Origin of the sequence: Bilifractor sp. HCP3S3_D3, from assembly GCF_052063915.1 — a bacterium.
In the GTDB taxonomy this organism is placed as follows: domain Bacteria; phylum Bacillota; class Clostridia; order Lachnospirales; family Lachnospiraceae; genus Bilifractor.
Genome location: NZ_JBQHWP010000013.1, coordinates 57,672 through 111,492, shown reverse-complemented (window position 1 = coordinate 111,492; position 53,821 = coordinate 57,672). Strand labels below are relative to the sequence as shown.

At 50.4% G+C, this 53,821-nt stretch carries 49 protein-coding genes (1 of these 49 running past the window's edge); 46 read left to right on the top strand and 3 right to left on the bottom strand.

Going from position 1 to position 53,821, the window contains the following annotated elements:
* Nucleotides 1–121: 121 nt before the first annotated feature.
* The 27 genes from ACTNDI_RS09450 to ACTNDI_RS09320 all read left to right on the top strand — a co-directional run bounded on the left by ACTNDI_RS09450 (nt 122) and on the right by ACTNDI_RS09320 (nt 30,232).
* On the top strand, nt 122–661 hold the full coding sequence (locus ACTNDI_RS09450; protein ID WP_441100732.1) for a flavodoxin family protein: 540 nt from the start codon (nt 122–124) through the stop codon (nt 659–661).
* 3 nt (nt 662–664) lie between these two features.
* On the top strand, nt 665–1,429 hold the full coding sequence (locus tag ACTNDI_RS09445; RefSeq protein ID WP_441100731.1) for a carboxymuconolactone decarboxylase family protein: 765 nt from the start codon (nt 665–667) through the stop codon (nt 1,427–1,429).
* A gap of 2 nt (nt 1,430–1,431) precedes the next feature.
* Nucleotides 1,432–2,430, top strand: a complete 999-nt coding sequence (locus ACTNDI_RS09440) for an alpha/beta hydrolase (protein WP_441100730.1) — start codon at nt 1,432–1,434, stop codon at nt 2,428–2,430.
* A 346-nt stretch (nt 2,431–2,776) separates the two neighbouring features.
* Entirely contained in the window at nt 2,777–2,989 is a 213-nt protein-coding gene (locus ACTNDI_RS09435) for a hypothetical protein (protein ID WP_441100729.1), read from the top strand.
* On the top strand, nt 2,976–4,319 hold the full coding sequence (locus ACTNDI_RS09430; RefSeq protein ID WP_441100728.1) for an MATE family efflux transporter: 1,344 nt from the start codon (nt 2,976–2,978) through the stop codon (nt 4,317–4,319). The genes ACTNDI_RS09435 and ACTNDI_RS09430 overlap by 14 nt, the downstream gene beginning before the upstream one ends.
* Nucleotides 4,320–4,616: 297 nt before the next feature.
* Nucleotides 4,617–5,972, top strand: coding sequence for an MATE family efflux transporter (locus ACTNDI_RS09425; RefSeq protein WP_441100727.1), 1,356 nt, complete (start codon nt 4,617–4,619; stop codon nt 5,970–5,972).
* A gap of 149 nt (nt 5,973–6,121) precedes the next feature.
* On the top strand, nt 6,122–7,792 hold the full coding sequence (locus ACTNDI_RS09420; RefSeq protein ID WP_441100726.1) for a histidine kinase N-terminal 7TM domain-containing protein: 1,671 nt from the start codon (nt 6,122–6,124) through the stop codon (nt 7,790–7,792).
* Nucleotides 7,793–7,794: 2 nt separating this feature from the next.
* Nucleotides 7,795–8,787 carry a hypothetical protein gene (locus ACTNDI_RS09415; RefSeq protein ID WP_441100725.1) on the top strand — a complete coding sequence of 331 codons (993 nt, stop codon included), beginning with the start codon at nt 7,795–7,797 and terminating at the stop codon, nt 8,785–8,787.
* An 85-nt stretch (nt 8,788–8,872) separates the two neighbouring features.
* A complete protein-coding gene (locus tag ACTNDI_RS09410; protein ID WP_441100724.1) occupies nt 8,873–9,502 on the top strand; it encodes a response regulator transcription factor in 630 nt (209 codons plus the stop codon).
* A gap of 278 nt (nt 9,503–9,780) precedes the next feature.
* A complete protein-coding gene (locus tag ACTNDI_RS09405; RefSeq protein WP_441100737.1) occupies nt 9,781–10,143 on the top strand; it encodes a hypothetical protein in 363 nt (120 codons plus the stop codon).
* Between the two features lie 31 nt (nt 10,144–10,174).
* On the top strand, nt 10,175–11,629 hold the full coding sequence (locus tag ACTNDI_RS09400; RefSeq protein WP_441100723.1) for an SPFH domain-containing protein: 1,455 nt from the start codon (nt 10,175–10,177) through the stop codon (nt 11,627–11,629).
* A gap of 24 nt (nt 11,630–11,653) precedes the next feature.
* Nucleotides 11,654–12,067 (top strand): hypothetical protein, encoded by a 414-nt coding sequence (locus tag ACTNDI_RS09395; RefSeq protein ID WP_441100722.1) that lies wholly within the window; start codon nt 11,654–11,656, stop codon nt 12,065–12,067.
* 102 nt (nt 12,068–12,169) lie between these two features.
* Entirely contained in the window at nt 12,170–13,264 is a 1,095-nt protein-coding gene (locus tag ACTNDI_RS09390) for a hypothetical protein (RefSeq protein WP_441100721.1), read from the top strand.
* A 13-nt stretch (nt 13,265–13,277) separates the two neighbouring features.
* Nucleotides 13,278–14,102 (top strand): TPM domain-containing protein, encoded by an 825-nt coding sequence (locus tag ACTNDI_RS09385; RefSeq protein WP_441100720.1) that lies wholly within the window; start codon nt 13,278–13,280, stop codon nt 14,100–14,102.
* A 352-nt stretch (nt 14,103–14,454) separates the two neighbouring features.
* Nucleotides 14,455–16,098: a cellulase family glycosylhydrolase gene (locus ACTNDI_RS09380; protein WP_441100719.1), complete on the top strand. Its 1,644-nt coding sequence runs from the start codon at nt 14,455–14,457 to the stop codon at nt 16,096–16,098.
* A 288-nt stretch (nt 16,099–16,386) separates the two neighbouring features.
* Complete coding sequence (locus ACTNDI_RS09375; protein WP_441100718.1) at nt 16,387–17,877, top strand: amino acid adenylation domain-containing protein; 1,491 nt, start codon at nt 16,387–16,389, stop codon at nt 17,875–17,877.
* Between the two features lie 9 nt (nt 17,878–17,886).
* Complete coding sequence (locus tag ACTNDI_RS09370) at nt 17,887–19,125, top strand: diaminopimelate decarboxylase family protein (protein WP_441100717.1); 1,239 nt, start codon at nt 17,887–17,889, stop codon at nt 19,123–19,125.
* A gap of 22 nt (nt 19,126–19,147) precedes the next feature.
* A complete protein-coding gene (locus tag ACTNDI_RS09365) occupies nt 19,148–19,384 on the top strand; it encodes an acyl carrier protein (RefSeq protein ID WP_441100716.1) in 237 nt (78 codons plus the stop codon).
* Nucleotides 19,385–19,388: 4 nt separating this feature from the next.
* Nucleotides 19,389–20,918 (top strand): MBOAT family O-acyltransferase, encoded by a 1,530-nt coding sequence (locus ACTNDI_RS09360; RefSeq protein WP_441100715.1) that lies wholly within the window; start codon nt 19,389–19,391, stop codon nt 20,916–20,918.
* A 14-nt stretch (nt 20,919–20,932) separates the two neighbouring features.
* Complete coding sequence (locus tag ACTNDI_RS09355) at nt 20,933–21,961, top strand: SGNH/GDSL hydrolase family protein (RefSeq protein WP_441100714.1); 1,029 nt, start codon at nt 20,933–20,935, stop codon at nt 21,959–21,961.
* Nucleotides 21,962–22,049: 88 nt separating this feature from the next.
* On the top strand, nt 22,050–22,766 hold the full coding sequence (locus ACTNDI_RS09350; RefSeq protein ID WP_441100713.1) for a response regulator transcription factor: 717 nt from the start codon (nt 22,050–22,052) through the stop codon (nt 22,764–22,766).
* 10 nt (nt 22,767–22,776) lie between these two features.
* Entirely contained in the window at nt 22,777–24,387 is a 1,611-nt protein-coding gene (locus ACTNDI_RS09345; RefSeq protein WP_441100712.1) for a HAMP domain-containing sensor histidine kinase, read from the top strand.
* A 177-nt stretch (nt 24,388–24,564) separates the two neighbouring features.
* Nucleotides 24,565–25,206, top strand: coding sequence for a hypothetical protein (locus tag ACTNDI_RS09340; RefSeq protein WP_441100711.1), 642 nt, complete (start codon nt 24,565–24,567; stop codon nt 25,204–25,206).
* Nucleotides 25,207–25,218: 12 nt separating this feature from the next.
* Nucleotides 25,219–26,262, top strand: coding sequence for a CapA family protein (locus tag ACTNDI_RS09335; RefSeq protein WP_441100710.1), 1,044 nt, complete (start codon nt 25,219–25,221; stop codon nt 26,260–26,262).
* 432 nt (nt 26,263–26,694) lie between these two features.
* The gene (locus tag ACTNDI_RS09330) at nt 26,695–28,104 is read left to right on the top strand and encodes a radical SAM protein (RefSeq protein ID WP_441100709.1); all 1,410 of its coding nucleotides are present in this window, start codon (nt 26,695–26,697) and stop codon (nt 28,102–28,104) included.
* Nucleotides 28,105–28,238: 134 nt separating this feature from the next.
* On the top strand, nt 28,239–29,204 hold the full coding sequence (locus ACTNDI_RS09325; protein ID WP_441100708.1) for a glycoside hydrolase family 25 protein: 966 nt from the start codon (nt 28,239–28,241) through the stop codon (nt 29,202–29,204).
* 17 nt (nt 29,205–29,221) lie between these two features.
* Nucleotides 29,222–30,232: an AraC family transcriptional regulator gene (locus ACTNDI_RS09320; RefSeq protein WP_441100707.1), complete on the top strand. Its 1,011-nt coding sequence runs from the start codon at nt 29,222–29,224 to the stop codon at nt 30,230–30,232.
* 129 nt (nt 30,233–30,361) lie between these two features.
* Here ACTNDI_RS09320 and ACTNDI_RS09315 read toward each other — a convergent pair whose 3' ends face one another.
* The 3 genes from ACTNDI_RS09315 to ACTNDI_RS09305 form a co-directional block, all read right to left on the bottom strand.
* Nucleotides 30,362–30,793 (bottom strand): Hsp20/alpha crystallin family protein, encoded by a 432-nt coding sequence (locus ACTNDI_RS09315; RefSeq protein WP_441100706.1) that lies wholly within the window; start codon nt 30,791–30,793, stop codon nt 30,362–30,364.
* 323 nt (nt 30,794–31,116) lie between these two features.
* The gene (locus tag ACTNDI_RS09310; RefSeq protein ID WP_441100705.1) at nt 31,117–31,374 is read right to left on the bottom strand and encodes a TIGR03905 family TSCPD domain-containing protein; all 258 of its coding nucleotides are present in this window, start codon (nt 31,372–31,374) and stop codon (nt 31,117–31,119) included.
* A gap of 175 nt (nt 31,375–31,549) precedes the next feature.
* Nucleotides 31,550–32,428 carry an HAD family hydrolase gene (locus tag ACTNDI_RS09305; protein ID WP_441100704.1) on the bottom strand — a complete coding sequence of 293 codons (879 nt, stop codon included), beginning with the start codon at nt 32,426–32,428 and terminating at the stop codon, nt 31,550–31,552.
* 386 nt (nt 32,429–32,814) lie between these two features.
* Here ACTNDI_RS09305 and mutY point away from each other — a divergent pair, with 386 nt between their 5' ends.
* The 19 genes from mutY to ACTNDI_RS09210 form a co-directional block, all read left to right on the top strand.
* Nucleotides 32,815–34,044 carry an A/G-specific adenine glycosylase gene (gene mutY, locus ACTNDI_RS09300; protein ID WP_441100703.1) on the top strand — a complete coding sequence of 410 codons (1,230 nt, stop codon included), beginning with the start codon at nt 32,815–32,817 and terminating at the stop codon, nt 34,042–34,044.
* A gap of 375 nt (nt 34,045–34,419) precedes the next feature.
* Nucleotides 34,420–35,448, top strand: a complete 1,029-nt coding sequence (locus ACTNDI_RS09295) for a glycosyltransferase family 2 protein (protein ID WP_441100702.1) — start codon at nt 34,420–34,422, stop codon at nt 35,446–35,448.
* Nucleotides 35,449–35,481: 33 nt separating this feature from the next.
* Entirely contained in the window at nt 35,482–36,051 is a 570-nt protein-coding gene (gene ispF / locus ACTNDI_RS09290) for a 2-C-methyl-D-erythritol 2,4-cyclodiphosphate synthase (protein ID WP_441100701.1), read from the top strand.
* Between the two features lie 240 nt (nt 36,052–36,291).
* A complete protein-coding gene (gene cysS / locus ACTNDI_RS09285) occupies nt 36,292–37,776 on the top strand; it encodes a cysteine--tRNA ligase (protein ID WP_441100736.1) in 1,485 nt (494 codons plus the stop codon).
* A gap of 164 nt (nt 37,777–37,940) precedes the next feature.
* Nucleotides 37,941–38,471 (top strand): Mini-ribonuclease 3, encoded by a 531-nt coding sequence (locus tag ACTNDI_RS09280; protein ID WP_441100700.1) that lies wholly within the window; start codon nt 37,941–37,943, stop codon nt 38,469–38,471.
* 516 nt (nt 38,472–38,987) lie between these two features.
* A complete protein-coding gene (rlmB, locus tag ACTNDI_RS09275) occupies nt 38,988–39,704 on the top strand; it encodes a 23S rRNA (guanosine(2251)-2'-O)-methyltransferase RlmB (RefSeq protein WP_441100735.1) in 717 nt (238 codons plus the stop codon).
* 189 nt (nt 39,705–39,893) lie between these two features.
* Entirely contained in the window at nt 39,894–40,496 is a 603-nt protein-coding gene (locus ACTNDI_RS09270) for a sigma-70 family RNA polymerase sigma factor (RefSeq protein ID WP_441100699.1), read from the top strand.
* 186 nt (nt 40,497–40,682) lie between these two features.
* A complete protein-coding gene (locus ACTNDI_RS09265) occupies nt 40,683–42,071 on the top strand; it encodes an exopolysaccharide biosynthesis polyprenyl glycosylphosphotransferase (RefSeq protein ID WP_441100698.1) in 1,389 nt (462 codons plus the stop codon).
* 130 nt (nt 42,072–42,201) lie between these two features.
* On the top strand, nt 42,202–43,551 hold the full coding sequence (locus ACTNDI_RS09260) for a hypothetical protein (protein WP_441100697.1): 1,350 nt from the start codon (nt 42,202–42,204) through the stop codon (nt 43,549–43,551).
* Between the two features lie 177 nt (nt 43,552–43,728).
* Nucleotides 43,729–44,631: a glucose-1-phosphate thymidylyltransferase RfbA gene (gene rfbA, locus ACTNDI_RS09255; protein ID WP_441100696.1), complete on the top strand. Its 903-nt coding sequence runs from the start codon at nt 43,729–43,731 to the stop codon at nt 44,629–44,631.
* A 27-nt stretch (nt 44,632–44,658) separates the two neighbouring features.
* Nucleotides 44,659–45,690: a dTDP-glucose 4,6-dehydratase gene (gene rfbB / locus ACTNDI_RS09250; protein WP_441100695.1), complete on the top strand. Its 1,032-nt coding sequence runs from the start codon at nt 44,659–44,661 to the stop codon at nt 45,688–45,690.
* The gene (gene rfbD, locus ACTNDI_RS09245) at nt 45,690–46,610 is read left to right on the top strand and encodes a dTDP-4-dehydrorhamnose reductase (RefSeq protein ID WP_441100694.1); all 921 of its coding nucleotides are present in this window, start codon (nt 45,690–45,692) and stop codon (nt 46,608–46,610) included. Before rfbB ends, rfbD begins: the two co-directional genes overlap by 1 nt.
* A gap of 257 nt (nt 46,611–46,867) precedes the next feature.
* Nucleotides 46,868–47,788, top strand: a complete 921-nt coding sequence (locus ACTNDI_RS09240; protein WP_441100693.1) for a glycosyltransferase family 2 protein — start codon at nt 46,868–46,870, stop codon at nt 47,786–47,788.
* Nucleotides 47,789–47,865: 77 nt separating this feature from the next.
* Nucleotides 47,866–48,963: a DUF6077 domain-containing protein gene (locus ACTNDI_RS09235; protein WP_441100692.1), complete on the top strand. Its 1,098-nt coding sequence runs from the start codon at nt 47,866–47,868 to the stop codon at nt 48,961–48,963.
* Nucleotides 48,960–49,766: a hypothetical protein gene (locus ACTNDI_RS09230; RefSeq protein ID WP_441100691.1), complete on the top strand. Its 807-nt coding sequence runs from the start codon at nt 48,960–48,962 to the stop codon at nt 49,764–49,766. Before ACTNDI_RS09235 ends, ACTNDI_RS09230 begins: the two co-directional genes overlap by 4 nt.
* Before the next feature lie 148 nt (nt 49,767–49,914).
* The gene (locus tag ACTNDI_RS09225; RefSeq protein WP_441100690.1) at nt 49,915–52,014 is read left to right on the top strand and encodes a sugar transferase; all 2,100 of its coding nucleotides are present in this window, start codon (nt 49,915–49,917) and stop codon (nt 52,012–52,014) included.
* Between the two features lie 201 nt (nt 52,015–52,215).
* A complete protein-coding gene (locus tag ACTNDI_RS09220) occupies nt 52,216–53,040 on the top strand; it encodes a DUF4422 domain-containing protein (protein WP_441100689.1) in 825 nt (274 codons plus the stop codon).
* Nucleotides 53,041–53,156: 116 nt separating this feature from the next.
* Nucleotides 53,157–53,738 (top strand): dTDP-4-dehydrorhamnose 3,5-epimerase, encoded by a 582-nt coding sequence (gene rfbC / locus ACTNDI_RS09215; protein WP_441100688.1) that lies wholly within the window; start codon nt 53,157–53,159, stop codon nt 53,736–53,738.
* 49 nt (nt 53,739–53,787) lie between these two features.
* On the top strand, nt 53,788–53,821 hold the start of the coding sequence (locus ACTNDI_RS09210) for an ABC transporter permease (protein ID WP_441100687.1). 803 nt of this gene lie beyond the right edge of the window; the window shows 34 of its 837 coding nt (coding positions 1–34); it begins with the start codon at nt 53,788–53,790; the stop codon falls past the right edge of the window.

The following is a 53,821-nucleotide window of genomic DNA, read 5'->3' as shown; positions in this document are numbered from 1 at the left end:
ATCTAAAAAGTGCATGATTAGAGTGTTAACACGGATATTAAATAAAAGCCCCTGAAAACCGGGGCTCATGTTAAAGTTTTTTCGAGACATTTTCATTTATGCTTGACAGGAGTGTTCTGCGATGAATAAAAAGGTACTAATCATTTCCTCAAGTCCCCGTAAGGGCGGCAACTCCGAAACGCTGGCAGCAGCATTTGCCAAGGGCGCACGGGAGGCAGGTAACCAGGTAGAAACTGTGTATCTACGGGAAAAGCAGGTTGGCTTCTGCAAGGGATGCCTCGCCTGCCTGAAGTTGGGGCACTGCGTCATCCAAGACGATGCCGTGGAAATTGCCGCCAAAATGCACGATGCAAATGTGCTGGTGTTCGCAACGCCTGTCTACTATTACTGCGTCAGCGGTCAGCTCAAGACTATGCTGGACCGTGCCAACCCGCTGTTTGATACGGACTACGTCTTTACGAAAGCCTATCTGCTTGCAACGGCGGCAGAGGACGCACCGGAAACCTTTGCGGGTACAGAGAAAGCCGTGCAGGGCTGGGTGGACTGTTTCCCCCGCTGTGCGTTGGCGGGCACAGTGTTTGCGGGCGGCGTAAATAGCGCGGGAGAGATCGCAGGTCATGCCGCACTGGAGCAAGCTTATCAGATGGGCAGGGAGGTGTGAGCCATGGCAGTTAAACAAACGGCAGGCAGAGATGCTTTGGGGGAATTTGCTCCCAAATTTGCGGAATTGAATGATGATGTGCTGTTCGGGCAGGTGTGGAGCCGGGAAGACAAGCTTTCCCTGCGAGACCGCAGCATTGTAACAGTGGTGGCGCTGATGGCGCAAGGGCTGACGGATTCGTCTTTTCAGTACCATCTGACAACTGCAAAGAACAACGGCGTGACGAAAACGGAAATTGCGGAGATCCTGACCCATGCGGCATTTTATGCAGGCTGGCCCAAGGCATGGGCGGCCTTCCGTATGGCAAAGGAGGTATGGGCGGAGGACGATGCTGCCGACGCAAAAGCCAAGCATCAGAATGAAATGGTCTTTCCCATCGGCGCACCCAATGACGCCTTTGCGAAATATTTTATCGGGCAAAGCTATCTCGCACCGCTTTCTACGCAGCAGGTTGGCATTTACAATGTGACCTTTGAACCGGGCTGCCGCAACAACTGGCACATTCATCACGCCAAAAACGGCGGCGGACAGATCCTCGTTTGTGTGGCCGGTCGAGGTTACTATCAGGAATGGGGCAAACCGGCACAGGAGCTGCGCCCCGGCGACGTGGTAAACATTCCGACCGGGGTCAAGCACTGGCACGGTGCTGCGCCGGACAGCTGGTTCTCTCATCTGGCGGTAGAGGTTACGGGGGACGAAACATCCAATGAATGGTTGGAAGCCGTGGACAACACAGTATATTTTAAGGCAACAGGCAAGGAGGTCTGAATATGGAGAAACTGAATTTAACACAGGAATGGGATAAGGTGTTCCCGAAAAGTGACAAGGTGGATCACAAGAAAGTAACCTTTCATAACCGCTATGGCATCACACTGGCGGCGGATATGTATACGCCAAAGAGTGTGGTGGACAAGCTGCCCGCTATTGCCGTCAGCGGTCCGTTCGGCGCGGTAAAGGAGCAGTCCTCCGGTCTGTATGCGCAGAAAATGGCAGAGCTTGGCTTCTTGACGATTGCCTTCGATCCGTCCTACACCGGCGAGAGCAGCGGTACACCCCGCTATGTCGCTTCGCCGGACATCAACACCGAGGATTTCTGCGCAGCGGTAGACTTCCTTTCCGTGCAGGAGAATGTTGACCCGGAGCGCATCGGTATCATCGGTATCTGCGGCTGGGGCGGCATGGCGCTCAATGCCGCAGCCATTGACACCCGCATCAAAGCTACTGCGGCTATGACCATGTACGACATGACCCGTGTAACGGCCAACGGATATTTTGATGCTGAGGATTCTGAGCAGGCACGCTTTGAGAAGAAAAAAGCCATGAATGCACAGCGCACCGAGGACTATAAAAACGGCAGCTATGCGCTGGCGGGTGGCGTGGTTGATCCGCTGCCGGAGGACGCACCGCAGTTTGTAAAGGACTATTATGCCTATTACAAAACGCCACGTGGCTATCACTCCCGCAGCCTGAACTCCAACGGCGGTTGGAATGTGACCTCCTCGCTGTCGTTCCTGAATATGCCGATCTTACAATACAGCAACGAAATCCGCTCTGCCGTGCTGCTGGTACACGGGGAAAAGGCGCACTCCCGCTATTTCAGCGAAACAGCGTACAGCAAGCTGACCGGCGATAATAAGGAATTGCTCATTATCCCCGGTGCAAACCACACCGACCTTTACGATCAGATGGATATCATTCCGTTTGAAAAGCTCAACGCATTCTTTACAGAGTATTTGAGATGCAGCGGCATATTATGTGTTTTTGCGTAAGCATCTGGAGGAAGGCGTATATCAAGTTTCTGCTGTTCTGCATCGGATGTACTGAAACGAAATATTTAAGCCATTGAAGAATCGGAATTTGTCTACGATACGTGTAGATTTGTCAATGATGTGTTACCCATAAAGAAAAGCATTTAGGAAGTAGTCCGGAGATTTCCGGTTAAGTGGCCATGACTTTTTGCTGTACTGAGATTCATTGACATTTGTGCACACCCATGCTATGATTTTGAGTATTCACTCGGAGGGTGAGTCGTTCGTGGAAACAACAGCCGGATAAGGCGCAGATTGAGATGTCTGTCCCTTGTTCGGCTTTTTTTGTGTTCAGAGGCGGATTTTAATGGATTTTCTTCGTGAAAATATCAAGCAGATTTATTTCGGATATCTTGCTGCGGCCTTTGGCAGTACACGGATCTCATCTGTTTACTCGATTGTAGATATGGCGATGATGGGGCAGTATCCGGGACCGGATGGTACAGCTGCTCTTACTGTGGCCGCGCTTTGGGGTAAAAAGCAGGAAGTTGTGGGGGAATATGGTTGTGTCAAAAGATGAGTATTTGATTACCGATACGCCGCTGAAAGCGCTGACGGTTTTTGTAATGCCGATGATTCTCGGCAGCTTTTTTCAGCAGGTATACAATATGGCTGATTCCATTATCGTCGGTCAGTTTGTTGGCTCCTCCGCACTGGCGGCGGTTGGTGCCTGTGCAGCCCTGACGAATGTTTTCATTTGTGTGGCACTGGGGGCCGGTGTTGGTGCAGGTGTGCTTGTGAGCCGCTATTTCGGTGCCAAAGAATATGGCAAAATGAAAACCATTGTTTCTACATCATTGATCAGCTTTTTGCTTCTGAGCATCATCCTTGGTGTCTTTGGATTTTGCTTTTCTCATGCGATGATGAGCGGATTACAGACCCCTTCCGATATTCTGAAGGAAGCGGTACTATATTTACGGGTCTATTTTGTGGGTTTCCCGTTTTTGTTCATGTACAATATTCTTTCTACCATGTTCACATCCATCGGTGAATCAAAAATTCCGCTGGGGCTGCTGATCTTTTCATCGATCCTGAATATTGTGATGGATCTTTGGATGGTAGCCGGTCTGGGGCTTGGCGTGTTCGGCGCGGCACTGGCAACCCTGATTGCCCAAGGAATTTCCGCTGTGTTCTCACTATTGATCTTCCTATATCGGATGCGGCGGTATAAGAGCGCCTTTGTCTGGTTTGACAGGTGGGAGCTGCGCTCGATGCTTCGAATTGCCGTGCCGTCAGTTCTCCAGCAGTCTACCGTGTCTATCGGTATGATGATCGTACAGGCAGTGGTCAATCCCTTCGGCACACAGGCGCTGGCAGGATATGCGGCAACGATGCGGGTGGAGAATGTCTTTTCTCTGATTTTTGTGTCCATCGGCAATGCGGTTTCTCCATATGTTTCCCAGAACCTTGGCGCAAACAAAACGCAGCGTATCAAAAAAGGCTACCACGCAGCATTGGTGCTGGATGTGTGCTTTGCAGCCATTGCCTTCCTTGTCATTGAAACGCTGCACACGCAGATTTCCTCGCTGTTCCTTGGAAAAGACGGAACAGCTCTGGCTTATCAGGTGTCTGGGGATTATATGAGGTGGATCGGTTACTTCTTTATCTTTATGGGAATTAAAATGGCGACCGATGGAGTTCTTCGCGGACTTGGAATCATGCGCCCATTCCTTATTGCCAACATGGTAAACCTTGCGATCCGCCTGTCCGTGGCTTTGATCTGTGCGCCGCGTTTTGGCATTGACTTTGTTTGGCTTGCTGTGCCTGCAGGCTGGCTTGCCAACTTTTTGGTTTCCTATGCGGCACTCAGAAAATGCTGGCCAATGGATAAAGCGGCGAGCGCTCTCTAATACCCGGTGTATAATAAGATTACAAGAAAATAAAAATTTCGCGATTTCGTGGGTTTACCTATGGGCTTACTGAGAGAGAAAAACCGCATGAATACTGGACTTTTTGGATCAAGGTCAGGTGAGTACGGCTTAAAAGAGATCATCCAACAGACTCCCCGTGGAATCTGTTGCAAAGGGCTCCTTGCTGTTGTAGCGGGGAGTCTTTTTGATTACCGCAGCTGCGCTGCGGCCTGGTCGTCACTGCGGACTCGTTTTTTTTGGTCCGGATATGATAGCTGGAAGCTCGGGAGGTTTTGGTTGGAACAGAAATTAGATTTTGGAACAGAAAGAATGCTGCCTTTGATTGTAAAGATGTCCCTTCCTGCCATTGCGGCACAGTTTGTGAATCTGCTGTATGGAATCGTGGACCGTATCTTTATCGGACACATCCCCTCGGAGGGCACGCAGGCACTGGCCGGGGTCGGTGTCTGTAATTCAATTATCCTTATTGTGGCTGCATTTGCACAGTTCACAGGGAGCGGGGCATCGCCGCTGGCGGCAATTGAGCTTGGTAAGGGAAATCAGAAGAAGGCAGAGCAGTTTCTGGGCAACGGGATTACACTTCTGCTTGTTTTCGGTATTGTACTTATGTTGGCAGTATACAGCTTTATGGATCCGATTTTGCGGCTGGTAGGCGCGTCGGAGGCTACACTGCCGTATGCACACAGTTATCTTGCGTGGTATATGAGCGGAACGCTGTTTGTCATGATCACGATAGGTCTGAATCCGTTTCTTACTACAGAGGGGCATCCGAAAGCGGCGATGTTTTCCGTACTGATCGGGGCCGGCATCAATATCTTTCTGGATCCTGTTTTTATCTTCACACTCGGTATGGGGGTGAGGGGCGCCGCGATGGCAACAGCCATCTCGCAGGGTGTGAGTTCCGTATGGATTCTGCACACGCTTCTCAAAGAGGATGCCTTGCTCAAAGTGACCCGTAAGACATTGCGGCCGGATATGGCAGTCATGCACAACATACTGGCATTGGGAGTTTCACCGTTTGTAATGGCATCGACAGAAAGCCTGATCGGGTTTGTGATGAATGCAGGGCTGGCAAAATATGGGGATATTTACGTCAGTACGCTTACCATTTTACAGAGTTGTATGATGATGATATCCACGCCGCTGCAGGGCTTCACTGCCGGCGTAAGTCCGGTGATTTCCTATAATTATGGGCAGGGCAATACTGACCGGATTCAAGAGGGAAAGAGGATTATTTTTTGTGTGATGACCGGTTTTAATTTTATAATTACGCTGCTGATTATTATGCTTCCGTCAGTCTTTGGAGGTGTTTTTACAAGTGATCCGAAGCTGATTGCAGAAGTACAGATTTATGCGGGTGTATTTTTGGGCGGCTTTCTGATTTTCGGGCTGCAAAGATCCTGTCAGTGCATGTTTCTGTCGATGAATCAGCCCAAAATTTCTCTGTTTATTGCGCTGCTTCGTAAGGTATTCCTTCTGGTGCCACTGGCGCTGATTCTTCCGAACTTTTTCGGAGTGAAAGGAATCTACCTGGCTGAATCTGTGGCGGACGCAGTCGCTGCGGCATGCTGCAGCCTGATCTTTTGGAAGCGCTATCCGAAAATCCTGAAATATATCCAAAAAAAATCCTGAAGTTCTTGTGGGGATTGCGATAAAAGAATAAAATATATACAGAGGGTAAACTAACACGAAACAAATATGCAATACATGATAGTATAACTTGTTTATGACGCGGCTGGCTCCGTGCCGGGCACTCCCCGAAGGGAAGGAGGAAATGCGCGGTGACAAAATCTTCTCTGAAAAAGCTTCGCGTTTTTCTGTATGTGCTTCTTTCCGTCCTGGCGGCGATGGCGCTGCGGCAGGGTGCTTACCGAACCGATGGCGTATTGGACCGGATCAGCGACATACTTCGTCCGGGCATTTATCTGGTTTTGTTTCTCGTTTGGGGGATTTCGATCCACAGACGGATCATTCAGATTCAGGTGCGCCGTCATCTCATCGTTATTTCTGCTCTCATCATATTCTGGATTGCCGTCAGAACCATCCGGTATTCGCTGGAGAAAGGTGTATGGCTGATCCGGTTCCTGTGGCACCTGTACTATGTTCCCCTGCTGATGATTCCGCTGCTGGCAGTGTTTATCGCGCTGTCGCTGGGAAAAGGAGAAAATTTCCGACTGCCGAAGTGGACAGCATTGTTTTATATACCAACGGTGCTGCTCCTGATGCTGGTTCTGACCAACGATTTGCATCAGATCGTATTCGTTTTTCCTGCCGACGCTGTGGAGTGGATGGATGATTATAATTATGGCATTGGTTACTTTCTGGTTGTCGTCTGGATGATGTTATGCAGTGTAACTGCTCTTGTGATCATGCTGATTAAATGCCGGATTCCGCACAGCCGCAAAGTCCTGATATTGCCCTTTCTTCCAGTCATCCTTGCAATGATCTACGGCACGCTGTGGATTTTAGATTCGTTCGGTATTGTTCAGCTGTTATGGCTGAGGATGCTTGCCGGTGATATTACCATTGTATATTGCCTGCTGTTCTCGGCAACGCTTGAAAGCTGTATCCAATGTGGCCTGATCCAGAGCAATACCGGTTACGACGAACTGTTTCCGGTCAGCAGGCTCGGAGCGCAGATAACGGATGCTGAGAATAACGTCTGTCTTGCAAGCCTCAACGCAGTCACGCTGACGGAGGAACAGAGGAGAAAGTCAGGGGACGAGGCCATCCTGGCAGATAAAAATACGCTTGTCAGGAGTCAGCCGATCGGATTTGGTCATGTTCTCTGGCAGGAGGATGTTTCTGAACTGACCGAAGCCATCGATCAGATTGAGGATAACTGCTCGGAGCTTGCGGAACGTAACCGTATCCGACGGAAGAATCTGGAAATGAAGAAAAGGATTCTTGCCCTTCAGGAGAAAAACAGGGTAAATGATCTGCTCCAGAGCGAAACAGAGCGGCAAATGGATCTGATCGAACGGATTCTGGAAAATTACGAGACAGAAACGGATGGCAGCAAATGCGGCCGGCTTCTGGCGGGCGCGGCGGTAATCGGCGCCTATATCAAACGATACGGCAATCTGCTTCTTATCCGCGAGCGCAGTTCATCCGCGGATATCCGGGACCTGTCCAGGTGCTTTGAGGAATCCTTTATGAATCTGGAGCTTCTCGGTGTAAACTGTCTCTATACACTGCCAACGGGGGTTCCGCTTGCAACCTCGGATATGCTTCGGGTGTATCGGAGCTTCGAGACGATGACGGAGGCCTGTTTGTATGACCTCTCCAACGTCTGGATTCATCTGCGGAACGATGCGGGCGGTTATCTGCTGCATATGGAATTTGTCTGCGAGACGGATCTGACGCAGTTTGCGCAGATCGCTGATTTTTTTTCGGCCGAAGACAAGGGAACGTATCGCTTTTCGTTCCGAATGCGGAAAGGCGGGGTGTGATCATGTGGATTGGAGAAGCGGCAGAACGGATCCGGCATCAATATGCACTGCGTACTGCAGTAAAAGAAGCACTCGACACACTTCCGGCAGCAGTTTGCTATTTTAACTCCTCCGGATCAGTGAAATTGTGCAATCCAGTCATGTACAGGCTGTTTCGAAAAATGGCACAGAGTGATCTTCAAAGCTACCAGGAGCTGAAAAGTGCACTGGACGGGTGCGATTCATCGACCGGTATTGTACGGGACGGAAATGTCTTTCTCTTCCCCGATGGAAGCGTATGGAAGTATTCGGAAGCTCCGGTCAAAACGGAATATGGAAAGATCTATATAGAGACGGTGTTCATCGATGTGACCGAATTGTATGAAAGGCGGCAGGAATTAAAACGTCAGTCAAAAGAGCTGAAAAAGATGTATGAGGAATTGAAAAATCTGTCGGATCATATGAAGGAAGCAGCCAGGGAACAGGAAATTTTGAACATGAAATCACGGCTGCATGACCAGATGAACCTCGGGGTCACCGCGATACGGCAGATGTTGCGCAGCGGTACTGCTTCTTCGGAAAATTCTGCAGCAGTCGTGCAGTTTCGCCGCGCAATTCAGGTGCTGCAGGAGGAAAACAGCTGCCCGCAGGACGGCCTGACGGAGTTTATCCATGATGCAGCGGTATCCGGTATTCATGTAAAAATAACAGGGCAAATGCCGAAAGAAAGGGAGACGCTGGAGCTGTTTTTGAAGATTATGCGGGAAGCATGTGTCAATGCAGCTCGCCATGCGGATGCCACTAAACTTTTTGTGGAAGTAGAGCACGGGCAGGGTTGGCACATGTTTCGCGTGACCAATGACGGAAAGCCGCCGGAAGAGGCGGCTGCGCCGCGGGGCGGTCTGGCGGATCTGGAGAGACTGGTTGTGAAAGAGGACGGAAGGATGGAAATCTGTTGGCATCCGTCGTTTGTTCTGACCGTGAGGTTGCCGGATAGTGACGCTGTCGGGTCGTGACGGGGCTGGATCGTGAGGTTGCCGGACTGTGATGGCGTCAGATTGTGAGATCGGGAGAGAACAGGAGAGAACAGGAGGGGGCAGTATGACGAAGGTTTTGGTCATTGATGACCAGCGGATTGCCAGGGAATATATGGAGAATATCGTGAAAAATGGCGGAGACTACGAACTGGTGGGCAGTCTGTCGAAAGCGGACCTTGCAGAAACCGTCTGCCGCAGGAGCAGGGTCGATCTGGTGCTCATGGATGTCTGTACCCATAGTACGAAAGACGGTATCGACACAGCTTCCGAGCTGCGCAGACAGTTTCCGGAATTGAAAATCATTGTTGTCACCTCGATGGTTGAGGAGAGCTTTATCAAGCGTGCGCGAGAAGCAGGGGCGGATAGCTTCTGGTATAAAGACGTCAGTCCGGAGGACCTGCTGACCGTCATGGATGCGACTATGCAGGGCAGACAGATCTGGCCTGCGGAGACACCGGCGGTAAAGATCGGCATTACGACCAGCAATGATTTGACGGAGACTGAAATCAAGGTGCTGCGCCTGGTCTGTGAAGGGCTGGAGTACAGCGAAATCGCAGAACGGCTGCATTACACGAAAGACAATGTAAAGTATCATATTCGAAACATTCTGCAGAAAACAGGCTATGCAAACAAGACACAGCTCGCCATCGCCGTTACAGGAAAACAATATATTATACCGAAGCTGTTTGATTGAAAGTATGTCTGATTTATTAAGTCCCCGGTTTATTTTGATGTGTACCCGGAATTCCGGATACATATCAAAGTAAGCCGGGGATTTTTGTATGTAACTTCAGGTGGTTTTGCTTTTGTAAAAGGTACCGATTCGATAACTTTACCCTTATGGGTAGGGAAGGAAGAATTCGCTGCTCTTATAATGAGAGTGTACAGAAAGAAACGCATTGTCTCATGTCTGGGGTCGGATATGAATCAGAACATTTGGAGGTAAGGATATTGCGTCGGGTCGTGATTGATATGCAGAATATGCTGTTTGCGGATGCGATAGCGGAAGCATTGCGTAAATTTGATTCTGATTTTGATCCGGTCATGAGTGAAAGTCCGGACAAGACTCTGGAATTATGCAATGCCATACTGGCGAACATTCTGGTTATGGAGGTTACCGCTTATGCGCCATGGATGCTGGAGGGAAGAATGCGAATTCGTGATGCACTGAAGAACAGCAATCCGGATTGCAAGGTGGTGCTGGTAGTTGATGAGAACACGGAGAAAAAACTGGCGGACCGGGTCAGACAGGCCAAAAAAGATGGTCTGATTGACAACTTTATCTATGGATCGGTTTCTTCCAGTTATCTGTCGGCAGTCATTGACGCACTGTGACAGAACAAAAATCGAGACGGGAGGTAATGGTATGGGACTTATCAAAGCAGGAATCGGGGCGCTTGGATCTACATTAGCAGACCAGTGGAAGGAATTTTTCTATTGTGATGCGCTTCCCAATGACGTTCTAATGAGACGCGGGCAGAAACGGATCACCGGGCGTTCTTCCAATACCAGGGGAAATGACAATGTGATCTCAAGCGGCTCCGGCATCGCCGTGGCGGATGGTCAGTGCATGATCATTGTGGATCAGGGTGAAATTGTCGAGGTCTGTGCCGAGCCGGGAGAGTTTACCTATGATACATCCTCGGAGCCCAGTATCTTCAGCGGGAGGTTCGGGGAGAGCCTGAAGGAAAGCTTCCGCACGCTTGGGAGGCGTTTCACCTATGGCGGCGACACGGGCAGGGATCAGCGTGTCTACTATTTTAATACAAAGGAAATCCTGGACAATAAGTTCGGAACGGCAAATCCGATCATTTTTGAAGTCGTGAATAAGCGGATCGGCATGAGCCGAACGGTTCAGCTGCGGTGCAACGGAGTATATACCTATGTGATCTCTGATCCGCTGGTTTTTTATAAGCGGCTCTGCGGGAATGTCGCGGACGAATATACCCGTGACCAGATTGACGCGCAGCTCAAGACGGAATTCATTGACGCGCTTCAGCCGGCCTTCGGAGCGCTCGCCGAGCAGGAGCTCAGGCCTGCACAGATTCCGGCCAAATCCGGAGAATTGAAAGCCGCGATGAACGAGGCATTGCGGCAGGAATGGATCGACAACCGCGGCATTTCCGTCGGGAAGATTGCACTGAATCCGATTACGCTGACCGAAGCCGATATGAAGAAGATCAACGAGATGGAGGATGCGGCTACGGTGGGAACCAATCCGTTTATGATGGCAGGCCGGGTGACAAATGCGACAGCGGATGCCATGGAGACTGCCGCCGGAAATTCTGCCGGGGCCATGACCGGTTTCCTTGGTATGGGAATGGCCGGCATCGGAAGTCAGGGCGGATTCGGCGCGGCGCAGAACCTGTACAGCATGGGACAGCAGATGCAGGCACAACAGGCGCAGTCTCAGCAGATGCAGTCCGGGCAATCCCGGCAGCCGCAGACCGCAGCGCCTGAACAGAACAGCTGGAAATGCAGCTGCGGAGCAGTGGCGACCGGGAAGTTCTGTCCGGAGTGCGGCGCGAAGAGACCGGAGCCGGTACCGGCAGGGGCATGGAAGTGCAAATGCGGGGCCACGGCGACCGGAAAGTTCTGCCCGGAATGCGGCTCACCGAGGCCGTCGGAGGAGGTTGGCTGGACCTGTTCCTGCGGAACGGTAAATAAAGGCAGGTTCTGCTCAAATTGTGGCGCCCCAAAACCTGCAGGCGCACCGGTGTACCGGTGTGACAAATGCGGATGGGAGCCGGAGGATCCGGCGCACCCACCGAAGTTTTGCCCGGAATGCGGGGATCCTTTTGACGACAGCGACCGGAAGTAAATCTTGATGAGGGGAAGGAAAGCTATGACGAATCAGGGACAGACATTTTTGAAGGTCACATCGATTTTAATGGTCATCGGTGGAATTATCGCCTTGTTCGCAGGAGTATTTGCAATTCTGGGAGTCAACGCACTGGCGGCACTGATGGGGAGTGCGGAAGGAACCGGACTTCTCTATGCCGGCTCCGTTCTTGCAGTGGTCACCTCGGCAGTTGAGATTCTTGCAGGCGCAAAGGGCCTCAAAGCGTGCAGGCTGCCGGAAAAAGCCGGCGGGTGCGTGATCCTTGGTATTGCGATAGTGGCTCTCAGCATGATTTCTATGGCGGTCAGTGTGAAAGGCGGAGGGGAGTTTAAAATCATTAACCTTGTGGTCAATCTTCTGGTACCCGTCCTATATATCCTTGGAGCGGTAAAAACAAAACCGGCTGCAAGGGCGTGACAGGGAGCATAAAAGGACGTTTATGAACAAGAGGACTGCTGTTTCGCGGAAGCCCTCTTGCATGGGCGGCAGATATAGAAAGCATGCAGGGAGGAAGCGCATATGAGTGCTTTACAGGAATATAAATGTCCGTGCTGCGGAGGCGCAATTGCCTTTGACAGCGGGACGCAGAAAATGAAATGTCCGTTTTGCGATACGGAATTTGAAGTAGAAACCCTAGAAGCCTATGCCGGGGAACAGGCCTCCGGCCGGGAGGATGAGATGAACTGGGAAACAGCCGCGGGAGGAGCGTGGCAGGAAGGAGAAGTGGAGGGACTTCGCACTTATGTGTGCCAGTCGTGCGGCGGTGAGATCGTAGGCGATGAGAATACCGCGGCGGCATCCTGTCCGTTCTGCGGGAATCCGGTGGTTATGACGGGGCAGTTTTCCGGCGCGCTGAAGCCGGATTATATCATTCCGTTCAAGATGGACAAGAAGGCTGCGAAGGAAGCGCTTCAAAAGCATTACGGTGGAAAGCGGCTTCTTCCCAAGGTGTTCAAGGATCAGAATCACATTGATGAGATCAAGGGCATATACGTGCCGTTCTGGCTTTTTGACGCGGAGGCGGAGGCGAACATGCGATATAAGGCGACCAGCGTCCGGACCTGGAGCGACAGCAGCTATCAATACAAGGAGACCAGCTACTATTTGGTCACCCGGGGCGGGGAGATTGGCTTTGAGAGGGTTCCTGTGGACGGCTCTTCCAAAATGCCGGACGATCTGATGGAGTCGATTGAGCCGTTCCTGTTTTCCGATGCGGTAGATTTCAAAACAGCTTATCTGGCGGGATATCTGGCAGATAAATATGATGTAGATGAAGAACAGAGCATAGAACGGGCCAACGCCAGGATCAAACAGAGCACGGAGAAAGCCTTTGCGGATACGGTCAGGAACTATACGAGTGTGGTTCCGGAAGCAGGCAGCGTAAAGCTTCGGGGCGGAAAGGCAGCCTATGCGCTCTATCCGGTGTGGATGCTCAACACCACCTGGAATGGAAAAAACTACACCTTCGCGATGAACGGTCAGACCGGAAAACTGGTGGGTGATCTTCCGGTAGATAAAGGCGCAGCCCGTAAATGGACATTAGGGCTGACAGCCCTGTGCAGTACCGCGGCCTACGGGATTATCTGGCTTCTGCATCTGGCGAGAATCTTATAGGGAGGGCAGACCGATGAAAAAACGTATTTTTTCGATTTTTCTTCTGCTCGCACTTTGTCTTGGCATGGCAGTGCCGGCTTTTGCAGCGGACAGTGGAGAAGAAACAGGCGGATTCGCAGACGCATATCACCGTCTGCAGGATCAGGCCGCTGTTATAACAGAAGAAGAGGACAGCGAGATTCAGCAGCTTCTTGATCAAGACAGCACAGAGCTGAAATTTGATCTGTGCATTGTGATTGTAGAGAGTCTGGAGGGCCGGACCGCCAGAGATTATGCGGATGACTGGTATAATTCCTGCCAGTACGGCTATGGAAGCGATAAGGATGGAGCTCTGCTTCTGATCAGCACAGAGGACAGGGACTGGGCAGTTTCCACGCACGGATATGGAATTACGGCTTTTACAGACGAGGGCATTCAATATCTCGGAGAGCAGATGAAAGGAGATCTGTCTGCCGGGAACTATACGGAATCCTTTCGTACGTTTGCCCGTCTGGGCAGTTCGTATGTAACGCAGGCAAGAGAGGGCAATCCGTTCGATAAGTCTGATATTCCCCGGAAGCCGTTGTCTGCGGTCTGGTTTTTGGTCTCCGTGGCAATCGGCTTTGTGACAGCTCTGCTTATCGTAGGCTCCATGAAACAGCAGCTGAAGACGGTCCGTGCCCAGGCTGCAGCGGGCAGCTATGTGAGGGAAGGAAGTATGATCGTGACGGAAAGCAAAGATCTGTTCCTGTATCACAAGATTGAACGCACGGAAAAAGCAAAAAATAATGGTTCTGAAAGCAGCACGCACACATCGTCTTCCGGGACAATACACGGGGGAGGCGGTGGAAAATTCTAGGAGGAAACGAAAGGCAAGACGATCCTGTCGGCGTTTTTAGAAGAGCTTATACAGCACATCTTAAGAAATCTTAATGTTTTATAAAGGGCTCCTTTAGGGAACCCTTTTATTTACGCGAACAGTGAGCCGCAGCCGAATGCGAAGTATTCGTGTGCGGCGAGCGTCGCGATAGCGAGATAAAACTCGCGCAGCGTGTTTTTCTCGTTTGCAGGAGGAACTCTGTCATATATACTTCTTGTGCAATTTGTGATATGACGTTAATATTAGATCTATCAGATAAAAGTTATGACCCGTGTCGCACGGTGCGTGCTGGTGGGCTGTGACGCCGGTAACGTTGAGGGGAGGTTTGAACATGAAGGCGGAACAAAATGTGTTTCGAAATCATTGGTTATGGATTTTTGTCATTGCGGCGGCTTTTTTCTTTTTATTTCCGTCAGTTGTGCGGGCGGATTCCTATCCGGCTGTTCCGGTGGCCGGTTCTTCGAATGGCACGGAGACGCCGTTTGAGGCTCACGGAGATCTGCATGTCGGCAGGAGCGGCAGCCTTACGGCCCCGACGATTCTGGACAGCGAAGGAAAGCCTTTTCAGCTGAGAGGCGCCAGCACGCACGGTGTGCAGTGGTTCCCGGAATATATCAACGAAGATACCTTCCGTACGCTGCGGGATGACTGGGGCATCAATACGATCCGTCTTGCTCTATACCCGAGGGAGGGCGGTTATCTGCAGGGAGCAGGGAACCGGATGGATGCGAAGATCCGAGAGGGCGTAAGCGCTGCGCAGAAGCTGGGAATGTATGTAATTCTTGACTGGCATGTGCTGAATTATAATCCGAACGACGATCTTGAACAGGCAAAAGCGTTTTTCAAGACATATGCCTCGCAGTACGCGTCTGTGGGAAATGTGATTTTTGAAATTTGTAATGAGCCGGTTAATACGCCCTGGTACGACGGGTCGTCGCGTGACCTTTATACCTATGAAAAAACGATTGCCGGAGTCATTCGCGGCTGTGGCAGCAATGCTGTGATTCTCTGCGGAACAAACACCTGGTCTCAGGATATTGACGAGGTGGCACGGAAGCCGCTCTCAGCCGCAGGAGTTGAAAATGTCATGTACACCTTCCATTTCTACGCAGCTACGCATTATGACAGCTTGAAGAATAAATTGAAAACGGCGCTTCAGAGCGGGACGCCGGTGTTCGTATCCGAGTTCGGTATCTGCGATGCGTCGGGAAACGGAAACTATGATATCAATAATGCCGACAGCTGGATCAATCTGCTGAATGCCAACAACATCAGTTTCTGCTGCTGGTCTCTGTGCAACAAGGCAGAAGCGGCTTCCTATATCCGGAGTGACTGCGCGAAAACGTCCGGCTGGGCGGTTTCTGATCTGACGGTTACGGGTAAATGGTACCGGGAATTGTGCAGAAAGCAGCGGGAGAAGGAGTTTGCGTCAGAAGGGCTGTTCGCTGATGTCCTGGACAGCAGCCGGTATTATTACGATGCAGTATATGCCGCGAGCGAGGCCGGCGTGGCAAAGGGCTTATCGGCAGGTGAATTCGGTTGGAACAGGGATGTGTCCAGGGCACAGTTCATCTCTTGGCTGTGGCGCATGGACGGTGCGCCCTCTGAAGACGGCTCGCTTCCGTTTACCGATGTGCGTTCCGGTGCGTACTACCGGAATGCCGTCCTCTGGGCATGGAAGAAGGGCTTTACGTCGGGAACCTCGGCTTCGAAATTCAGCCCGGATAAGACGCTGACCAGAGGAGAGGCGGTGACCATGCTGTATCGTTTCTCAGGGGAGAAGAAGCCGGAATCAGGGAATCTCTTCTCAGACGTACATCCGCAGGACTATTATTATGATGCGGTGATATGGGCGGCAGATCGGGGCATCACGAAGGGAACGTCTTCGTCAGCTTTCAGTCCAGATCAGAAATGCGTCCGGGCGGAGGCAATCACCTTCCTTTATCGGTATGATCCGTCCTTTGGGAGGACGTGACAGGTTTTGGCGTGACGGCGGAGGTGGTGGAGATCCCGGGACACACGCCGGGAAGCATCGGTCTTCTGATCAAGGAAAAGAGACTGCTAAGAGCTTTTCAAATTCGGCACATTTGTCAGAGAGTTTGTTCCATAAGCCACAGGAAAACTTAAGAAATCTTTAGGTATTATAAAGGGCTCCTTTAGGGAGCCCTTTTATAGTGTATGCATAGATTGATACATTTCAAGAGCTTCACATGGCTGTCTGCAGGATAGGCTATGTGTGAAGAACGATGAAAAGGAAAGAAATATGCATACAATTTTGGAAAAATTTGAGGAAACCGTGAATGCGTTTCCGGATCAGATCGCGGTAGAAGATGCCGACAGGCATTACAGCTGGAAGAAGCTGCGGGATGCGGCGCAGAGGGCCGGAACAGTTCTTTCGTCAATCGGATGCCAGCGAAAACCGGTGGTCCTGATGATGGAAAAATCCTGTGAAGCGCTTGCGCTTCTGTACGGTGTGCTGTACAGCGGCGGGTTTTATGTTTTTGTAGATACGGCGCAGCCGGATGAACGGATCCGGAAGATCATAAAGAAGCTGAATGCGCGGGTTGTGGCTGCAGAAGAGGAGCAGAAGCAGCGGCTGCTTGCGATGGGCTATGACGGAGAGGTCCTGGAACCGGAAAGCATGTTCAAAGGAGAGATCAGGAGGCGGGAACTGGATAGGATTCGGGAGGAGGCGAAAGCGGAGGATACGCTTTATGCGGTCTTCACATCCGGATCGACCGGAGAACCGAAGGGAATCGCCGTGAGCCATGACGCGGTGGCAAGGTTTATCGGACATTTCACAGAGACGTTCAATATCTGCAGGGAAGACATTCTTGGAAATCAGGCGCCTTTTGACTTTGACGTTTCGGTGAAGGATATTTTTTCCTCCTGTCTGACCGGAGCCAGACTGGTTCTGGTGCCGAGAACGTATTTCGCAATGCCGCGGCAGCTCATCGATTATCTGTGTGAGAAAAGGGTGACCATATTGATCTGGGCGGTTTCGGCTCTGTGCATGATTTCTCAGTTCGGAGGCTTTGACTACCGGGTGCCGGTGAATCTCGGGAAGGTGATGTTCAGCGGCGAGGTCATGCCGATGGCGCAGCTGAGGATCTGGCAGGACGCTCTTCCGAAAACACAGTTTGTGAATCTTTACGGGCCTTCCGAAATCACCTGCAACTGTACCTACTATCCGGTCCCCAGGTATTTCTCAGGGAGTGTTCTCCCGATCGGGACAGCTTTTCCGGGGAGGAAGGTTTTTCTGACAGACAAGGATCAGGAGGAGGTTCATAGCGCAAATGTCTCCGGTGAAATCTGTGTGAGCGGAGAATCACTGGCGGACGGGTACTATCACGATCCGGAGAAGACAGAACAGACCTTCGTGGTCAGAAACGGCGAGAGAATCTACAGAACCGGTGATATCGGGTATTTTGGAAATGATGGGCTTCTGTATTTTGTGGGGCGCAAGGATTTCCAGATCAAGCATATGGGCCACCGCATCGAGCTCGGGGAAGTGGAAAATGCCATCGCGCAGATTGCAGGTGTGCAGCGCGCCTGCTGCATCTTCGACAAAAATCACAACTGCGTCTACGGGTTTTATCAGGGAGCACCTTCCGCCAGTGAGGTGAGAAAGGAACTGAAACAGAAGGTGCCTTCGTATATGGTTCCGAATAAGTGGAGGAAGGTGGAGGCCTTTGCACTCAGTGCACATGGAAAGATTGACCGCAATGCCCTGAGGCTGTCAGTCGGAATATGAGGTGAGTATATGGACAACAAGATCATCAAGATATTGAAAGATCAGGCGGCAGTCACAGACAGTCCCTTTTATCTCTTTGACCTGGACACCTTCCGCGAGAATATCAGACGGATCCGGAGAGAAACAGGAAATGCGGCGAAGCTCTGCTTTGCCATGAAATGCAATCCGTTTCTGATGCCGCTTGCGGCACTGGAGGTCGACCGGATCGAGGTGTGCTCGTATGGGGAGTACTGCATTTGCCGAAAGGATGGTATCGATCCGGGAAAGCTTCTGATTTCCGGTGTTCTGAAGAAGCCGGTGGAACTGAAACGTATTGTGGAAGAATGTGGGAGCAAGGCAGGATATACGGTGGAGTCGATGGGGCAGTTTGCGATGTTAGCCGAACTTGCCAGGAAACGCCGGGAGAAGCTCAGGGTTTATATCCGGCTTACGAGCGGCAATCAGTTCGGACTGGACAGGGAGAGCGCGAACACAGTTTTTAAGCTGGCAGGAATGACTCCATATCTGGAAATTGCAGGTATCCATTATTATTCCGGCTCGCAGAAGAGAAAGGCAGCAAAGCCGGTGAGGGAACTGGAAAAGCTGGACCGGCTGCTTCTGGAGCTGCAGGACAGATTTCACGTCACGATTCCGGAACTGGAATACGGTCCCGGGATTCCTGCCCGTTATTTTGAGGATCAGCCGGAGAAGCTGGACGAGTCGTTTTTCAAAGAAATTCGAAAAGCGATTGCGGATATGACATGGAAGGGCCGCGTGACGATGGAAATGGGACGGATCTTTGCGGCATCCTGCGGGTACTATGTGACGAGAGTCTGCGACATCAAGTACAGCGGAGAAACCGGTTATGCCATCACAGACGGTGGAATGCATCAGATGAACTACGACGGTCAGATACGTGGAATGTATCATCCATTCGTCACCGTGCTGAAAGAGAATGACAGGAGGCGGGAGAACGGCAGAGGGAGGGATGGGGAGAAGCACAATCCGTCCGCCAATGGCAACTGGACCGTCTGCGGCTGCCTGTGCACGGCAAACGATGTTCTCTGTGCAGAACAGGATCTCGGCCCGCTGAAGGTCGGCGACATACTGGCGTTTGGAAATGTGGGGGCCTATTCCATGGTCGAGGGCATGGCCCTGTTCCTCAGTCATGAGCTTCCGGCAATCTTCTCCTATTCAAAGGGTGAGGGGAGCAGATGTCTGCGGCAGCCGAGGGAGTGCTGGGAATGGAACAGCGGAAGAACAGAATAAGTGAAGAAAAGAGGAAAATATCATGAGTGAAATCGAGTCAAAAATCAATGAAATCTTAATGGAGCAGGACGACAGTATTAATTATGAGGAAGAAAAGCATCTGATCGACGACAGGATCCTGGATTCCTTTGCGATTATCTCCCTGATCTCAGATCTGGAGGAAGAATTCGATGTCCGGATCAATGCCGTAGAGATGATGCCTGAAAACTTCAATTCCATCAAGGCAATGGCGGCGATGATCCGGAGACTGCAGGGCTGACGGCATGGGATACAACACCTTACCTTATCTCGTGCTGTTTCTTCCGCTCTCCCTGATCGTGTATCAGGTGAGCGGAAGGAAATTCCGTAAATATGTGCTGCTGATTGCTTCATGGATCTACTTCTTCCTCTGCAGCAGAGAGCTGATTCTTTATCTGCTTCTGACATCTGCCGGCGTCTGGCTGGCAGGTCTGGCCATGGACCGGGCCGGGAGCCGGAAGCATCTGAAAACCTTTCTTGTTGTGGTCAGCGCAGGCGGCCTCTTCGGAATTCTCCTTTATCTCAAATACATCAACTTCTTTATCAATACCGTGAATCTAGCCATGGCCGGGAAGAGCGGCTGGACGGCGATCCCGTTCAGACATATGCTGATTCCCATCGGAATCTCGTTCTATACGCTGGAGGCGGTGGGATATTTGCTGGAGGTGTACTGGGGACGGCTTGAGGCGGACAGGAACTTTGGCAGAGTTGCACTGTTTCTGGGCTTCTTCCCGCAGACGATGGAAGGCCCCATTGCCAGGTATCAGGATACTGCGCTTCAGCTGACAGCCGGAAATCCGGTGACGGAGCAGTGGGTGTTCGACGGGGTGACCCGCATCCTCTGGGGCATGTTCAAAAAGATTGTGATCGCGGACCGGCTGTCTGTGATCGTTACCGAGCTGTACCACAATCATTTGGCTTATGACGGGGTGATGATTCCGGTGGCGGCGGTGTCTTACGCGCTGCAGCTTTATATGGAGTTTTCCGGTGTCATGGATATCGTCATCGGTTCCGCCGGTATGTTCGGCGTAAAGCTGCCCGAAAATTTCCGGCAGCCGTTTTTCTCACAGAGCGCTTCGGAGTTCTGGAGAAGATGGCATATCTCGCTTGGTATCTGGCTGAAGACCTATGTCTTTTATCCGGTGACGACCTCGGATCTCACGATGAAGTGGAACCGGTTCGCCAGAAAAAAATTCGGAAAATACATCACAAAGATCGGCACGTCCTTCCTTGCGCTCACGCCGGTATGGCTGTTTAACGGACTCTGGCACGGGGCAAGCTGGAATTACATCTTCTATGGCATCTATTATCTGGTGCTGCTGATGCTGGAAGTGATTCTGGAGCCAGCGAAGAAAGCCTTTTACAGGCACACAGGTTTTCCAAAGAACGGACGCTTCTGGACCGGTTTCCGGATCCTGCGCACCTGGCTGATCATTTTTACCGGCGAGCTGTTTTTCCGCGCGGAGGGTCTGCGGGCGGGCGTATCGATGTTCCGCAGCGGGTTCCGCAACTTTGGAATACAGCGTCTGTGGGACGGCACCCTGCTGAAGATGGGACTCGATAAGGCAGACTGGATCGTGATCCTTGCAGGGATTGCGGTTGTATTTGTGGCAGATCTGTTAAAAGAGAAGCAGATAGACGTGAAGGCGGTGCTCGCGAAGAGAAGCCTTCCGGTGCGCTGGGCTGCCTTTTATGCCCTGATTTTTGCGGTGCTGATATTTGGCGCCTACGGATCTGGGTACCGGCAGGTAGATCTGATCTATGCGGGATTCTAAGGCGGAGACAAAAAATGGACATCAAAAAAATATCAATCAAAGAAAAAGCAGGGTTTGTGATCGGACTGCTTCTGCTCCTGGCTCTTGGATCGTTTCTGCTGAATTCGTATGCCATGAACGTGCTGGGAATGAGCTCGCTCAAGCGGCATGCGGCCGTTGTCAAACTTCAGGAAGAGAAGGCTGACACAATCGATGTTCTGGTCATCGGAGACAGTGAGAGCTATACTTCGATTTCACCCCTTCAGATCTGGAGGAATACCGGTTACATGGCCTTCGTGGGTGGTCAGTCTGGTCAGACCATGAATGAGACGCTTACCATGCTGGAGACCGGATTGCATACCCAGAAGCCCAAGGTGGTGCTGATGGAGACCAATGTGCTTTTCCGGTCGGGCAAGGATCTGGATCAGCTTCAGGATCTGGTAGCGGCCAGGACGGCCTCCTTTCTTCCGATTTTTCAATATCACAATCTGTGGAAAAATGTTATCATAAAGCCGAGGATAGAGCCTGTTCACATGAACAACAAAGGGTTTGAAATCAGAACCGCGATCCGACCGTATCAGGGGACAGCTGACTACATGCAGGGGGATTCGAAGGAAACGTCCATCTCCTGGCTGAATGGGAGAGTGTTTGACAGAATCGTGGAGCTGTGCAGGGAAAATGGAATCCGTCTGGTGCTGTACAGCGCCCCGTCCCCGGTCAATTATACATTGGGAAAGCATAACCGTCTGGAGAGGCTTGCATCTGAAAAGAAGCTCCTCTATATCGATATGAATATGAAGAGTAAGGAGATCGGGATCGATTGGAGCAGAGATACTCTGGATGGAGGGGATCATCTAAACATATCCGGAGCACAGAAGACAACGGCGTATATGGAATCCATTCTAAAAGCCTTCGACCTGACAGACCACAGAATGGACGCTTCCTATCACGACTGGGAAGAACTGTCCCGGACTTATCAGGAGCAGGCTTCCAAATACACGAAACAGATCCGGGAGAAAAATACTGCCGTCGCATTGACCGCTGAGCAGAGTGTAAATCTGTAAAATGCTCACACGATACGTTGTTCCACATCCTGTATAAGCTGTGGATTGCCTTATGATAATTTTTAAAAGGGAAAGGGATTCATAGATCATGGAGGAAAAACAATATACGATATTAATTGCGGAGGATGACGCGGATATCATTGAGGTGCTGAAGCTTTATCTCGAAAACCAGGGATATCGGATTCTGTCTGCGGAGAATGGGGCGGCTGCTTTTCGCCTGATAGAAAAAGAGAAGGTCGATCTGGGAATTTTCGATATCATGATGCCGAGGATGAATGGTTTTGAGCTGATCCGGAAGGTGAGGGAAAAGTATAATCTTCCGATCATCGTGCTGTCCGCGAAGAAAGAGGACAGTGACAAGATTCTCGGACTCGATCTCGGTGCGGATGATTATCTGGTCAAGCCATTTAATCCTCTGGAGGTTGTGGCGAGGGTAAAGGCAGCCTTCCGAAGATTTTATGATCTGAACACGGGGACCGATGAAGTGAGGGATCAGGAGGCTCTCCGGTATAAGGGGCTGGAGATCAATATGCAGACGCTCCAGCTCTTTAAGGATGGAGAAGAAATCAAGGTCACACCTACAGAGATCCGGATTCTGATGCTGCTGATGAAGAATCCGGGACGGGTCTATACAAAGGTACAGATCTATGAGTACCTTCGCGGGGCATACTTTGAGAATGATGAAAATACGATCATGGTCCATATCTCAAATCTTCGGGATAAGATCGAGGAAGATCCGAAAAAACCGGAGTATCTTCTGACGGTTCGCGGACTGGGATATAAGCTGGGTGTGGCAAGACAATAGGAAACAGCCTATGCGAAAAAAAATCAATTTGTTTATAGCAAGAGAAAAGGGGAGCATCTATACGCTGGTGCTTCACAATTCCATCCGGCTGGCAGGAATCGTACTGATACTGGCAGTTATTTTCTGGGGAGTGGGATGGATTTTCATGCCGCAGAAGGTAGAACCCGCGGGAATCAAAAAACTGATCCGGAGAGTGGATTCGCTGGAGAATGACGATTATTCTTCTATTAACGTAGGAAAGACGCTGGGGAGAAGCGGCTATTTTGAAATCACGGATAATAAAGCTACGGTGCTGTATACGAGTGATTCCCGGCACAGAAATACTTACAACAGGGATATTCTGCAATATCTTCCCGTTGTTGACACGGATGTGGTATATGATCTGCTTCCTTTGGAAAACGGAGAACAGAAAGGCTCTCTTCTGATTCGGTATAATGATGATCAGCTTACCGGAATTGCGATGCTGGATGAAAACGGGAAGATTATTTACAGCGATCTGGATTTGAAGAACAGTCAGATTTCATCGGAAACGATGAATTATCTTTTCTATAAGGCGGACAGCAATAATCTTTTTATTCAGAAATACGAATTTACAAACGCGAAAGGAGAACAGCGATATCTTCTGATACACAGCAATTCAGATTCTGCCGGGACCGTGAATGCCCAGAGAGTGACCTTTGTCTTTTTCTTCGGCCTTTATATTGTCCTTCTGGTGGTTCTGATTATTCTGACCGGGAGGAGGCTTTCCGCCAGGGTGGTGGCACCGATCCGAAAGCTGACAAGGGCCATTGATGAAACCGCCGGAGGAAACTGGATTCAGATCCATGAAGGCGAAGAGCCAAGGGAAATGCTTGAGGTAATCCGGTCCTTTAATCGTATGGAGGAGGCTCTGAGAAAAAGTGAAGAAGAGCAGAGGAAGCTTCAGGATCAGCGAAGACAGATGATCGCGGATATCTCTCATGATCTGAAGACGCCGATCACCGTGATTTCGGGGTATGTCAACGCCTTGCGGGACGGGTTGATTCCTGCGAAGGAACAGGGGAAATATCTGGAGATCATACAGAACAAGACAGAGCTTCTCACAGGTCTGATCAACAGCTTCAGTGATTACAGCCGGCTTGACCATCCGGGATTTCAGTTAAATATGGAACAGGGAGATCTTTGCGAATATATTCGGGAATATATCGCCGGGAGATATTCGGAGCTGGAGGTAGGGGGATTCGATCTGGAAGCAGATCTTCCGGAGGAAAGAATGGATGCCAGCTTTGACCGGATGCAGTTAAGGCGGGTGTTTGATAATATTCTGGGTAATGCGATAAAGTATTGCGGACCCGGAACAAGGCTTCGCATAGAGGCAGGCCTCGTCGTGAAAGATGACCGGAATTATCTGCGTGTCCTCATCGGAGACAACGGTCCGGGAATTCCGGAGAAATACAGGGCATCCATCTTTGACCCGTTTGTGGTCGGCAATGAGTCGAGAACCAGCGGAAAGGGAACGGGCCTTGGTTTATCCATCGCAAGGCAGATTGTGGAGCTTCACGGAGGCAGCATTTCTCTGACAGACCGGCCGGGATGCGTATATGAAATTTTACTTCCGGTGAATGAGAAAGGACGGACTTGATATCAACAATGGCAAAAGCTGGATTGAGCGGCTAAATGCCAATAACATCAGCTTCTGCTGTTCTTTACGCAACAAGGAGGAGAAAGCCCCATCTCAGGAGGAAGCATACACGATGTCTGCATCGGGCTTAGAGAAAACCATGGCTTGAGAGAAATGAGTAAAAAGGGAAAAAAACGGGTGGAAAATAAGGAAAACCATCATAGAATGAGAGATTCCGCAGATTCTGCGAACGGGAAGAATCAGGTCAGACGGCTCACCGCCTCTGAACAGGTGGATCTTGAGGAAGAGATCCGTGAAATAGAGCAGGATGAGCAGGAAGGACTGGAGGAGCTGCAGAGGAGACGAAAACAGAGAGAGCGGCGCCGCCGCGAGGAGGAAGAGAGGCGCATCAGGTTCCGGAAAATAACCGTCCGGATTGTTGCCGGTGCAGCTGTGGCTTTCGCTATGATCGGAATCGTGAGCGGAGTCCGAATGTCTGCAAAGAGGTCCTCGTCGAATTACGGAAAAGATTCGTCGGCTGGTGTAACAGATACTTCAAGCACCGGACAGGAAAAAGTGACTGCAGGGTCCGAGTCAGTGAACTCAGGATCCGGAGGGAGAGCATATGACAGAAAAGACAGCATGGAGGTCCGTTTTTCTGCTGTGGGTGATAACCTGATATCGGAGCGGATGCTCACGCAGGCTGAGGAACGAGTCAGTGGAGGCTCGTATGATTTCAGCTATTTGTATGACGGCGTTTCCTCTTTTATTTACGCGAACAGTGAGCCGCAGCCGAATGCGAAGTATTCGTGTGCGGCGAGCGTCGCGATAGCGAGATAAAACTCGCGCAGCGTGTTTTATCTCGTTCAGGAGCACGAGGTGAACTGGATCGATGTGGAAACAGATATCAACAATGAAATCACGCCGTCGGGTTATCCGGAGTTTTCAACACCGGGCCAGGACGGGATTGATTTGTACAAAGCCGGTTTCAATATCTTCAGTCTCGCGAACAACCATATTTATGATCTTGGAACGGAAGGAATCAATGCGGCCGTGAAGTTCTGGCAGAACGACATGCCTTCGGGCGCGAAGTTCCTGACAACCGGTCTCTGGGAAAAAGACACGGACGGCAGCACGAGTTATACTGCGGGCTACAGCGATGCGGGCCTCAGCCCTCAGTTTGAAGTGAAGTACGATGATATTCCGATATACACCTGTTCAAATGGTAAGACCATAGCGTTTCTGACGTATACACAGATGACGAATGAGCTGGATGGAAGAGGAATATATGATGCGCCGTCAGATACGGACCAGAGGGTGATCTATCTGTATGAGACCTCGCTTATTGAAGCACAGATTGAGAAGGCGGATGAAAAAGCGGACGCTGTGGTTGTTGCGTGTCACTGGGGTGATGAGGACAGTCATGAGGTGACGGATTTTCAAAAGGAAATGGCTCAGAACCTTGCAGACTGGGGCGCCGACCTGATTATCGGTGATCATGCGCATGTCGTGCAGCCGGCCGAAATGCTGACAGCTTCCGACGGGCGTAAGGTTTTCTGCGCATACTGTCTGGGAAATTTTGTATCAACGCAGGAACAGCCTGACGAGCTGATCGGGACGGCGCTTGACTGTACGTTTCGTTTTCGCAAAGATGGCGTAAATGCATCAGAACCGGAGGTTACCGTCATTGATCCGGGTCTGGTGCCGATTATTACGGACTACGGGGAGAACGGAGCGGACGCGCATGTGGTTCTCCTGAAGGATTACACCGACGAACAGGCGAAAGCAAGCGGGATAAATGGTTACATCACGGATGGAACAGTATTTGATCTGGCTTACATAAAGCGTGTTCTGACAGACTCCATTGACAGCCGTTATCTTGATTTTTCAGACTGATGGGAATGATTGGAGAAGACAGGTTGCGGTATGGTCTGGCGAATGCGTCCTTGTCAGATTGCGTGTAGGATTCTGGAGGCGATAAGGCGGCTGCAGGGTGGACAGAGTGCTGCAGCTGCCTTCTGAAACATAGGGGAAGCTCCTGGAGGAGGGGGATACATCTGAGCCTGCGTGTAAATATTACACGCAAATTTTGACCAGTTCTGACAACGTGACTCGTCTTAAAAGACAAGCCTGTTAATGAATCTGTACAACAAATGGCGCCGGTACGGCTGAAAATGACCATTTGACGTTTTCGGCTAGTTGTCCACTAATTGGACAGGTGTCTCATTTTGTCCCACTGATTTGAAGGAATTGTTCTCGACATTTTTTTAGCGAAATTTTATAATTGTTGCAGTGTCAGATAAATGTTTCATCAGGAGGTTAATGAAGATGCCAAACGCAATCGTGCATGCTGCCGAGAGGAAAGCATTCGAGCTTGTATTAAATCAGGTAATCAAAACAGCAAATAAGGAAGATGGCTATATCAAGGTTATTGATACGGCGCAGAAATTCCTTGGAGATACATGGAAACCGGAAGCTTTTGACAATTTAAGAAAGACATTTACCAAGGGCGAAAAGTACGCAAACTTTTTTGATCGTATTCTTCGCGACGTTGACCCGGAGGTTGTAAAGGGTCTGTTCATGGCATTTGGATTCGAGGCCGGCTATGTTGGATACCATGAGACCAGAAAGAATGCGGAGAAATACAATATCAATGTGCCGTGGGTCATCCTTTTTGATCCGACTTCGGCATGCAACCTGCATTGTGTAGGATGCTGGGCATCTGAGTACAGCCGTGCGCTGAACCTCTCCTATGAGGATATGGACCGTATTGTCACCGAGGGAAAGGCACTGGGAACCCGCGGTTATGTTCTGACCGGCGGAGAGCCGATGGTCCGCAAGAAAGATATTGTGAAGCTCGCAAAGGCTCATAAGGACTGCGGATTTATGATCTTCACGAATGGAACTCTGGTAGATCAGCAGTTCTGTGATGACATGAAGGAATGCAAGAACATCGTGCTTTCCATGTCGATCGAGGGCCTTGAGGATGCAACAGATAACCGTCGTGGCGCAGGCGTATTTGACAAGGTTATGAAGACGATGGATCTTCTTCGCGAGAACAGACTTCCGTATGGTACTTCCATCTGCTATACCAGCGCAAACTATAAGGCGGTTACGAGCGATGAGTTCCTTGATTTCCTGATCGACAAGGGCGTTCTGTTCAGCTGGTACTTCCATTTCATGCCGACCGGAAATGATACAACGATGGAGCTTGTTCCGACACCGGAGCAGCGTGAGTATATGTATCACAGAATCCGTGAGGTCCGCGGATACCACGGAGGCAAGGAAATCTTCCTTATGGATTTCCAGAATGACGGTGAGTGGGTATCCGGATGTATCGCCGGTGGTAAGGCTTACTTCCACATCAATCCGAACGGTGACGCTGAGCCCTGCGTATTCATTCATTATTCCGGGGCGAATATTCACCAGAACAGTATTCTCGAGTGCCTGCAGCAGCCGCTGTTTAAGGCATATCATGACGGACAGCCGTTCAGCGACAACCTGCTTCGTCCGTGTCCGATGCTTGAGAATCCGGCAAAGCTTCGCGCAATGGTTCATGCGACCGGAGCTAAGTCAACCGATATGTCAGATCCGGAGAATGTAGACCATCTGACACATAAGGTTGAGGAATACGCGAAGAACTGGGCACCGGTTGCCGAGAAACTGTGGGCATCCGATCATCCGGATTATGTTCCGAAGACAGAGGATCAGATTCAGGGTATCAGCGACGAGGGCTGACAGAATCTGTCTGCGGCAGAAGAGAGATATTGAAAAGGAGTGTGTCAAGATTGACACACTCCTTTTTTGTGTGTAAGGTATGTGAGAGAAGATTTTAGGAAGGAACGGGCGGCATCGCGTCTGCCTGATCGCATATGGCAGCAAACAGGAAAAGAAGGGGAAGAAGCGGTGCACGTCACCGGGTGACGAGAGCGGAGAGGAGGAAGATTCTCCGAAACCGTATACTTGCGGGCATAGTGGTTGCCTTTACGGCAGCGTTTGTGGCGATTGCAGCATTCGGCAGCCACGCCGCAGAGGATAATCAGGTGTCAGAGCGCCTTTTTTCCACCTCATATTCAATGAGTGATATGTATAACGACTACAATTCAGCGGATTTTGCATTGGATGGGCAGAAGATGACGTATACGGACAGTGATCATTATTCCAGCCGTATCGGAATCGATGTTTCCGAGCATAATGGGGAGGTTGACTGGGAAGCTGTCCGAAATGCCGGCTATGAATTCGCGTATCTCAGAATCGGATATCGTGGATATGGCAGCGACGGTTCTCTTGTGGAAGACGCTATGTTTGAGACAAATTATGAGGGAGCCAGAAAGGCAGGACTGGATATCGGCGTTTATTTTTATTCACAGGCGATTGATGAAGCAGAGGCGGAAGAAGAGGCAAAATTTGTGACGGATACACTGAACGGACGCCATCTGGATCTTCCGGCTGCGATCGACATGGAAACGGTGGAAGAGGGCGCTGCGCGGACCGATGGTGTCAGCGGTGACCAGTTCACGCAAAATATCAAGGCCTTTAGCCTCGCAATCGTGGATGCTGGCTATGAACCGATGCTCTATACGAATCTGCACTGGGAGTCGTTTACTCTGGATATGACAAAGCTCTATGATCTTCCGGTCTGGTTTTCCAATTACAGTGCGACGCCGGGCACTCCGTATAAATTCAGGGTATGGCAGTACTCGAATACGGGAACGGTTGATGGAGTCAGCGGAAGCGTGGATCTCGACATCGAAATGACGCCGACGGATGGTTCGGAAGCCTCTGCAGGTGTGGCCGTGGCCTCTTCGGGTTCTGCAGCTCTTTTCCGGGCCAAATGAAGAAAAAGGTAAGATAAATGAATCAGGAACTTCTGGACCGGCTTGGCAGAGTGACAGAGGAGGAACAGCGCATTCTGGACGGTACAGCCGGAATTGAAAAAAAGTTATATGCCTCCGGGGAGGAATTCACCATTGATTATGCGAAGCTGCTGGAGACCGGTCAGCTGATTACGGTGCGGACACATACAAGGTTTGCGCATTTCCCCATGCACAGGCATAATTATGTGGAAGTGATGTACATCTGCCAGGGCTCTGTGACGCATATCATCAACCACAAAAAGATCCGGGTAAGCCGGGGCGAGCTTCTCTTCCTGAATCAGTATACAAGGCATGAGATTCTTCCGGCAGGCAGGAATGATATCGCGATCAACTTTGTGATTCTTCCTGAATTTTTCGATGTTGCCTCTGAGATGATCGGAAGAAACAACGTTCTGGCTGATTTCATCGTCAATACGCTGAGACAGGATGAGAGACGGGGAGAGTATCTTTATTTCAAGGTCGCAGATGTGCTTCAGATACAAAATCTGATCGAAAACATGATCTATTCGCTGATTTCTCAGAAGGAGAATGGCGGAGAGCCCTTCCTGCTGCAGAGGATGAATCGGATCAATCAGACCACGATGGGACTGATTTTCCTGTATCTGCTGGAGGCGGTTCCGAAGGCAGGAACGATGGAACCGGATTCATATGAGAATATGATACTCATGACCTCGCTGCAATATATTGAGCAGAACTATCGGACCGCGACTCTGACCGAGCTTTGCGCTGGACTTTGCCTGCCTTCGCATACGCTGAGCCGTATGATTAAGAAGGCATCCGGAGTGAACTTTAAGGAACTGCTTCAGCGGAAACGCCTGAACAAGGCGGTAGGTCTGCTCTGCGACACGGACCTTCCGGTGAATGATATCATTGATGCGGTGGGGTATGAGAATCACAGCTATTTTCATAGGATTTTTCGCGAGAGATATCAGATGACGCCGAAGGAATTCCGGAGCCGGCACAGGAAAGACTCACGGATACGGCTTTAATACGATACTTATCAAGATGCGATACTTATTAAAGAGAGGAGCCATCCGTGACCGGAATGCCGGTTCGGATGGCTCTGCCGTTTTACTCTATATGATTCTGTGAGAAAGTGAGGAAGGACCAGAATCGTTTTATCCTTCGATGGCAATGGTCTTTTTTGTTTCTTCCTTCTTCGGTACTTCTTTTGGAATACTGAGAGTCAGAATTCCATTTTCAAATTTTGCGTGTATGTCTTCCGGTTCGATGTTTTCACCGACATAGAAGGATCTGGTTACGGTGCCGGTATAGCGCTCACGGCGTACATATCTGCCGTTTTCATCCTTCTTGTCGTTATTCTCGTTTCTTGCTGCGGTGACCGTCAGATAACCGTCTTTAAGCTCGGCGTGTACCTCATCTTTTCCGTATCCCGGAAGTTCCATCTCCAACTGATAGCTGTCCTTTGTTTCCTTAATATCTGTATTCATGCGGTGAGCGGAAGCAGAAGGTGCGTTGAACCAACGTCCATTCCATGCCTGATCCATAAAGTCATCAAAAGTATCTCCAAAAAGTTCCGGCAGTAACATAAGTCATTCCTCCTTTGTGTTTTGATTTTCTGTAATACGAGGCGGCTATTCAGGAAGCCTGTTCCATAGAAGCGGTCTTTCTGTGCTGCTTCTGTTTTGTGCCGTTTTATTGCTGTTGTTTTATTGGTACTATTTTATTGGCACTGTTTTATTGTTTCTTTATTGTTGTTTTATGAGTTCCTTCTTTTTGGAACAATTTTGTTATAACACTTGTTACTAGCACTGTCAAGTGGCGAGTGCTAATTTTTCTTAAAAAATAAAACATGATCGCGTGAAAAATCGCGCCGGCTGCAGGAACCGGCGCGAAACAGACTTCTTTTCGGTTATTTCGAGGCGTTTTCAACAGCCTCGAGGAGAGCCCTGGAAAGCTGGTCCGGACAGGAGGTGTTTTTAAATCCGCAGGTTGTGCCCTTTAAGATGTCTGCGACTTCAGTTGCCTTGCGGCCCTCGACCAGACGGCTGATGCCGGAGAGATTTCCGTTGCAGCCTCCGGTAAAGCGTACATTTGTGAGAATGCCGTCATTGATGTCGAAATCAATGAGCTGGGAACAGGTTCCTTTTGTTTTGTACTGGTAATGCATAAAAATCCTTCTTTCTGTGTATATGTGTGATGTTAATGTTATCTCTTTCGCGTGCTTCACACGCGCTCTTATGTGGGATGCTCATTCATGCCAATTAGCCTAGCTGCTGTGGATCGCCTTACACGCAATCTTAAGTGTGAAGCGTCAATCCTGACGGATGCATTTCATTCACAATTTATATGTGATCTGCCTTCGTTTTTGAGGAGATGATCAGATCAGGTAGGTCGCAGATTCGCCGGATGATTCCATCCGGATCTGTTACACTTCCGAATCCGTAGGATGCCCAGAGGAAGCGTATGGAGGGATCGGGGACTTTGCAATCATTGCGCGATGAATCAAAACATCCGTTTTCCTGTTTCTGCCGGGCCTCTTTCTTCAGGAGACGGTCCGCCTCCCTTGTCGCGTCAAAGTCCGCCTGAATATCGCCGATGTAAAGAGCGTTCTGAAGATGATATTCAGAAGCAATGCGATAGATATTATACGCCTTAAGTCTGTCTGTGTCTCCGGGACAGAGATGATCCGTGATATAGCAGCCAAGACCGGTCAGCCGGAGAAACTGCTCAATATAACCGCTCTGGCAATTACTGACGATGAAGCAGGGAATACCTGGTGGCAGCTGATGCGAGGCTTTTGTGCGGGGCAGACCGGCTTCCGATTCTCCGGATTTCCGGGGGTCGATTCCCGTGAGAGTCTGAAGAGTTCGTTCCAGTCCGTCATAAGGCTCGGGAGGGTTGCGGTCGATTGCAATTTCCTCGGCATCATACCATTGACGAAGGAGATCAGCCTTTTCTGCATCGGGAAGATCCGGAAGCAGATCCTTGGCGATAGTCTCGAGCGGCTTTCCGAATTCACGTCGCAGATCTTCGCTTACAATCCGCGAGCCTGAACCTCCGCCCTCCGGGTGAATCAGATGAAGGGGAGGGAGATGACGGGAGCGGTAGTCCCGGTTCATAGAATCCAGCACGGTATTCCATGCCTCGGCAACAATCGGCGTGGTATCCCAAAGCGTGCCGTCAACATCGAAGATGATTCCGTCTGTCTGCAGTTTGTTCATATAACCTCTTTTCTGTTTGACTCTTGTCTTCTGCTGCAGCTTCCGGATATCTGTGTCACCGGTATTCAGGCAGAAGCGGATGGCCGCGCCTGACGGGAAGTGGAGCTGCTTTTCCTATTGTATATAGGTTATGCGACAGGTGTCAATCTTTATTGCCGTCCAGATTGGGGATTAGGGATATAGCTTATGCGGCAGGTGCCAATCTTTATTGCTGTCCAGACTGGTGTATCGCCCTGAGTGGTTCGGAGTATCTGTTCGATTTACATTGAGTCTGTTATAATGACTCGAAGATGCCTCGGAGAATATCGTGTATAACTGCCAGGTAAAACAATGTGGATAATCAGAGGGTAGAAAATCAGAAGACAGCAGAATCGGAGGAATTTTCAGTGGACAGGAACTCAGAGAATGTGATTCCGGAGGAACTGAGTTTGAAGAAAAAAGTCTCGGAGGACAGGTTCGGGGAGATGCGGCGGATTATACTTCCTCTGGGCAGATGGTATCAGAAGAACAGGAGAGATCTTCCCTGGAGAAGGGAGAAAAATCCGTATCACACATGGATATCGGAGATTATGCTTCAGCAGACCCGGGTGGAGGCAGTGAAGGAGTATTACACTAAATTTCTGCTTGCGCTTCCCACGGTCAGAGACCTTGCGTGCTGCCCAGAGGACCGCCTCATGAAGCTGTGGGAGGGCCTCGGGTATTACAGCAGAGTCCGGAATATGCAGAAAGCCGCAATCCAGATCATGAATGATTTCGGAGGAAAGATTCCGGACGACGTGAAGACACTGAAAACCCTTAAAGGGGTCGGAGACTACACAGCCGGAGCAATCGCTTCGATTGCATTCGGAAAGCCGCAGGCGGCAGTAGATGGGAATGTACTCCGGGTAATAACCCGGGTACTGGCAGATTCCTCTGACATCACAAGGCAGAAATACCGCAAAGAGATTGAAGACAGTCTGACAGGGGTGATGAAGCTGGAGTTATCTGGCAGCACAGCAGAGAATCCGATTACACCCGGGGACTTCAACCAGGGCATGATGGACCTGGGAGCGACAATTTGTCTGCCGAAGGGGGTGCCGAAATGCGCAGAGTGTCCGCTTGTAAAGTGGTGCAAAGCGCATGAACAGGGGCGGGAGATGGATTTTCCCGTAAAGTCTGAAAAAAAGCCTCGTCGGATGGAGAACCGGACGATCCTTGTGGTGCGGGACGGAGACAGGGTACTTCTGAACCGAAGGCCGGAGAAGGGGCTGCTTGCAGGATTGTATGAGTTTCCGAACCTTGAGGGGAGCCTTAGCGAAGAGGAGGCGCTGAACAAGGTGAAGGAGCTGGGACTGCCGGCTCTTTATATTAGGAGACTGGCAGACAGCAGACATATTTTTTCGCATATTGAGTGGCAGATGAGAGGATATGAGATCCGGGTCGGCTCTTTTCCGGATCGCCTGTCCGTGGGGGCAGACGAGACTTCTGACAAGAAAGCGGGAGCCGGTCTGTTTTTTGCGGAGATTGATGAAATAAGAAGAAAGTATGCTGTTCCCTCCGCCTACAAGGCCTATGCGGACGCACTGAATCTGAACAGAGCAGAGAATGCCGGGAGCGCCGGATTGCAAAAGAGATAAATCCATGGGAATCAGCCCGTCAGGTCTTCTGTCAGGAAAAAACTGTATCTGCATAGTGGCATTTATATATTATCTGTCTCTGCTCACGAAACCGTGCCGGAAACAGACGGGAAGGCGGCGTAAGCGGATGTTTGCGTAGAATGGAATGGCCGGAGACGCGTGCCGGAAACAGACGGGAAGGCGGCGTAAACGGATGTTTGCGTAAAATGGAATGGCCGGAGGGGCAGGCGAAAACAGCAGTCGGCGTGAAGGATGATGTGCGGAGAACGGCCTGCGTGATCGGGCAAGGATATGCGAGATTGCAATTTGACAGGTCTTGTGGCATTATAGAAACGGTATATTCTGCCGAATTGAAAGAAAGGTTTAACGGGGAAGATGAAGTTACTCAGCGTTACTGTACCATGTTACAATTCCGAAAGCTACATGAGAAAGTGCATTGAATCTCTCCTTACCGGAGGTGAGGATGTTGAGATTCTGATCGTTGATGACGGATCGACGAAGGATAGGACCGCAGAGATCGCGGATGAATATCAGGAAAAATATCCGACGATTGTCCGGGCTATTCACCAGGAAAACAAAGGTCACGGCGGGGCTGTCAATACCGGAATCGATCATGCGACCGGACTCTATTTCAAGGTTGTGGATAGCGATGACTGGCTGGACAGAAGCGCTTTTGAAAGGGTGCTCGACGCTTTGCGGGGGCTTGCAAAGTCCGGCAATATCGTCGACGCTTTTTTTGCGAATTATGTGTATGAGAAGCAGAATCGGAAATACAGAAAATATGTGATGCGATACAGAATGTATTTTCCGGAAGGCAGAATCTTCGGCTGGGATCAGGTAAAACGGATGAATGTGTTCCACTATGTGCTGATGCATTCGCTGATTTACCGGACAGAGCTGCTCAGGGAGGTGAAACTGAGACTTCCGGAGCATACATTCTATGTTGATAATATCTATGCGTTTGTGCCTTTTTCCAGGGTAAAGACCATGTATTATCTGAATGTCAACCTGTACCGCTACTTTATCGGCCGTTCGGATCAGAGCGTGAACGAGAAGGTCATGATGACGAGATTTCCGCAGCAGCTCCGGGTTGCCTATCTCATGCTGGATTACTTTGAACAGTTCCATAAACTTCGCCTTCATCCGAAGCAGAGAGAATTTTTGATCCATGATGTATTGATCATCATGATGATAACGACTTCCATGATGATGCGTTCCGAAGACCCGGAGATGCTGAAGGAAAAGGCTCCGCTGTGGAATCGTCTGAAGAAGGTCGATTATATGGCGTTTCTGAAAATTCGTGCCAGCGCGTCCGGTGTGGCGCTGAATCTTCCCGGGGAGGGTGGACGAAAAGTAGTAAAGAAAGGGTATCATGTTCTGGAGAAGGTCTTCGGCTTTGACTGATTCGGGAATGGTGCGACAGGTGCTTATCACAGAATGAGAATAGGAACAGGATATGATGTACACAAGCTGACAGAGGGGCGGAAGCTGATCCTCTGCGGCGTTGAAATACCTTATGAGAAAGGGCTTCTGGGGCATTCTGACGCCGACGTTGCTCTGCATGCCATCATGGATGCGCTTCTCGGTGCTGCTGCGATGAAGGACATCGGCTATCATTTTCCGGATACAGATCCTGCATATGAGGGCGCATCCAGTATGGATCTGCTCCGAAAAGTCGGCGGGATGCTTGAAGACGGCATGTACATTATTTCGAATATTGACTGCACGATCATCTGCCAGAGGCCTAAGCTGAGGCCGTATCTGGATGAGATGGCCGGAAACGTCGCGGAAGCGCTTGGCCTGCTTGAGGATCAGGTGAATATCAAGGCAACTACGGAGGAAGGCCTCGGCTTCACAGGGAGCGGAGAAGGAATTTCCGCGCAGGCGGTGTGCCTGATTGAACGAGCGCTGGAGCAGATGCCGGATGACCGTATGGAAGGCTCCGGACATGGATGCGCTTCCTGTCCGATGCGTACGCTTGCCAAGACCGAAGCGGATGTCCGGTAATTGTCAGACAGTTCCCGGACGCGGATCCGGATACAGGTCCGTGTGATCGGATACAGATTAAATCGGATGCAGATTAAATCGGATAGAGATAAAATCGGATGCAGATTAAAAATCGTATACATATTAAAAAGCGGATACAGATTAAACCGGATGCAGATTAAGCCGGATACAGATTAAAAGAGAAGAATCCGGTCACAGCGTGACCGTTATGATATTTTACAGGAGGCATACCAGATGTCAATCAGATTTTATAATACACTGACAAAGACGAAACAGGAGTTTAAACCGATCACACCGGGTAAGGTCACGATGTATGTATGCGGACCGACCGTTTACAACCTGATTCACATCGGCAACGCGAGACCCATGATCGTGTTTGATACGCTTCGGCGCTACCTGACTTACAAGGGCTATGATGTGAACTATGTGTCGAACTTTACCGATGTCGATGACAAGATCATTCAGAGAGCGAATGAGGAGGGAGTAACGGCGGCGGAGCTTTCGCAGAAGTATATCCGGGAGACGAAGAAGGATATGGCAGACATGAATGTTCTTCCGGCCACGACGCATCCTCTCGCGACGCAGGAGATCGATGGTATGATCCGCCTAATCCGGGATCTTGAGGAAAAAGGATTTGCCTACAATGTGAACGGGACCGTTTATTTCCGCACCAGAAAGGATCCGGGATATGGCAAGCTCTCCCATAAGAATCTTGATGATCTGCGTTCGGGATTCCGGGATCTTAAAGTAACGGGTGAGGCTGAGAAGGAAGACCCGCTCGATTTTGTACTGTGGAAACCCAAAAAGGAGGGGGAACCCTTCTGGAAAAGCCCCTGGGGAGATGGAAGGCCGGGCTGGCACACCGAGTGCTGCGTGATGTCCCGAAAGTATCTGCACGCGACCACTATCGACATTCATGCAGGCGGAGAGGATCTGATCTTCCCGCATCACGAGAATGAGATTGCCCAGGTGGAATGCGCAACCGGTCAGGAGTTTGCTCACTACTGGCTCCACAATGCGTTCCTGAATATCGATAACGTGAAGATGTCGAAATCACTTGGAAATTTCAAGACAGTGCGTGAGGTCGGTGAGCATTATGACCTTCAGGTTCTCCGTTTCTTCATGCTCTCGGCGCATTACCGAAGGGTTCTGAACTTCAGTGCCGATATCATGGAGGCCGCAAAGGCTTCCCTTGGCAGAATCCGAACCGCGGTGAGCACCCTGAACGATCATATTGCCGGGGCAAAGAGCGTGTCCCTGACGGAGGATGAGAAGAGAAAGCTCGGCATCGATGAAGAGGGAAGAAGAATCCCGTTTGAGCTCAAAAAGGACCCGATGACCGGAGCAGAGATCTGGCCGGAGGATATGCGGCGTTTCCGCCTTGAATTTGAGAAAGCGATGGACGATGACCTGAATACGGCGGACGCCGAGACAGCGATTTTTAATCTCGTGAAATTCGCGAATGTAGAGGTCACCGCGGACAGTTCCCGGGAGTTCGCTGAGGCGGTGAAGAAGGAAATTGTCGAACTGTCCGATATTCTCGGACTGATCGTCGATGTCAGAGAGGAAGCTCTGGACGAAGAGATCGAACAGAAGATTGCTGAACGGAACGCGGCCCGCAAGGCGAAGGATTTTGCAAAGGCAGATGCCATCCGTGATGAGCTTCTCGCAAAAGGCATCATATTGAAGGACACCCGGGATGGCGTGAAGTGGGAGAGAAAGTGATCTTTCCGGAAGATTGATGTGAGCGGGAAGAATCGGAAGAAACAGCAGAGGTGAAACAGGAGAGGACGTGATTTTTCCGGAAGGATTGCCTGTGACGGAAGAAAAGCAGAAAAAACCAGAAGAAAAGCAGAAGAAAAGCAGAAGAAAAGCAGAGGGAAAACAGATTGGATGAGAGAGAAAATCTGGCGGCGGAGCTCGTCCGCAATCTGGAGGAAAAATATGCGCTTCCGGATTTTGACGCGAAACAGTATTCACCGCTGACGCTTGCGTATATCGGAGACTGCATCTATGAGCTGATCATACGGACGCTGCTTGTGCGGGAATCAAATGCTCCTGTGAATAAGCTTCATCGAACGGCCAGCAGCCTTGTCAAGGCGGAGACACAGTCGGAGATGATCGGTGTGTTCGAGGAGAGAGATCTCCTGACAGAGGATGAGAAGCGTGTATTTCATCGGGGCAGGAATGCCAAGGCATATACGCACGCAAAGAATGCGAGTATTCAGGAGTACCGGAGAGCTACAGGCTTTGAGGCTGTCTGCGGATACCTGTATCTGAAGGGAGATGTCGGAAGACTGGTGGAACTCGTCAGTACAGGGATATCAGAACATTACCGGAATCTCGGAGAATCTCCCTTCCGTATTGCGGAAAAGGAAACAGATCCGGACAACCACACAGGGAAGACGGCAAAGTCATAACCGGATCTGCACACGCTTTGTGGCAGGTGGCCTGTCTGCGCTTTCGGAGATTTCGGAGAGGTAGAACAGTAAACTCCTAAGCCCCGCAGGCGGGGTACCACATACTGTATAGGCTGCGGCTTGCTCCGTGCTGCGTACTTTCGCAATTCCAGACGGACAGACACACAGGAGGAGGATGTGATGAGAAATTCGTATAATAACAGTGGATCTTCGAGAGAACAGAGGCCGGGTGCCGGAAGGCATGGCGGCGGTTTTGACAGATATCGAGAGGAAGGATCTGGGAGAAGCGGAGCTTATAAGAGCAATTTGAGGGATGAACCCGGAAGAAGTGGCGGTTATAGAGGTGTATCCCGGAAAAATGACGGATACAAAGGAATGTACGGGAAAAACGGAGGCAATGAATCGTCTGGGAAAAACGGAAGTTATAAGGATCTAAGAAGAAGGGAAAGAACGGAGAAAACAGCAGCGCGGCGTCAGACGGAGGCGGACCGGGAGTTCGAGGAGAATCCGAACCGTCTGGAGGGCAAAAATGCGGTACTTGAGGCCTTCCGTTCCGGCCGGAGCGTAGACAAGGTCTATCTGCAGGAAAACCTTCATGATGGGATGATCATGACAATTGCGAGAGAGGCCAGAAAAGCCGGGACAATCATCAGCTACGTTCCGAAGGAAAGGCTGAACATGATGTCTGAGACCGGAAGCCACCAGGGGGTGATTGCGATTGTCGCCTCTTATCCTTATGCTGAGGTTTCCGACATGCTGAAGGCGGCAAAGGAAAAGGGAGAGAAACCTTTCCTCTTTCTTCTGGATGGTATTGAGGATCCGCACAATCTCGGAGCCATCATCCGTACCGCGAATCTTGCGGGGGCGCATGGCGTAATTATCACGAAACACCGCGCGGTAGGGCTGACTGCGACCGTCGCAAAAGCCTCTGCCGGCGCGATTAACTACACGCCGGTCGCGAAGGTCACGAATCTTGCGGCTGTCATCGACGAACTGAAGAAAGAAGGCATCTGGTTTGTCTGCGCGGATATGGGCGGAACCCCGATGTATGACCTGGATCTCACCGGCCCCATCGGACTTGTCATCGGAAATGAGGGAGAGGGTGTGAGCCGGCTGGTCAGGGAAAAGTGCGATTTTGTCGCTTCGGTTCCAATGAAGGGAGATATCGATTCCCTTAATGCATCCGTGGCGGCTGGTGTGCTGGCCTATGAAATTGTTCGTCAGAGACGCTGAAGTATCCGGCAATCGTAGAATTATCCGTTAGATACAGAGGCTCGCGGCAGCCACAGAATGCTATTACGTCTGCACGCGAGGCGGTTGATTCAGGTTAGATACGCAGAGGCTCGCGGCAACCACAGAATGGCCTGGCAGAAACCGTGAGGCTTCAGACAGCAAATTGTTCTTCAATAAATATACAGGATTATGAAAAACAGTGAGTACGAGGGAGTTCCGGACGAGGAACTGATTCGCCGGCTTCGCAGCGGCGAGACCGGGATCGAGGATTTTCTGCTTGAAAAGTACAAGAAAACGGTCCGTTCTCTGGCGAGGGAGCTTTACCTGGCCGGCGGAGACAGGGAGGACCTGCTGCAGGAGGGAATGCTCGGGTTGTTCAAGGCAATCCGGGATTATAACCCGGACGAAAATGCATCGTTCCGGACCTATGCCGGACTTCTGATTTCCAGGCAGATGTATACGGCTGTGCTATCCGCAAGCCGGCAAAAGCACAGGCCGCTAAACAGCTCGATTTCCATCAGCGAGCTTCAGGATAACCGCAAGGACGCGGAGTTGGGTGCCGCGGACAGTCCGGAGAATATTTTGATTGATTTTGAAAATGCCAGAAATCTCCGGGATGAGATCAATCAGGCACTGAGCCGGATGGAGAGAGAGGTTCTCGAATTATATCTGGACGGGTTGGATTATCATGAGATTGCCGGGAGAATGAACCGAACCCCGAAATCCATAGACAATGCTCTCCAGAGAATCCGCGGGAAGGTGCAGCAGATTGTCGTTCGAAAGGGTCTATGAGCAGGCAGAAGGAATTCAGCCCCGGTGTCAGAATCCGGCTTTCGGATCCGGTCAGTTTGTCAGAATCCGGTTTCCGGATCCGGTCAGGCCAGCAGATTCCGGATTCTTTACAAGGAACTTCGCGTATGCTAAAATTAATCTAACTATGTCATCATCCTTTCCTGACGAAAGGTAACGAGGATAAATATGGAGAACAAAAAGGTTACCCACTCCGCCAGGCTGGTACTCCGTCTATGGAATGTCGGCCTGTTTGCACTTGTATGGGCATTCTTTTATAACGACTACGCGTTTGATACCTACAAGATACCCGGCATGATCGCCAGTATCCTGATCTTTTATATCATTTACAATCTCCTTTGCAGTGTGTACAAGGCGTTCCGTATCGCGTCCACAAATATGGGAGAGATCGTCTTTTCGCAGTTTATTTCCTTTGCCATTACGGATTTTATCCTGTATGTGGAGTGTTGTCTGATCTACAACCAGGTGGTCAATATTCTGCCGGGAGCTTTTATTGTTTTGCTTCAGCTGGTCGGAACGATAAACATTGTCGTTTTCACGAAGCGGTACTTCATGAAGCATGTCGCACCGCAGAAGACGCTGGTACTTTACGGGAAAAAGATCAGTCCGGAGGAGGTGCTTGCATTTGAACAGAGACTTCTGAAGAAATACAAGCATCTGTTTTCCGTTATTTATACCGAGAGAGAGGAGATCGGGGAAGAAATACTGCTGCAGCACATGCAGGGCTGCTGCACCGTCATCATGTATGGCGTTACCTTTGAGACAAGGGCGGCTGTTAGCGAGATGTGCATTGAGCACAAGAAGAATTTCTACTACACCCCTGAGCTTCTGGATATCTTTGGCCTAGGCTGTGAGCCGAAGCATCTTCTGGATACTCCGCTGATGAAGTATGAGTATAACTATAATAACAAGAAATATCAGGGGATAAAGCGTGCGCTGGATATTATTTTTTCTCTGTTTCTTATCATCGTCACGTCTCCTGTCATGCTGGTTGTCGCCATCTGCATCAAGGCAGAGGATCACGGGCCGGTATTCTTCCGCCAGAAGCGCTATACCAAGGACGCGAGGGTTTTTGAGATCCTGAAGTTCCGGAGTATGGTTGTCGATGCGGATAAGTACGGAGTCCTTCCGACAACGGACAGGGATCCCAGAATTACAAGGACCGGACGGGTGATCCGGAAGTTTCGGCTGGATGAGTTCCCCCAGTTTTTCAACATCCTCAAAGGGGATATGAGCTTTGTCGGCCCAAGACCGGAGCGGGTGGAGCACGTGGACGAGTACGTCAGGGAAATACCGGAATTTCGTTACCGGCTTTCGGTCAAGGGCGGACTTACCGGCTACGCTCAGGTATTCGGCAAGTATAATACCTCCGCGCATGATAAGCTTCTTCTTGATCTGATGTATATCGAGAATCAGTCCATTCTGATGGATGTCAAGCTGGTGCTTTTGACTGCGAGAACCGTATTTCAGCCGGAAAGCACGGAGGGCTTTGATCAGGAAGCCCAGCAGAAGATGAACGAAAAAACCAGGCAGAATGAGGAACAGCACGGCAGCTGAGAGACGTGATTTGTGTATGGCGCGGAGAACAGACAGCGAGAAGAACAGGACAGTCTCTGTGGGGAAGCAGCGGCTTCTGCCGTCGGATTTTTGCCAGGTATTATCCTGATATTTTTGGAAAGGGATCTTTATGAAGGTTGCGATCGTAACGCATTCCTCAACATTTGAAGACAGAGCAGAAGCGGTAGCCCAGTTTTTCGAGGAAAAAGGGCATACCGCTGTTCGCGTTTTTTCAGATTTCGATCATCATGGCAAACGAACGGTTCAAAGAGAAGCGGAAAATCATGTCTACATCCACCTCAGACCATATACCAGGAATCTTTCGCTTACGCGTCTCATGGCAATCCGCCGATTTGCGCTCGACGCAGGGGCATATCTGGAATCTGGGGGCTTCGATCTGATTTATTTTATGATTCCTGCCAATTCCTTTGCTGCGGAAGCAGAACGGATTCGCAGGAAAACAGGCGTTCGTGTGATTTTTGACCTGATTGATCTCTGGCCGGAATCGCTCCCGCTGAGGGCGGCAGCTCACCTGACGCCGATCCGGAGATGGAGAAATCTTCGGGATCATCATCTGGGATGTGCTGACGTGATCTTCACGGAATGTGGTTTTTATCGGGAACAGCTTGATTTACCAGAGAACAGAACATATACTCTTTACTGGTGCAAACTTTCCGGTGATAATAAATATAGAGCGTCAGGCGAAAGGATTCGGACAGATCCCGGAGGAGCGCCAAATCCAGAGAAGACAGCTGTCCATGATAACGCAACCCGTGATAATGTAGCTCGTGACAATATAGCCCATGATAACGTAGCTCATGATAACATAGCCCATGATGTCATAGCCCATGATGCTGTGGTTGATGATGCCGTGGTCAGAAAATCGTCGTGTCCGGAGCAGAGTCTCCGCATTGCGTACATCGGCGCAATCAACAATATCATTGATATTCCGAGGATTGCGTATCTTCTGGGGGCGTTGAACCGCCGAAGGAAGGTTATTGCGGATATCATCGGAGAGGGAGAGCACAGAGACGATTTTATCCGGGAGCTCCGGAACAGCGGTGTCGAGACTGTCTGCCGCGGAGCGGTCTATGAGGAAGACCGGAAGGCAGAGATTCTTTCCCGCTGCTGTCTTGGCATCAATGTGATGCGGACGGATGTGCATGTCGGATTGTCAATGAAATCCATTGACTATCTGTCATATGGGGTTCCGCTGATCAACAGCATCAAGGGAGATTTATGGGAATTTGCGTCGACATGCGGTATTGGTGTAAATATTCCCGACAACCTGATGACGATGACGGAGGAAGATCTGAATCTGATCCTGGACAGACTGATTGCAGTTGCGGAAGATCCGCAGGCGCGCAGGAAATGCGTGGATTTGTACCGCAGGAATTTTACACAGGAGGCGTTTAACCGGACGCTCGAACGGGCGCTGGAGGAGCAGAAGCTTTTGCCGCGGTCTTCCATAATTGCGTAACAGGGGGAACAGGCAGCACACGAATACTTCGCATTCGGCTGCGGCTCACTGTTCGCGTAAATAAAACCGGTTAACAGAGACATTGGTCAAGAAATAACTCGGTTAACAGAGAAAATGGTCAACAGCGAAACAGGTAACAAAAGAAAAAAGATAAACAGAGTACAGAAAGGCATTGATATGAAAGGAATCATTCTGGCAGGCGGATCCGGAACCAGGTTATATCCGCTGACTAAGGTGACATCGAAGCAGCTTCTCCCGATTTATGACAAACCCATGATCTACTATCCGCTCTCCGTTCTGATGAACGCGGGGATTCGTGATATACTGATCATTTCAACGCCGGCGGACACGCCGCGCTTTGAGGAGCTTCTCGGAGACGGGCATCAGTTCGGCATCTCGCTGCAGTATAAGGTGCAGCCGTCTCCGGATGGTCTCGCTCAGGCTTTTATCATCGGAGCGGACTTTATCGGGGATGAGCCGGTTGCCATGATCCTCGGAGATAATATTTTCGCCGGCCATGGGCTGAAGAAACGCCTGAGAGCTGCCGTGGAAAATGCGGAAACCGGAAAGGGAGCTACGGTGTTCGGCTATTATGTCGATGATCCGGAGAGATTTGGCATCGTGGAGTTTGACAGGGACGGAAGAGCAGTTTCCATCGAAGAAAAGCCGGCGAAGCCCAAGAGCAATTACTGTGTGACCGGACTGTATTTCTACGACAACCGCGTGGTGGAGTATGCTCAGAAGTTAAAACCGTCGGCAAGAGGAGAGCTCGAGATCACGGACCTGAACAAGATCTATCTGCAGAATGGGGAACTGAATGTCGAGCTTCTGGGACAGGGATTTACCTGGCTGGACACCGGTACACATGAGAGTCTTGTGGATGCCACAAACTTTGTAAAGATCACAGAGCAGCATCAGCACCGCAAGATCGCCTGCCTCGAGGAAATTGCCTATCTGAACGGCTGGATCACAAGAGAACAGGTACTCCGGGAGTATGAGGAGCTGAAGAAGAATCAGTACGGCCAGTATCTGATGGACGTTCTGAACAACAAATATGTCGATATCCTTCACAATGACTGAAGTGTGACGGGAGTAAAGGAGAAAATCATGAATATTATCGTTACCGGCGGTGCCGGATTTATCGGAAGCAATTTTATTTTCTATGAGCTGGAGCAGCATCCGGAGGACAGGATCATCTGCCTGGACAAGCTGACCTATGCCGGCAACCTGTCTACGCTGGCGCCGGTTCTGGAAAAGCCGAATTTCCGCTTTGTCAAACTTGATATCTGTGACAGAGAGGGAGTTTACAGACTGTTTGAGGAGGAAAAACCGGACATCGTCGTGAATTTTGCCGCGGAGTCTCATGTGGACCGTTCGATCGAGAATCCGACGATCTTCCTCGAGACGAATATCATCGGAACCTCGGTGCTGATGGACGCCTGCCGCAAGTATGGCATTCACAGGTATCATCAGGTTTCTACGGATGAGGTTTACGGAGATCTTCCGCTGGACCGCCCGGATCTGTTTTTCCATGAGGATACACCGATTCATACCTCCAGTCCTTACAGCACATCCAAGGCATCCGCGGATCTTCTGGTTAACGCATACCACAGAACCTATGGGCTTCCGGTAACGATCAGCCGCTGCTCAAACAACTACGGCCCCTATCAGTTTCCGGAAAAGCTGATTCCTCTGATGATCGCGAATGCACTGGCGGACAAAAAACTCCCGGTTTATGGAGAGGGCCTGAATGTACGTGACTGGCTTTATGTGGAGGATCACTGCAAGGCCATCGACCTCATCATGCGGAAGGGAACAGTTGGAGAGGTCTACAACATCGGCGGTCACAATGAGATGCACAACATCGACATCGTAAAGCTGATCCTGGATTATCTGGGTAAGCCATATTCTCTGATCGAGCATGTCACCGACCGAAAAGGCCACGATCAGAGATACGCCATTGATCCGACCAAGATCCACAATGAGCTCGGCTGGTTGCCGGAGACGATGTTCAAGGATGGAATCAAGAAGACCATTCAGTGGTATCTGGATCACAAGGAATGGTGGGAGAACATTATTCGTGGCGATTACCAGAACTATTATAATGAGATGTACGGGAAGAAAGAGGTTATCGGCTGATGAAGGTATTTGTGACAGGCGTGGCCGGGCAGCTCGGACACGATGTAATGAATGAGCTGGCGGCAAGAGGCCTGGAAGGGGTAGGAACGGATCTTGCTCCTTCCTACAGCGGTATCAATGAAGGATCAGCGGTAACCAGGATGCCGTATGTATCCCTCAATATAACGGACGAGGATGCGGTGGATCGCGTCATTTCCGAGGTGAAGCCGGATGTCATTGTGCACTGTGCGGCATGGACTGCGGTTGACGCTGCCGAGGATGAGGAAAACAGGCCGAAGGTTATGGCGATCAATGTGGACGGAACGAGGAATATCGCCCGCGCAGCGCGAAAAGCGGATGCAAAGATGGTCTACATCAGCACGGATTACGTGTTTGACGGACAGGGAACAGAGCCATGGAAGCCGGACTGCAGGGACTACGCTCCGCTCAATGTGTATGGAAAGTCAAAGCTGGGAGGGGAGCTCGCCGTCTCTGAGATCCTTGAGAAGTACTTCATCGTGCGGATTGCCTGGGTATTCGGACTGAACGGTAAGAATTTCATCCGGACGATGCTGAATGTAGGCAGGACGCATTCGGAAGTACGCGTGGTAAATGATCAGATCGGAACGCCGACCTATACGCTGGATCTGGCGCGGCTTCTGGTGGATATGATCGAAACCGATAAGTACGGATATTATCATGCCACGAATGAGGGCGGATATATTTCGTGGTATGACTTTACAAAAGAGATATACAGACAGGCCGGCATGCAGACCAGAGTCACCCCGGTTACTACCGCGGAGTACGGACTGTCGAAGGCGGCGCGGCCCTTTAACAGCCGCCTGGATAAATCGAAGCTTGTTGAGAATGGCTTTCAGCCGCTTCCGGACTGGAAGGATGCTTTGCATCGTTTTCTGGTTGAGATCGGTGAGATCCGCTGATATCGGCGAATGTGGCGGACAGATATAAACACCATTGAATCCGCTGTGACAGTAAAGCCGGCGGATGTGAGCGGGCATTGAAAGCCGGATCAAAGAGAAAAGGAACAGTCGCATAAAACCTGGGATTCCGAGAGGAAAGAAACCGTTTTACTGCGGTCGTTCCTTTTTGCGTTCGCGCGTGCATTCGATCACAGACCAGTGCTGACGCAATGTATACAGGCAGTGATCCGCAACAGACATTTTATCAGGATAAATATATGGTAGAAATTTTGCTTGCAACCTATAATGGAGAGAGATATCTGGCCGAGCAGCTGGAGTCTCTTCTCTCGCAATCGGAGAAGAATATCCGGATTCTGATCCGTGACGATGGTTCCACTGATGGCACACAGGGGATTCTGGAGGATTATGCGCAGAAATATCCGGAGAAGATTCGCGTGATCTGTGATCAGATCCGCTGCGGAGGGCCGACGCCAAATTTCATGGAGCTCGTGAAGCATGCGGCCGGGGAATACATTATGTTCTGCGATCAGGACGATGTCTGGAAAAAGGAGAAGGTCAGGAGGACGCTGCAGGTCATGGCAGAAAAGGAGAAGGCAAGAGGCGCGGATTGCCCGCTTCTGGTTTTTTCTGACTATATTGTGGCAGACGCGGCGCTGAATCCCGTCCCGGTCCGCGAGAAGCAGCTGCAGGTCTACGGACACCGCACAGATTTCCGACATCTTCTGGTGCAGAATTATGTGACGGGATGCACGGTCATGATGAACCGGGCAGCTTACCGGCTTATGGGAGATTATGATCCGAGGATCCGTATGCATGACTGGTGGGCCGCGCAGTATGTCAGCGCCCTCGGCGAGGTCGTTCATCTTCCGGAAAAGCTGATGTACTACCGGCAGCACGGCGATAATGTGGTGAGTGCGGTGAATGTCAGAAGCTTTTCCTATCGTATCGGTAAGCTGATGGACAGGAATACCAGATATAATCTGAAGCTGAATTTTGCGGAGGCAAGGTTGCTGTATGAGAGATTCGGCAGTATAATGCCTGAAGACTCGAAGAACGCACTCGAGGAGTTTCTGCGTATTCCGGACTTTTCAAAGCCGAGAAGGATGGCTGCCCTGCTTAAGGGACGTTTTCTGAAAGGCGATCTGGTCAGGATCCTGGGACAGCTGTTCTATATCTGACGATTTTACAATCCGGAAGCAACATGGTAAAATAACAGACTGCAATATCTGAAAACAAGACAGAGAAAGTGTTTTATATGCTGATTAAAAGTATTCCGGGACTGCTGCTTGTATTTCTGGTGATTCCCGGCATCTGCGGATATATCCTTACGGATCTTCTGCACCTATATGAGAATAATATTGTCAGACGGTCCGTCCTGAATCTTGTCGCCGGAAATCTGCTGATGTGGGCGGTCTTTGAGGCGGTGGCAGTTCCCATGATTTTCCTTCGACAGGACTTTCGGCATGTGATCCTGCTGTGGCTTCTGATTCTGGCGGCGCTTGTGATTATCTTCGTCTCTATTCGCAGAAAGGTTCCGTTTATCCGGTTCGATGCAAGGCACCGGAAGCAGCCGGGGCTTTTCCGTGACAGGACTGCTCTGGTTCTGCTGCTGCTTCTGCTTGTGATCGTGGGTTTCCAATGTGCGGTATATCTGTTTGGAATGCATCTGGATGAGGATGATTCCCGGTTTATCGCTCATGCGGTATACACATGGAAGACCAACCGGATGCTCACGGAGAATGCCGCGACGGGTGAACTGAATCTCCAGAACTGGGGCGGAGACTATCTGAAGGATGCCGTCTCTCCGTGGATGATCTACATCGCAATGCTGGCGAGACTCACTGCAATGCATCCGGCGGTGCTTGCGCACACGGTACTTCCGGTGATTCTTCTGCTCCTCGGCTATGGGATCTACTGCCTGGCGGGTATGGAACTGTTCGGGGATGACAGACGGAAGGCAATTTTATTCTGTCTGATTGTCGCTTTTCTCCAGCTCTTTTTTGCGGGATCTACTCGCACACAGTCGGAGTTTGCGCTTCTGCGGATCTGGCAGGGGAAGGCCGTGGTCGCGGGAGTGGGAATACCGATGATCCTGTACTGCTTTATCTATCTGTACAGACACGCCGCGGAAGAGAGGGCCATCTGGATGCTTCTGATTACAGACCTGGCATGCTGTCTCCTATCCGGGATGGGCATTATCATTGCGGCGTCCATGATCGGGATCTGCTCGATCTGGTACATTCTTGGATGCCGCAGGTGGAGGGCGATCTGGAAGGTTCCTGTGGTACTTCTGCCTTCTGTCGTGTTCGGCGGGCTCTACTATATGTGTAAAATCGGGAGGATCGTTCTATGACAGATGCATGGAGGCAGGTTCTGGACAAGGTGCGGGAATCCTTTGCGGGCAACTGGTTTCTGCTTTTATGGATCGTTGCCTTGATCTATCTGTTTTTCGCGGAGAAGGAAAAACGAAAGCTTCTCGTTTATCCATCCATTCTGCTCGGCGTTCTGATATTCAATCCGCTTCTTTACCGGTATTGCTGGAGAAAGCTGTTTGACTACGCGTACTGGAGGGCGTTCTGGATGGTGCCGGTTCTGCCTGTGATCGCGGCAGCAATGGTGAGCCTTGTATGCAGGATGCGGAAAAACTTCATGAAGGCTGCCGTGATCGTTCTTGCTTTGGCAGTTTCAGCCGCGACCGGAACGTTCATATACAAGGATCGTTTCGTGAGAGCACAGAACCGTTACAAGCTGCCGCAGGCATCGGTGGATGTGGCTGATGCGCTTCTCTCCCTTGACAGCGAGCCGCGCGCGGCAGTGGATTCCTCGCTGTTCTGTTACATCCGTCAGTATTCACCGGACGTACATCTGATGTATGGGCGGAATGCGTGGGGCTATATCGATTATATCGGGGGTGATCAGTACTCTGTTTATCAGCAGATGACGCAGCCGCAGCCGGACCTGAACCTTGTCCGCGGCAGCATGCTGAACATGGATTATGATTACCTGGTGATGCTCCCCTCCCAGGCACCGGGCTACCGGCAGGAGGACGCGGAGAGCTATGACGGCACCTTCTATTCAGACGCCATGAGCAGCGTAGGATTTGAATATATGGATACGGTGGACGGCTATCTGATCTGCAGGGTACTGCCGGGCTGAGAAGAAAGCTGTTTAGACAGATTTCGGCAGAATACTCAGAAAGTGACGTTTTTCGTTCTTAGGAGAACGTCGAAGCATAGAAGGCGGCCGCCAAAAGGCAGGCCTTGGGCTTCGTGACAGGCGGAGCAGACGTGACGACAGGAGAAGTATGAGTAATCGTAAGAGAGTATCGCTTTATATTATGAATATGGTGGATATCGTTTCGCTGCTGATCGCATTCGTGATATCCTATGAAATTCGTAAGATCCTTCCGATGTGGAGAGTGTTCACGAGGGAGAGCATAATTGCCGGATACCGGTTTCAGCAGTTCCCCTATATGCCTCTGCTTTTTGCCACGATCATCTCCTATATACTGGTAAATTTTCTGTTTCTGTATTCGGAGGAGTATCTCTCAAGAAATGTTTCCTCCGAGCTGCTTGCCACGCTGAGAATGATCGTTATGGTAATCGTCGTGGATGTGGTGATTCTGTTCATCACGAAGACCAGTGAACGATACTCCAGAATTTTCATGGTGATTTTCTTCATCATTGCATATTTTACCTGTTTTATTCTGAGGGAAGCGGTCAAAAAAATCTACATTCCGCGTTATAAAAACGGAAAGGCGTCGGAAAAAATGGTGTTGGTCTGCCGTGAGCGGGATACGGACCGGGTTCTCGAACAGCTGAACGCGATTATCGACTGGAGATTTCATATATCAGGTCTTGTGATCATTGATGCGGATCTGGCGGGTGAATATATAAGCGGCATCCGGGTTATCAGCAATTATTCCGACGCAATGGCAAATATTCAGAAGGAGGAGGTGGATTCCATCCTTCTTGTATCGGGGGATCCGGAAGAGGAGAGAGCGTGGGTGCGTCATTTCCAGCCGCTGGGGAAGACGGTTCATGTCAGTCTTCCGGAATTTGAACTCAGTGATACAAAGCGCATGCAGGATATGCTCGGACAGTGCGCGGTAGTCAGCTATCTCCCTGAGATTCCGATCCGGGGGCGCAATGTCGTCATAAAGAGAAGCCTGGATATCATTGTTTCTATTCTTCTGCTTCCTTTTGTTCTTGCAGTGATGCTGATCGTCACATTGCTGACGAAGATTTTCCTGAAGGGGCCTGTTTTTGTTACCAGAGTAAGAGTGGGCATGAATGGACGCCGTTTTAACCAGTATCATTTCCGGGTATACCGGATGGATTCAGATCAGAGGAAGACGGAGGGCAGGAGCTGCTTTACCTGGCTTGGCCGTTTTCTGGATCTGACGCATCTGGACGGGCTGCCGCAAGTTCTGAATGTTCTCGTGGGAGATATGAGCTTCGTCGGACCGAGAGCCCCGTCTCTTCCCTATTTTATTGAAAATCCGGGAGAACTCCGGTATCTGTGCGCAAAGCCCGGACTGGTGGGTACATGGTGCACCGACCGTCGCAGCGGACGCGCGGAAAAGGACCGATATCTGAATAACTGGAGCCTTGGACTGGATGCCGAAATTATTTTCATCATGATCATTCGGTATCTGACGTTCCGCTCCGCAAGGAGCCGACAGACCATGTGGGAGCCGGAGGAGTGCGCTTTCATCCGGGAGTATATGGACTTCCGCAAGCCGCTGGAATACGACCGCTCCGCTTACACCTGCCGGATGACAGCGGGAAAACGCGTCTACTATTTCATCAAGAGGCTGTTCGACATTGTGGGATCGCTCCTGGGGATCATTCTGCTCTCGCCGCTGCTTCTGATCCTGATGTTCGCGGTAATGGCGGATGACGGCGGCAACCCGTTCTACGGACACAGCCGGATCGGAAAGAACGGAAAGAAAATCACGGTTTATAAATTCCGGAGCATGCGCCGGGACGCCGGAGATCTGGAGAAGATTCTGACTCCGGAGCAGCTTGAGCAGTATCGCACGGAGTTTAAGATTGACAACGATCCGCGTATCACTAAGGTAGGAAACTTCATTCGGCGCACGAGCCTGGACGAGCTGCCACAGCTGTTCAACATTCTGTCCGGCGACCTGTCGATTGTCGGTCCGAGACCGATCGTGGAGAAAGAAACCACAATCTATGGAAGAGATGTCGCCAAGCTTCTGAGCGTGAAACCGGGTCTTACGGGATACTGGCAGGCCTATGCGAGGAACAATGCTACCTATGAGAGCGGCGAAAGACAGAAGATGGAAATGTATTACGTGGATCATCAGAGTCTCGGTCTTGATGTGAAGATTCTGTTCCGGACCGTGAAATCGGTCACAAAGGAGGAAGGCGCCCAGTAGACCGCCATGCGATGCATCATTCATTCTGTCTACGGTATGAGTCTTTGCGTCAATTTGCAGCGCGCGTGCGCACAGTTTTGGTGCGTGCACGTTTGCGGTTATGTTTGGAGTGTATGAGCTTGCAGCGCGCGTGCGCGCAGAGCGCATATTTGAGCCCCCGCAATTCTGCGGTAATGGAAACGAGAGATCAAGGAGAATAGAATGACATCTGTGAATGAGAAGAAAATCAGACTGATCATAGCCTGTCACAAGAAGTGTGAGGTGCCGGAGGATTCTGTCTATCTTCCGCTTCACGTAGGAGCAGAGGGAAAGGAGCCCTTTGGCTTCACCGGCGACAATACCGGCGACAATATCAGCTCCAAAAACCCCGTCTACTGTGAATTGACAGGACTCTACTGGGCATGGAAAAATCTGGACTGTGATTACCTGGGACTGGTGCATTACCGGAGATATTTTACACTGAAGAGCAGGCACGAGCAGAAGAAAAACGGCCTTCTTGCATCGGTGCTGACAGAGGCCGAGCTCAGGAAACTTCTGTCCCGGTACCGCGTTCTGGTTCCGAAGAAGCGGCATTATTACATTGAAAGTGTCTATTCCCACTACGCTCATACCTTCGACGGTACGCAGCTCGACAAGGCCAGGGAGATTCTTGCCCGGAAATATCCGGATTATGTGGATGAGTTCGACCGCTTCATGAAGCAGACCGGGGCATACATTTTCAATATGTTTGTCATGCCGAAGAATCTCGCGGATGAGTATTTTGCGTGGCTGTTCGACATTCTTGGTGATCTTGAGAAAATGGTTGATACCAGCGGCATGTCAGCTTTTGACGCGAGATATGCCGGACGGGTCAGCGAGAGGCTCTTTAATGTGTGGCTGATGCATCAGGTGGACACGGGCAGGCTGAAGAAAAGCGAGATTGGTGAGGTGCCATACCTTTATCTCGGAGAGATTGACTGGAGAAGAAAGATTACCGGTTTTCTCCGTGCGAAATTCTTTCACAAAAAGTATGAGAAGAGCTTCTGAAAATCCGCGGAGACAGAAGTCCGGACAGGCTTCACAGAGAGATCGCTGAGGCCGGATTTGTTTTGCAATATGGTAATGTTCAGAGGGCGTCAGGACGCCCGGAAAGGAAAAAAATTATGGGAAAGATCAAGGTTACAGAAAATGCAGGCGGTATCAAGGGACTTTATGTGGTAGAGCCAACGGTTTTCGGAGACAACCGGGGATATTTCATGGAGACCTACAACTACAATGACTTTGCGGCTGCCGGAATTGACTGCGATTTTGTGCAGGACAACCAGTCCGCATCGAAGAAAGGGGTACTTCGCGGCCTTCATTTCCAGATTCATTATCCTCAGGACAAGCTGGTCCGCGTAATCCGCGGTGAGGTTTTTGATGTCGCGGTTGATCTGCGGGAGGGAAGCGAGACCTACGGAAAATGGTTCGGAGTGCTCCTGACAGAGGAGAACAAGAAGCAGTTCTTTATTCCGAAGAATTTCGCGCACGGTTTTATTGTTCTCTCTGATTACGCGGAGTTCTGCTACAAGGTGACTGATTTTTATCATCCCAATGATGAGGGCGGACTGATGTGGAACGATCCGGATATTGCCGTGAAGTGGCCGATGCCGGAGGGAATGGGACCGGAGGATCTTGTATTGTCGGACAAGGATAAGGTGAACTGGAGTTATCAGGAATTCCTTGAGAAGAAAAAGAACTTCTGATTTTTTCAAAGGACTTTCAAAAGACGATAACAATGATTAGGAGATCGAGATGTCAAAGTCAAGAAAGCCGGCGCTGTTTCAGA

Coding starts and splice junctions, on each gene's coding strand:
- ACTNDI_RS09450 (WP_441100732.1), top strand. CDS start 122: ATGAATAAAAAGGTACTAATCATTTCCTCAAGTCCCCGTAAGGGCGGC.
- ACTNDI_RS09445 (WP_441100731.1), top strand. CDS start 665: ATGGCAGTTAAACAAACGGCAGGCAGAGATGCTTTGGGGGAATTTGCT.
- ACTNDI_RS09440 (WP_441100730.1), top strand. CDS start 1,432: ATGGAGAAACTGAATTTAACACAGGAATGGGATAAGGTGTTCCCGAAA.
- ACTNDI_RS09435 (WP_441100729.1), top strand. CDS start 2,777: ATGGATTTTCTTCGTGAAAATATCAAGCAGATTTATTTCGGATATCTT.
- ACTNDI_RS09415 (WP_441100725.1), top strand. CDS start 7,795: ATGTGGATTGGAGAAGCGGCAGAACGGATCCGGCATCAATATGCACTG.
- ACTNDI_RS09410 (WP_441100724.1), top strand. CDS start 8,873: ATGACGAAGGTTTTGGTCATTGATGACCAGCGGATTGCCAGGGAATAT.
- ACTNDI_RS09405 (WP_441100737.1), top strand. CDS start 9,781: ATGCAGAATATGCTGTTTGCGGATGCGATAGCGGAAGCATTGCGTAAA.
- ACTNDI_RS09400 (WP_441100723.1), top strand. CDS start 10,175: ATGGGACTTATCAAAGCAGGAATCGGGGCGCTTGGATCTACATTAGCA.
- ACTNDI_RS09395 (WP_441100722.1), top strand. CDS start 11,654: ATGACGAATCAGGGACAGACATTTTTGAAGGTCACATCGATTTTAATG.
- ACTNDI_RS09390 (WP_441100721.1), top strand. CDS start 12,170: ATGAGTGCTTTACAGGAATATAAATGTCCGTGCTGCGGAGGCGCAATT.
- ACTNDI_RS09385 (WP_441100720.1), top strand. CDS start 13,278: ATGAAAAAACGTATTTTTTCGATTTTTCTTCTGCTCGCACTTTGTCTT.
- ACTNDI_RS09380 (WP_441100719.1), top strand. CDS start 14,455: ATGAAGGCGGAACAAAATGTGTTTCGAAATCATTGGTTATGGATTTTT.
- ACTNDI_RS09375 (WP_441100718.1), top strand. CDS start 16,387: ATGCATACAATTTTGGAAAAATTTGAGGAAACCGTGAATGCGTTTCCG.
- ACTNDI_RS09370 (WP_441100717.1), top strand. CDS start 17,887: ATGGACAACAAGATCATCAAGATATTGAAAGATCAGGCGGCAGTCACA.
- ACTNDI_RS09365 (WP_441100716.1), top strand. CDS start 19,148: ATGAGTGAAATCGAGTCAAAAATCAATGAAATCTTAATGGAGCAGGAC.
- ACTNDI_RS09360 (WP_441100715.1), top strand. CDS start 19,389: ATGGGATACAACACCTTACCTTATCTCGTGCTGTTTCTTCCGCTCTCC.
- ACTNDI_RS09355 (WP_441100714.1), top strand. CDS start 20,933: ATGGACATCAAAAAAATATCAATCAAAGAAAAAGCAGGGTTTGTGATC.
- ACTNDI_RS09350 (WP_441100713.1), top strand. CDS start 22,050: ATGGAGGAAAAACAATATACGATATTAATTGCGGAGGATGACGCGGAT.
- ACTNDI_RS09345 (WP_441100712.1), top strand. CDS start 22,777: ATGCGAAAAAAAATCAATTTGTTTATAGCAAGAGAAAAGGGGAGCATC.
- ACTNDI_RS09330 (WP_441100709.1), top strand. CDS start 26,695: ATGCCAAACGCAATCGTGCATGCTGCCGAGAGGAAAGCATTCGAGCTT.
- ACTNDI_RS09325 (WP_441100708.1), top strand. CDS start 28,239: ATGGCAGCAAACAGGAAAAGAAGGGGAAGAAGCGGTGCACGTCACCGG.
- ACTNDI_RS09320 (WP_441100707.1), top strand. CDS start 29,222: ATGAATCAGGAACTTCTGGACCGGCTTGGCAGAGTGACAGAGGAGGAA.
- ACTNDI_RS09315 (WP_441100706.1), bottom strand. CDS start 30,793: ATGTTACTGCCGGAACTTTTTGGAGATACTTTTGATGACTTTATGGAT.
- ACTNDI_RS09310 (WP_441100705.1), bottom strand. CDS start 31,374: ATGCATTACCAGTACAAAACAAAAGGAACCTGTTCCCAGCTCATTGAT.
- ACTNDI_RS09305 (WP_441100704.1), bottom strand. CDS start 32,428: ATGAACAAACTGCAGACAGACGGAATCATCTTCGATGTTGACGGCACG.
- ACTNDI_RS09295 (WP_441100702.1), top strand. CDS start 34,420: ATGAAGTTACTCAGCGTTACTGTACCATGTTACAATTCCGAAAGCTAC.
- ispF (WP_441100701.1), top strand. CDS start 35,482: ATGAGAATAGGAACAGGATATGATGTACACAAGCTGACAGAGGGGCGG.
- ACTNDI_RS09270 (WP_441100699.1), top strand. CDS start 39,894: ATGAAAAACAGTGAGTACGAGGGAGTTCCGGACGAGGAACTGATTCGC.
- ACTNDI_RS09265 (WP_441100698.1), top strand. CDS start 40,683: ATGGAGAACAAAAAGGTTACCCACTCCGCCAGGCTGGTACTCCGTCTA.
- ACTNDI_RS09260 (WP_441100697.1), top strand. CDS start 42,202: ATGAAGGTTGCGATCGTAACGCATTCCTCAACATTTGAAGACAGAGCA.
- rfbA (WP_441100696.1), top strand. CDS start 43,729: ATGAAAGGAATCATTCTGGCAGGCGGATCCGGAACCAGGTTATATCCG.
- rfbB (WP_441100695.1), top strand. CDS start 44,659: ATGAATATTATCGTTACCGGCGGTGCCGGATTTATCGGAAGCAATTTT.
- rfbD (WP_441100694.1), top strand. CDS start 45,690: ATGAAGGTATTTGTGACAGGCGTGGCCGGGCAGCTCGGACACGATGTA.
- ACTNDI_RS09240 (WP_441100693.1), top strand. CDS start 46,868: ATGGTAGAAATTTTGCTTGCAACCTATAATGGAGAGAGATATCTGGCC.
- ACTNDI_RS09235 (WP_441100692.1), top strand. CDS start 47,866: ATGCTGATTAAAAGTATTCCGGGACTGCTGCTTGTATTTCTGGTGATT.
- ACTNDI_RS09230 (WP_441100691.1), top strand. CDS start 48,960: ATGACAGATGCATGGAGGCAGGTTCTGGACAAGGTGCGGGAATCCTTT.
- ACTNDI_RS09225 (WP_441100690.1), top strand. CDS start 49,915: ATGAGTAATCGTAAGAGAGTATCGCTTTATATTATGAATATGGTGGAT.
- ACTNDI_RS09220 (WP_441100689.1), top strand. CDS start 52,216: ATGACATCTGTGAATGAGAAGAAAATCAGACTGATCATAGCCTGTCAC.
- rfbC (WP_441100688.1), top strand. CDS start 53,157: ATGGGAAAGATCAAGGTTACAGAAAATGCAGGCGGTATCAAGGGACTT.